Source organism: Holzapfeliella sp. JNUCC 80, assembly GCF_053667655.1.
Genome location: NZ_CM132205.1, coordinates 1,038,087 through 1,095,757, shown reverse-complemented (window position 1 = coordinate 1,095,757; position 57,671 = coordinate 1,038,087). Strand labels below are relative to the sequence as shown.

Below are 57,671 nucleotides of genomic sequence, written 5' to 3'. Positions count from 1 at the left end.
TTTATTTTTAATATTTTTTTAATAAATACAAAAACTGAAGGAGATGATGAAAATGAATTCTAAGTTATCATTTAAAGATACGATGTATATTGGAATGATGCTATTCGGACTATTTTTTGGTGCCGGAAACATTATTTTTCCAATTGCAATGGGACAACAAGCAGGGGGTAATGTGTGGTTAGCCGTCGTCGGTTTCTTAATTACGTCAGTTGGTTTACCATTACTTGGAATCATTGGTCTTGGATTATCACAATCCAGCGGGGTATTCTTTTTAGCTAAAAAAGTTAACAAAACATACGGATATATTTTTACGGTGTTGTTATACCTCGTTATCGGCCCATTTTTTGCCATCCCAAGACTTGCAACAACATCATTTCAGATTGGGTTTGCACCTTTTATTAGCGAAGGCCAAACACCACTATTCTTAGGTATTTTTTCTGTTGTCTTTTTTGGTGCAACATACTTTTTTGCTACAAGACCAGGAAAAATCATGACTTATGTTGGGAAGTATTTAACACCTATTTTCTTGATTTTATTAGGGATCATTTTGTTATTTGTTTTTCTAAAACCTATGGGTGGATTAGGATTCGAACCTCAAGGTGCTTACCAAACTAATGCTGTCTTGAAAGGGTTTACTGAAGGATATAATACAATGGATGCCTTGGCATCACTTGCTTTTGGTGTAATTGTTATTGATTCAATTCGCCGCTTAGGTGTTAATAAGCCTAAAGATTTAATTCGTGAAATGTCAAAATCAGGTGTGGTTGCCTTAATCTTAATGGGTGTAATTTACCTATTACTTGCTTTGATGGGAACATTAAGCTTGAACAAGTTCGGGATTGCACCAGACGGCGGGACAGCACTAGCAGAAGTTGCTCGTTACTACATGGGTGATTTTGGTAACATTTTACTAGCTGTTTTGGTCTTAATTGCTTGTTTAAAAACATCCATTGGACTAGTAACATCATTTGGTGAAGCAATGAACAAAATGTTCCCTAAAGTGTCATATAAATGGTTCATGACAGCAGCTGCAGTTCTACCTGCAATTTTTGCAAATGTTGGGCTATCAAAAATGATTGAATATTCAGTACCTGTTTTGATGTTCATTTACCCATTGGCTGTTGCGTTGATTTTTATTTCACTTCTGACACCAGTTTTGAAACCCAATAAATGGGTTTATGGTGTAACAACCTTATTTACACTGGTACCTGCAATTTTTGATTTGTTGAGTAACGCACCTAAATTCGTGAGTGATACAGCCTTTGTTAAAGGTATTGTTGATTTTGCGACGAAGTACTTACCACTTTATAGTTTAGGTTTAGGATGGGTAGTACCAGCTGCAGTTGGACTAGTTATTGGAATTGTTCTTCAAAAATTAGGAAACTCAGGAAATACTGAAGAAAAGACTAGCTAAAAAGCTAGTCTTTTTTAATACCTTTTTTTTTAATAATTTAATTTCGTTTAGTACAATGAGGCTAAATTAACTAGTAGCTTGTAGAGGAGTGATTTTTTGTATTATTTTTTGAATACGAAAATAGATATTAATAAGTCGGGTATTGAACACGCACAAATAAAACGAATGAATTTATTTGATGAGCATGGAATAGCTAATAAAATTGTGACGCGGTCTTTGGTTTTAAATGCCTCTGATATTTTAAAGGCGAGTCGAATACCGCTTTCGAATTATTTAAATATGTATGACTTTTTTAGAAATGAAAGGATACCTAATAAAGCATATACTTTAGATGATTTCAAAGTTCCAAATAATATGGTGATGCGTAAAGAAAACGATGACTATTTGATTGATTACAAAGAAAAGACAATCCGAATTTTGATGACTAAGTCAACGGAAGATTCACGGGTTGATAATATTAGACTGCTCTCAAAAGATGGTAAACTTGTCAAAACGAGTTGGTACGATACTCGCGGGTTTATTGGAGTAGAAGAGTATTTTGATAAGAAAAATGAATTAGCTTTCAAACAGGTACTAGCACCTTCTGGAAAGGTTGTTTGCCAAATTTTTTATATGTCCGATAAACAAGGAAAAGTCAAACCAACATCTTATCAGCTGTTGGATTATCAAGGCATGGATTTAGAATTCAATTCTGAAGAAGATTTGATAACATTTTTCCTAGATGAACTTGCCAAAAAAGATAGGAATGCTGTTTACATAGGTGACCGAGCCACAGAATATGCGTACAGTTTATTCCACATGAATGAACGTGTTTTCAAGATTTTAGTTTTACATAGTTCACATTTAGCTGACAATGATAATCCGCTCCATTCAGATTTAAATAATAATTTTTATTATTCACTAAACCATTTAAAAAACTGGCAGGCGTTATTGGCTTCAACTCAAGAACAAACGACAGATTTTAATGATAGATATCATCTAGAAAATAAAACGTATACAATCCCAGTTGGAACTGTGGAACAACCGCAAAAAATATCACTTGAAGCGCGTGAACCTTATAGTATCGGCTTAATAGCTAGACTTGCCCCTGAAAAGCAACAGTTACAGGCGGTTAGAGCCCTAGAAAAAGTTAAAAAAGTAATACCACAAGTTAAATTGCATCTCTATGGTTATTCAAATGGTGACTATGGTCAAAAAGTTAAAAAACTAGTTGGAGAAAAAAACTTAGAAGAGACAATTAGTTTTGAAGATTATACTGACAATATCACTGAAGCATATCAAAATATACAATTGCAGTTACTAACATCATCTGTTGAAGGTTTTGCAATGTCTGTCTTAGAAGGTTTATCACAGGGTGTTCCCCAAATTTCTTACAATATTAAGTATGGTCCAAAAGACATTATCACTGACGGACAAGATGGCTATTTAACAAAGCCCAATGATAGTGATGAACTAGCTAATAAAATAATTGATTACTTTAGTGATTTAAATAAAGCACAACTTATGAGCAATAATGCGTACCAGAATAGTCAGCGCTATTCAAAGGATTCTGTATATAGTTCTTGGCGACCTTTGTTCAATCAGGTTGAAAAATTTTATCAAACAAATCATCAGGAGGTACTTTAATGATTTATTTTGTGAATCAGTATTTGATGACATTGAATACTAGTATTGAACACGCTGAAATCAAACGTGTTAAATTATTCAAAAAAAATAATATTCCTGCCAAAATAGTAACGCGAGATTTTAACACAATGATGACTGAAAACCTCAAATCGTTTGGATTAGACGGGACTCAAATGTTAAATATGTATGACTATTTTAGACAGACATTAGATGTGCCAACTAAAGTCATAAAAAACTATGATCTTAATATCTCAAAAGATTGTGATGTTAAACCAGGAGCTAATGTGAGCCATGTCGTTAGAGGATCACAAGTTGTAATGGCAGTTCACCATGTCCCGGGGACAGTTGGCCATGTTTACTATATTGAATATTTTGATTATTTAGGAAACTTGGTAAAGAAACGTGATTACGATAGTCGAGGATTTATAGCGCGCGATCAATTTTTTTCAAAAGAGGGCTTGCTAATTAACGAAGTTCATTACGATAAAAATCAAAATCAAAAGATAACACACTATTATGATGATAATGGATTTATCATTCGAACTATTTTACATCATTACCATCATCAGACATTTTATTTTGATAATGAAACCGAACTAGCTTCGTTCTTTTTAGATGAATTAAATCGTCAAGACAACTTGCAAGCGACCTTTGTTGGTGATCGACCAACTATTTCGTATGACATGATTATGGGGATGCAAACGCGTGGTAAGAACATCTTGTACATGCCTAATCCACATACAATTGATGATGATGATGGTATTTACGCAGATATGAGTGGGTTATATACTAATGCTATTTATCAAAATCAAGACCAATGGGACAAGATTATTGTCGCCACTACTAAACAAAAAAACGATTTAACTAAATGGTATGGTGGAGAATCACCAATTCCAATCGAAGTTATTTCACCATCTATTCAAATTGAAACTAAACGAGATACTATGTTGGACGAAGATACGGCACATCAAGAGAATAAGGTGATTTATACCGGGAAGTTAGATGATAAAAATAACGTTATAGAATTAGTTGAAGCCTTTGAAAAGGTTATCCAGATTTTACCTAATGCAACGTTAGATATTTATGGGTACGGAACTGAACATGATACTATTGAGAAAAAAATCGAAACCCTTAGCCTTTCAAATTCAATTAAGATTAAAGGCTATCAGTCAGATTTAACTGAGGCTTACCAGTCAGCAGAACTACTAGTTTACATGGGCAATGCAGATATTGAACCGCTATGTTTGATTGAAGCAATGTCATATAGTGTACCGTGTGTTGCTTATCAAAGTTTGTATGGCGTGTCTGATATTATTGAAAATAGCGAAAATGGGTTTATTGTCGAACGTCATAGAATAACAGAACTTGCTTCAACTATTATTAAAATGCTTGAAAATAAAAAACGATTATATAAAATGAGTCAAAACGCTTATAGCACGGCTAAAAATTATAGCTCAGATAAAATGATACAAAAATGGCAACAAGTACTAATTTAACAAACAAAAAAGCTTACATAAAAATGTAAGCTTTTTTTATTTTGGTATTATTTGATTTCATCAACTGATAAGCCGAGTGCTTTGGCAACGCGTTCACCATAGTCAGGGTCAGCTTGATAGAATTGTTTAGCTTCCAAGACTTTGATTTCATGTGATTTTACTTGACCAAGATTGTTTTTGATATTTTCAACTAAGCGTTCTTTTTCACCTTCGTCAAATAAGCGATATAAGTCGCCTGCAGCTGAAAAGTTGTCGGTGTCATAAGGTTTAAAGTGACCCGTTTCACCAGTTAGTGGATCAGGTGAAATTTTTGCGGAAGGCACTTCTGTTGGACCGTCAACACTATTAGGTTCGTAATTTGCTGAACCATCATGACCTTGTGACATAAAGCCATCACGGTGATAGTTATTAACGTCATTGATAGGGCGGTTAACTTTAAGTTGATCATAGTTAGCACCTAAACGATAACGAGCAGCATCCTTATAACCAAACAAACGACCTTGTAAGACTTTGTCGGCTGAAGGTTCAATACCAGGAACTAAGTTGGCAGGTGAAAAGGCTAATTCTTCCATTTCTTCAAAGTAGTTTTCGGGGTTTTCATTTAAGACCATTTGACCGACTTCTATTAGTGGATAGTCTTTTTGAGAAACCACTTTGGTGACATCAAAAATGTCATGCTTGTAGTTAATCCCTTCTTCATAAGGGATAACTTGAACGTAAAGTGTCCATGATGGGAAGTCTTTTTCTTCAATAGAATTAAATAATTCATTTTGAAGGTAATCTGGGTCATCTCCACAAAGTTTGGCAGCTAATTCATTAGACATGTTGTGGACACCTTGATTAGTTCTAAAGTGATATTTCACGAAGAACTGTTCACCTTTATCGTTAACCCATTTGAAAGTATGACTACCGTAACCATGCATGGTGCGATAGCTTGCGGGAATACCGCGATCACTCATTAAGATTGTGACTTGGTGAAGCGTTTCTGGTGAATGTGACCAAAAGTCCCATTGCATATCTTGACTTCTAGTATGTGTTTTTGGATCACGTTTTTGTGAATGAATAAAGTCAGGAAATTTTAATGGATCATTGATGAAGAACACAGGGGTGTTGTTACCCACAATATCGTAGTTCCCATCTTGTGTATAAAATTTTACGGCAAAGCCACGAACATCACGATAAGTATCAGGATAACCGCTTTCGCCAGCTACTTGAGAAAAACGTGTGATCAGGGGTGTTTTTTTACCTTTGCCATTAAATAGGTCGGCTTTAGTGTAAGCACTCATATCATGTGTCAATTCAAAGTAACCTTTAGCACCTGAACCTTTAGCATGAACAACACGTTCGGGGATGCGTTCACGATTAAAGTGCGCTAATTTTTCGAGTAATTGATAATCTTGAATAAGAACTGGGCCACGTTGACCAGCAGTTTGTGAATGTTGATTATCTGACCAAGGTTGGCCTTCACTAGTTGTTAAATTTTTTGACATAATATTACCTTCTTTCGAAATTATTTTAGAACTAAAAAAGGAAATATTCAATTATTTGCTACATCTCGTTATAATAGTAGAAAACCGAAAAAGAGAGAGTTATTGATGCAAAATTGGCAAAAAGAATGGGCACAAAATAAATATTGGTTGATGTCACGCTCACAGCGATTTTACAACGAAGTCAGACAGCTGGCTAAAGGTAACGACTGGACCGATGACAAGAAAGCACGATATGAAGAAATTATTGAAGAGGCAAAAGTTGCACCACTAGATAGAGGCAACATGATGAATGCCTATCAACATGTTTGGGGTTACTTCAAAAAGATTGCAACAGAAGCAGAAAAAGACGACTTTAGACGACTACAAGCGGATTTTGATGTTGACCATGATGAATTAGGCCCTTTTTTGGCAAAAATGACAAAAAAATACAACGTTAACTATTTGCTTGAGTCAACGTTGTTAAAATCTTTTTTAGATGAATTGCTGTAGTAAACGATAAACACTAGGTTGATAGATAGCACCAAATTCACTGAGGTGAAACATCATGTAGTAGAGCTTGTAGTAGATTAATCTGTCTTCATAGTCCTCATCAAGTGGCCAAATAGACTGATAACCAGCCATAAACTCTTGGTTAAATCCGCCAAATACCTGGGTGATGGCGATATCAAACTCTCGGTCACCATAATAAACAGCAGGATCGATGAAGACGGGGTGCTGATCTAAATCGAACATAATATTGCCGCCCCAAAGGTCGCCATGTAGTAGACTGGGGATGCTTTTGTGAGATGCTAAGTCTTCTTTGAATTGACCGAGCATATTTTGGTAAAGATGTTCAAGTTCGACTGACCAGTTATGGTTGTGAATAATTAGTTTTCGAAGTGGTTCAAAGCGTTGTGCAATGAAAAATGATATCCAGTCATCCTGCCAACTATTGCTCCCAGTGAAGTTACCTAGTTCAAAGTCACTATCAAATCCAAATTTATGGGTGAAACTGGTAGATTGGTGAACTTTAGCCAGTGCTTGTCCTAGTTCATACTGATTGCCATGGGGAAGATGGTCGATATATTCAAGTAATAGGAAGGCATCTTTCCCATTATCACCAAATTCAAGAACGTTTGGTGTTTTAGCAAACTCGCCTAAGGCTTTTAGACCAGCAACTTCATGGCTAAAAAACTGTTTAGTAGCATTTTCTTGTACTAATAAGAAGTAAGAATTCGTATGGGTATAGATATGAAAGGCCTGATTGATATCGCCACCAGTTACAGCCGAATACTTTTCAACAGGCTCAGGTAGTTGTAAATTTTTAACAATATTATCGATAGATTTTGACATTATTTCACCTCAAAGATAAGTAATAACCCCATCTTAATACAGTTAAGATGGGGTTTCCAATATCATAATAAAAAAGTTTTAAATTTTGAGTTTTTCTAGTTGTATCTTTCACATAACCGTTGTATTATAAAGTCGAACAAAAAATTAGCACTCAAATAAAGAGAGTGCTAAAAACTTGTTACACAATTTATAAGGAGTGTTAGATATGGCTAACTACAGTAATGGTTTTAGTGATTTTGATGCATTATTTGATTCTTTGAATAGAGATTTCTTCTCAAATTCAGGCACTTTCTCTACCCGTCGAGATATCCCCATCCACTCCAATCAAGATGGCTTAAAACAACAAACACAAGTAAAAAATCCACAACAACAAGAACAATCAATCGGAATTGATTTAGTTAAACAAGCAAAAGAAAATAAATACGATCCAGTTATTGGACGTGACTCAGAAGTTGAAAACGTGATTGAAATTTTGAGTCGTCGTAATAAAAATAATCCTGTTTTAGTTGGACCTGCAGGTGTTGGTAAAACAGCGATTGTTGAAGGACTAGCTCAACGTATTGCAGAAGGCAATGTGCCAGAACGTCTAAAAGATGCTCACATTATTGAATTGAACATTAATGAATTGGTTGCAGGTTCTTCACTACGTGGTGCTTTTGAAGAAAAACTTCAAAAGATTATTGATGAAGCTTCAAAGAATCCAAACATTATCTTATTTATCGATGAAATTCATAATATTGTTGGTGCTGGTAGTGTTGATAGTGAAAACAATAATGGCGACGCTGCTAATATTTTGAAACCTGCACTTGCTCGTGGTGACTTGAGCTTGATTGGTGCGACAACAACAAGCGAATTTCAACGTATTGAAAAAGACCCAGCATTAGCTCGCCGTTTACAAGAAGTAAAAGTTGGCGAACCTTCTGTTGAAGAAGCTATTCAAGTTCTTGAAGGATTAGCTCCTAAATACGAAAATTATCACCATGTTAAATATGATGAAGAAGCAATTAAATTAGCAGTTACATTATCAAAACGCTATATTCAAGGACGTTATCTACCAGATAAAGCGATTGACTTACTTGATGAAGCAGGTGCTAAAAAAGGCTTATACCAAGCACCAAAAGATGAAACTCAATTGCGTGAACGTATTTCAAAATTAGAGCATGAAAAAGATGCCGCTGTTCAAGCAGAAGACTTCAAGAAAGCACAAGACTTAAAAGGTGAAATCGAAAAAACACACAAACAATTGCAAAGTGTTGATGATACCGAATTGCCAAGTGTAACTGCTAAAGACATGTATCAATTAATCGAACAAAAGACAAAAATTTCAATGAGCGAAATTCATGCAGATGAAAGTCAAAAATCCGAAGATTTGGTTAAACACTTAAAAGATGTTGTGATTGACCAAGATAAAGCTATCGATACGATTACCGATGCGATTGCTCGTAAGAAAGTCTTTAAAGATGAAAACCGTCCTACTGGTTCATTCTTATTCGCTGGTCCTACTGGTGTTGGTAAAACTGAATTAGCTAAACAATTGGCTAAAAGCATGTTTGGTTCAGATGATCACTTTATTCGTTTAGATATGAGTGAATACCAAGATAAAACATCTGTTAACAAATTAATCGGTTCTGCTCCTGGTTACATCGGTTACCAAGAAGGCGGTCAATTGACTGAACAAGTTCGTCACCAACCTTATAGCTTGATTTTGATGGATGAAATTGAAAAAGCAAATCCAGATATCTTCAACGCTTTGTTACAAATTATGGATGATGGTCGCCTAACAGATGCTCAAGGACGTACCGTATCCTTCAAAGATACCATCTTGATTATGACCTCTAATGCAGGTTACTCAGATAACTTGATTAAAGATAAAGGTGACTTGATGAAGGCTCTAGAAGTTTACTTCCGTCCTGAATTCTTGAACCGTTTGGATGCCATTGTGCCATTTAACTCATTGAAACAAAAAGACTTAATTAAAATTGTGGATCTTTACTTAGACCACATGGCTAATAGTCTTGAAAAACGCCACGTTAAAATGACGGTTTCAGATGAAGCTAAACACTATTTGGTTGAAAAAGGTTATGATGAAAAATTCGGTGCTCGTCCATTGCGTCGTGTCGTCGAACAGGATTTACAAACACCTGCTGCTAAAGCAATTTTAGCTGACTCTAAGTTGAAAGAAATTAACTTTGCAGTTAAAGATAACTTCTTGATGATGAACAATGAAAAAATTGCAGAATTGCAAAAGCAAGAAATATCAGAAGCTAAGGTCGAAGAAGCAGATTCTGAAACAAAATAAGAATCAAACGAAAATCACGAATAGAAAATAATTATAATTAAGGGACATTTCTTTATAAGAAATGTCCCTTTTTGATAGTTAAAATTTGACTTATTAGTAAAATGAAATAACAATTAAAGTAGATAGCTAATATTATGGGAGAATTATAGATGAAAAAGCAAATGAGAAATAATAAGAAACTAGTGGGGATTGTTTCAGTAGCACTTTGCAGTGTAGCTTTGACAACTGGTTTCTTAACACATACAGGTGTTAATACAGGACAAACTGTTTTGGCTGACGAGCAACAACCAACAGATGATAGCGTAAAAAATGTAAGTACTGCACAAGACTTATATGATGCCTTAAATAGTACAAGTGTAACTCATATTAATATTGAGAATGATATTGATATGAGTTCTTTACCTAGTTTATCTAGTAAGAGCATAACAAGTCACGATATAAATTTGAATGGTAATGGAAAAACCATTGATTTTGGTAATATAACATTGACTATGGGGAGCGAGTCTCAGGCGACGGTTACATTTGACAATGTTAATTTATATGGAACCAATTATTACGGTCCAATTAATAGTAAATCTAACACAGGTATTTTAAAATTTAAAAATGTTACCTATCAAGGGCCTCAACCTATCTACTGGAAAAACGGTGAAGTCCAAATTGATGGTCATGTAAAAATTAATTCCCAAAAACGTAATAATACAGGGAATGATCCACAAGAAAATATGGAAGTTGGGAAGTTAACCTTTCTACCAGATAGTACATATGAAGGAACGACGACATCAGGGGTTTATGTTTTTAACATGTCTGCACCAGAAAATATAGTTGTAGGAGAAAATGCAAATGTCACTTTAAATACAGCATCTGGCTCTCAACCTATTTCTGGAACTTCAAATGTTGAGATGAAGTCAGGTTCAAATTTAACTATCAATCCAAAAACTCTCGTTACTACTACTAACCCAATTTCAATGAATAATGCTTCTTTTAACATTAATACATCTGGGAATCTAACCAGTTCATTATTGACTGTGTCTGGTCCTATTACTGCTTCCGATAATAGTCAAATTAATGTCAATGCACAAAACATCGGAACTAGTGCTTATCCAATTGTCAATTTAGGAGCTACTGTTCAGTTGAATAATTCCCAATTTAGTGCAATGGCAGATAGTGGTTCAACAAATCCACAAAGTTCAAGCCCATTCAATGTTGTAACTGGAATTAACAATCTGAAATCAGATGTAAGTGATAACTCTCAAGTCACGATTCAATCAAAAAATAATAATAATAGTAATAGTAATTTAACCAGTGGCACTTTCGATAGCGATAGTTTTAATAAAGATCAGTTTAGCTGGAAAATTGATAGTAACAAGCAAGACGGAATTCAAGCTTATTCAACATACAATAATGGTAAAGGAGTTAAATACTTACAAATCGCCTTAGCACCTAACCGTAATCTTCAGTTAAATGATGGTGTTACAGTTAGCAGACAGCAAGGTGCTTATAATGCTACTTTTACAGTTAATCCAGTAGAAAATATTTCAGATTCAGACCAAGCGACTGCTCACGTAATTATCACTAATGGCTTGAGTCAAAAAGTATCTATGGATCGAACTATTAGTAACTTAACGATCCCAAATCATTCACAAACCATCACTTTGCCGCAAGACTACACGCCTGCTAAAGGTGATAAAATTACCGTATCATTAGATATGTCAAGAAATAAAGCAACAGCAAATCAAATTACACGGTCAAAAACCTTAGATACTAGTGATATGAGATTATTGTTACCACCTAGCTCTCAAGTCGTTGACCCAAGCATCAAACCTGTTTCTTATGATAATGGTAATACACAGGTTAATTTTGGATTATCAGGCTCTCATATTTCTGAAACTGATAGTATAGTCAATTATGACGTGATGGTTGTTAGTGGTGGAACAACTAAAGTTTCACTAAATAATCAAACAGCGACAGGTGATTTGTCTAATCAAACAGTGACTTTGAATGGTTACAAGCCTGCTGTTGGTGATACTATCAAGGTTAAAACATATGTTAATGAACAATCTAATTCATATAATGAAAAAGAATACAAATTAACACGTGATGACGTGAGAAAATTATTACCGCCTAAATTGTCTATCAACAATGATTTAACGTTATCTCGTTCAGGGGATACGATTTTAACTGGATTTGATTTAAATACGGAAAATACTGATGACCAAGACAAAGCGGACAATGTAACGGTTAGTGTACAAAAACATAATCAAAATACACCTAATCAACAACAAGATAAATTAGAGCAAACCTCAAAATTAAATCAAGATTTATCATTAAAATTAGATGCTAACTACACACCTGAAGTTGGTGATGTTATTACTGTTAGTGCTTCTTTAGACGGTGTTGATGGTTCCATTGTCACAAAAACTAAAAAATTGACTCAAGCAGATGTTGATGCGTTGAAAAAATCAGAAGGATCAACTCCTAGTTTTCAATCAGGACTAGTGAATTATGTTAAAGGCTATGGTGTGCTTTTATGGCAATTAACAGCTAATGGACTAGAACCAACAACGCAATATCGACCTGCAAATAGCTACGTCCCTTACTACGGCGACTATCAAGTTGTAGACGGAATTAAATATTTACACATTGCTAACCAAAATACTTGGATTCAGGCGCAATATTTACAAGAACCAACACAATTACCAGAAATCCCAATGAATAGTACAGTAATTGCAGGAAATGTACCTTATGGCATCTACTTACGTGATGGTTCAGGTGATATGACTGAACAAATTATTCAACCTGAAACTTCATGGCAAGTTTTTGCTAAAAAGACATTCCACGGCCATACTTACTACCGTTTGGGTAATGACAAACAATGGTTAGAAGATACTTATATCAAATCGATGAATTAAAGCAAAAGACGATAACTCTTATGAGTGACCGTCTTTTTTTATGATCTCCAATTAGGATTGACATATAGTTGAAAAATCTGGATAATTATTGAGTAATAATTTTAATTAGGAGATAAACTATGCATAAAAAACAGCGTCGTGTGTCGATTTTATTCTCACTAGCAATAGCTGTGTTAGGAATGAACTTGTACTCAAAAAACATAGTTAATGCTGAGCTAGGCCAGTCTGATATGACGGATACAAAAGTGGAACCACAATTACAATCATCTGTTGTAAATTATTTCAAAGGTTATGGAGCTCGTATTTGGGAATTAACAGCAGCAGGTATGATGCCGTCCGATAAGGTACAGTTAAATAATTACTATATTCCTTACTATGGTGATTACCAAATGATTGATGGGATTAAATATTTACATTTAGCAAACCCTTACCAAAATTACTGGGTTCAAGCACAATATCTGCAAAATCCTGCTGATATTGCTGAAACACCGGCACATGGAAAAGTACTAGCTGGTAATGTGCCTTATGGTATCTTTTTGAGAGATAGCTTAGGTAACATGACAGAGCAAATTATTGAGCCAGGGACGACTTGGCGAGTATTTGCTACTAAAACTTTCTTTGGTCATACTTACTATAAACTAGGTACAGATCAACAATGGGTTGAAGATACTTATGTAACCTCGATCGAAAAATAATAAATTTTTCCAAAATAAAAAACGTCTAACAAATTGTTAGACGTTTTTTTGTGTGCGTTGATTGAATCGATCAATAATCTTTTCAACAAAAAATTCTGTAATATTTAAGTTTTTAAGGATAGGACCATGTGCATAAGTTCCCATAGTGTTCTTATATAAAAGACCCTCGTTGCCATCTTCAGGATTATTACCGTAGCCTTCAATCATTTTGCCTAGTGGTTTTAACTCAGCACTATCAAAGTAAGTACAACCTGAGTGATTCTCAAAAGCAATTGCTTCACCAAATGGCGTTTCAAATTTAGTGTCACCAATCATACGTGCTTCTGGACGGAAAACTGTATGGAAGGGCAAAACACTTAAACAGTTGATGGTTTCGCCACTCACCATTTGGTAATGTGTACCTAAGAATTGATAACCGCCACAAACGCCAAGCATAGGGTTGCCTTGTTCAACCCAATCTTTGATGGGTTCGTAAAAACGATGAATATCTTTAGCTACAACGGTTTGTTCAAAGTCTTGCCCACCACCAAAGAATAGGAAATCATATTGAGATGTATCAAGTTCTTTAGTATCTAATGAAACATTATCGACAACGACGTCATAACCTTTTTGATTCAAATAGTAACGTAAAATCTTAACGTCACCACTGTCACCATAAGTATTCATCAAGTCTTCATACAAGTACGCGATTTTGATAGTTGGGGTCAAAGTTAATCCTCTCCTAATGGGTATTAGTTTAAACGATCCATTGCTGCCCAATGGTTAATAGGACCGTATTGATGACCAACCTGAATTTCATGAGCAATTGCATCATGTGTAAAGTTAACAGATTTTGTGATAGCTTCTTTGACTGACTGGTTTAAGGCTAAATGACTAGTGATTGCTGCAGCAAGTGTATCACCTGTTCCGTTAATACGGTTAGTATCAACATAATCATGTTCAAGCCAAAAAATTTCGCCATTCTCAAGTGAAACCAAATCTCTTACTTTTTCAGGGCCATCTTCTTTGTGATGTTTACCCTTAATAATAACATTTTTAGCGCCTAACTCGTGTAAGTATTTTGCTGCTTGGTGGATTTCTTTATCATTTTTTAATTCTAAATTAGTTAAAGTACGTGCTTCAAAGTAATTAGGTGTAATCACTTCAGCAAGTGGAATTAAGTTTTCTTTGAAGAAGTCAATCGCATCATCATCAATTAGCTTGTTACCATGTTTTGTCACAATAACGGGATCAACTACTAATGGACCAAAGTTAACTTCTTGATATTTTTCAACAACCACTTTAATCATTTCCTTACTTGAAAGCATACCCGTTTTACTTGCACGGATATCAAAGTCCTTAGCTAGTGTATCGAATTGTTGTGAAATAAAAGATAGTGGCATCATTGTAGCATCTTCGATTTGGTAAGAGTTACCTGCAACGGCTGCAGTCAAAATCCCCATTCCATAAACCTGATGTGCAAAAAATGTGTGGAGGTCAGCAGGCATACCGGCACTACCATCACTATCAAACCCTGCAATACTTAAAACCTGTGGATAGTCGTTAATCATGTTAAAAAGCTCCTTTTTTAATGTTATCTTAATCTTATACTTGCTATTCTATCAGTTAAAGTCAAATAACAAAACAAAAATGTTAATACAAAATGAAAAGAAAACAACTTCACATATGATTTGTGAAGTTGTTATTTAAATAATTTGAATTGTGTAAAGACTTCGTTGAAAAACTGTTGTGTGAAAACAGGCGTTTGATGCAAGATAAAATCAATCAGGGGTGTTTGACTTGATTGTGTCATAAACCAATCGACCTTTAAAATGTTAAGCATCGAAACAATAACAAAGACCAAAACGTAACCAATAATAAAGTTAAAGGCCATTCCAACTAGACTGTCAATTAATTTGATAGGTTTGAAATGTGTAATAGGTGATGTAATAGCTTTTAGTGAGATAATAATTAAGTAGCCAATAATCAAAATCGCAAAGAAAGCAATAAAACGTGCGATTAGTATTTTTGAAATGTCGGCACTAGTTTGGATATCTTGATGGTAAATTAATTGAAAAACGATTTGTCCAACAGGTGCTTGCAAGAAAAGCGCCAAAACAAAAGTAATAATCTTCCCAATATAGGATAGCAAACGGTTGGTGAATCCTTTTTTGTAACCACTGTAAATTTTAGAAATCAAATAGATTAAAATGATAGCACTTAAAATCATTAGAAAACTCCTTAATTCTGTTAGCTAAATTGCCAACAAAGTCTAATTTTTGAGCGAAAAACTGCTGTATTAATGTTATGATTAAAGATATAGCTTTACACAATTTTACCACAAAACACAAATTAAATAATTTATGGAGGAACTATGAATCCAGAACAATTTGTCATTGAATTACAACAAAATGGGTTTGACTTAACTCAAACGCAAATCAATCAGTTTCACCACTATTTCAAAAAATTAGTTGAAGTGAATGAATCTGTTAATTTAACTGCCATAACAGACGAAGAAGATGTTTATCTTAAACACTTTTTTGATTCAATAACACCTCTTATTCATTTTAAAGATTATTTTCAAGGGCCCAAAAAATTAGCTGATATTGGGGCTGGGGCAGGATTTCCTTCTATCCCAATGAAAATTTTGCAACCAGATTTGCAAGTGACAATCGTTGATTCTTTAAATAAGCGATTGAAATTTTTGAGCGATTTGGTAGATGAATTAGGGCTTGATAATGTCTCGCTAGTTCATGGACGGGCTGAAGATATTGGTCGCGACAAAAACCATCGTGAAAAGTATGACCTAGCAACAGCTCGCGCGGTAGCAAGACTAAATATTCTGAGTGAATATTGTCTGCCATTTGTGAAACCAAATGGTTACATGGTAGCATTAAAAGGCTCAAGTAGCTTAGATGAAATTTCAGAATCAAAAAGAGCTTTAGATTTGTTAAAGGGTAAGCTAATTGACAATTTAGAAATTAATTTACCAACAAGTAACGAACCAAGAGCGCTTACTTTAATTGAAAAAGTTGGCCAAACACCTAAAGCTTACCCAAGAAAAGCAGGGACACCAACTAGAAAACCTTTATAGGAGCATGATCATGGGTATTTCTTTTTTTAGGAGAAAAAAACAACAACCAGAAGAACCAGAAAATAAAAATAAAAAGTATATAGACTATTTACCAGTTAACGAAATTAACTCAAATCCTTTTCAACCTTATGAAGAATTTGATCAAGTCATGCTTGAGGAATTGGCTAATACCATGCAAAGTTATGGGTTACTTCAGCCAATCGTAGTTAGAAATTTATCTAAAAATAACTATGAAGTTATTGCAGGAGAGCACCGCATTCGAGCTGCCAAATTACTTGAATGGGAAAAAATCCCCGCTATAGTTGATGATTTTGATGACTTTCAAGCAGCAACGTTATCCATTATTGGTAATTTTCAAACAGAACCATTAAATCCAATTGAAGAAGCAAAATCTTATCAACGCTTGTTAGATAAGTATGATTTAACGCAAATTAAGTTGGCGAATTATCTCGGTAAAACGCAATCTTATATTTCTGCAAAATTATCGTTATTAAGAGTTTCCCCAGCTATCCAAGAGTATGTGGTGAACCAAAAATTAACACAAAATCATGCTAGAGCTTTGCTTAGTTTGGATGAAAACCAGCAAACGCAATTAGCACAAACGATTATGGAAGATAATTTGACTGTTGAACAATCAAGACAATTAGTGAAAGACTTTTTGGATCACCCACAACAAGCAACTAACTTGTATAGTAAGGCCAAAAAGAACGTTCAACTCAAGACGGCTAGAAATCTAAAAGTACCGATTAATACAATCAAGAAGACAATTAATTTGGTGGAACAAACTGGGACAAAAGTTCGATATGAAGAATTTGAAGATTCTGGTAATTACAAAATTGTCATTGAATTAGATAAGGGGTAAGGTGATTATTTTTTATGGCGCATATTATATCAGTTGCTAATCAGAAGGGTGGTGTCGGGAAAACGACGACCACAATCAATTTAGGGGCAAGTTTAGCAGATGAAAACCAGCGAGTTTTGATTGTTGATACTGACCCACAAGGCAATGCGACCAGTGGATTAGGTGTTTCACCGGCAGATGTTGAACAAGACGTATACGATGTCTTAATTAATGAAATTTCGCTATCGGATACAATTCATCAAACTTCGCATAAGAATCTTGACTTAGTACCCGCTACTATTCAATTAGCAGGTGCAGAAACAGAATTAATTTCATTAATGGCACGTGAAACACGTCTGAAAAATGGGATAGATGAAGTTGTCGATAAATATGATTATATTTTGATTGATTGTCCACCTTCTCTAGGACAGTTATCAATTAATGCCTTTACAGCTAGCCACACTATTTTGATACCTGTTCAAAGTGAGTATTATGCTTTAGAGGGATTGAGTCAGCTACTCAATACTATTCGTTTAGTTCAAAAACACTTCAACAAAGAATTGGGCGTTGAAGGGGTATTGATGACAATGTATGACGCGCGTACTAATTTAGGTGCTGAAGTTATTCAAGAAGTGAAAACATACTTTGGTGATAAAGTTTATAATACCATTATCCCAAGAATTGCACGACTGGCTGAAGCACCTAGTTATGGTAAAGCCATTATTGATTATGATAAACGTTCACGAGGAACTCTTGTTTATCAAGAACTAGCAAAGGAAGTGCTTTCGGCCAATGAAGGATAAAAGACAATCTGGATTAGGACGCGGAATCGATGCTATTTTTTCTGATTTCGATAATGCGGATTCAAACGAAAACGTAGAAGAAATCAAAGTCGATAATATTCGACCTAATCCTTATCAACCCAGAAAAACTTTTGATCAAGTTGCTTTAAAAGAATTAGCAGAGTCAATTGCCTTAAATGGTGTGTTTCAACCCGTTATCGTTAGAAAAAGCGTTAGTGGTTATGATCTAGTTGCAGGTGAAAGACGTTTACGTGCTAGTAAATTAGCCAAAAAAGAAACGATACCAGCTATCGTTCGTCAACTTGACGAAAGTCAAATGATGGAAATTGCGGTACTTGAAAATTTACAACGTGAAAATTTGACGCCACTTGAAGAAGCACAAGCTTACCAAACTCTGCAAAATGATTTGAACTTAACACAAGGTGAAATGTCCAAACGATTAGGTAAAAGTCGTCCTTACATCGCAAACTATTTGAGATTGCTAGCCTTACCTGTTGCAACTAAACAGCTTTTACAATCTGAAAAGATTTCAATGGGGCAAGCTAGAACTTTACTTGGTTTAAAAGACAAAAAGAAAATTGATTTATTGGCTAAAAAAGCAGCATCTGAAGGCATGACAGTTCGTCGTTTAGAGGCATTAGTTCAACAACTTAATGAACAAAGTCAAAAAACAAAAAAAGCAGCAATTGCTAAAAAATCACTATTTGTGATTTCAAGCGAAAAGAAACTTGAAGACAAATTTGGGTCACAAGTTGTGATTAAATCAGATAAAAGTGGTCGAGGTAAAATCCAAATCGACTACTTATCAACAGAAGATTTAAATCGAATTTTAGACATTTTAGATATTTCAATTGATTAAATATAGGTGGTATATATGTTTGAATTAGGCGATTTAGTGACAATGAAAAAGTCACATGCATGTGGTCAAAATCGATTTGAAGTGATTCGACTAGGTGCAGATATCAAAATTTGTTGTATGGGGTGTGGGCATATTATTATGATGCCTCGCCGAGATTTTTCAAAACGCTTGAAAAAAATCGCAACCAAACAACCCGATGTTAAAATTGAACAGGAATCACATTACGTGACACTTGATCAATTACAACAACCAAAAATATAGAAGGAGAATTTTTATTCATGGCATTAACAGCAGGAATCGTAGGTTTACCTAACGTTGGTAAATCAACACTTTTTAACGCAATTACAAAAGCAGGAGCGGAAATGGCAAACTACCCATTTGCGACAATTGATCCAAACGTTGGGATGGTTGAAGTTCCCGATGATCGTTTAAACCGTATTACTGATTTAATCCCCGCTAAAAAAATTATCAAGACAACTTTTGAATTTACAGATATTGCAGGTCTTGTAAAGGGTGCAAGTAAGGGTGAAGGACTAGGAAACAAATTCTTAGAAAACATTCGCCAAGTGGATGCGATTGTGCATGTTGTCCGTGCATTTGATGATGACAATATTACAAGTGTTACTGGTAAAGTTGACCCAATTGAAGACATCGAAACAATCAACTTAGAGTTAAGCTTGTCTGATTTAGACAGCGTTACAAAACGTTTAGGTAAAGTTGAAAAAGTTGCTCGTACAAAAGATAAAGATGCTTTAGCTGAACTTGAAGTTCTAAACAAAATCAAACCAGTTCTTGAAGAAGGTGGATCTGTTCGTTCAATCGAATTCACTGAAGAAGAACAAAAAATTGTTAAAGGTCTTTTCCTATTAACTTCAAAACCAATTATTTACGTAGGTAATATTGCTGAAGAAAACATGGCTAACCCTGAAGACGTTGAATACTTCAAGTTAATTAAAGAATATGCAAATAATGAAGGTGCTGATGCTTTAGCAATTTCTGCTAAAACTGAAGAAGAAATTGCAACGCTAGATGAAGATGAACGTCAAGAATTCTTAGAAGCTGAAGGTGTGACTGAATCAGGTCTAGATCGCTTAATTAAAGCTGCTTACTACTTGCTAGGACTACAAACATTCTTTACAGCTGGTGAAAAAGAAACACGTGCTTGGACATTCAAGAAAGGTATGAAAGCCCCACAAGTTGCTGGAGTTATTCACTCAGACTTTGAACGTGGATTCATTCGTGCTGAAGTTGTCGCTTTTGATGACTTAGACAAATACGAATCCATGCAAAAAGTTAAAGAAGCTGGACGTATGCGTCTAGAAGGTAAAGAATATGTTGTTGAAGATGGCGATATTATCGAATTTAGATTTAACGTCTAATCAAATATAAGGAGCGATTTCTGTTGGCACAATCTCAAAAAGAAGAACCCAAAACAGTTGATTTTAAAGCGCTAAGAGCTGAACTAACAAAACGTAATGAAGAATATATCTATCGCGTAGAAAAGTTTTTGCAAGCGCAAAAATTAACTGCTGATCAAGCACAAGAAAAAGTGAACGAACATTTAGAAGAAATTGTTCAAGAACAACGAAAAGGTAGACCGGCTAATAAATTATACGGTCCAGCTAGTCAATTTGCTAATCAATTGCTCAACAAAAAAGCAAGACCAGAAGGCGCAAGTTATGCAGATTATCCTTACTGGCAACTAGCAGTTGATTCAGGATTATTCTATGGTGTGATGTTTGCGGCATTACTTGGAATTATGTCGTTATTTACGTCAAGTCGCCCAGAATCCAATCAATTTGGCGTTTTGAGTATCTTGATGATTGCAATCTTGTTTGGGGTTATGATGCCTTACTACAATATTGTGATGCAAAAGCCAAAATCAGAACGACCTAAATTATGGAAATTATTATTGTATTTCCTACTTTGCATTTTGATTTATATGGGACTAACAACGTTAACCGTTTACTTGCCAGCCGTTATTAATCCAAGACCATCTGCGGTCGGATTTATTATCTTAGCTGTTATCTTGTTTGCAGTACGTTACGGGTTCAGAAAATACTACGATATTAAATATAGTCCGCTTAATCCAACTAATGCGGGTAGAAGATAACATGCCTTGTGCATGTTATTTTTTTGCCTATTAAATAAAAAAATTAAGTAAGCCTAATTTTTTATGTACAAACACCTAACAAAAGAGTATTATGAATCACAGATGAGATTTAACTTTTTAAGGAGGAGCTTCAATGAGTAAAGAAGAAAGTGAACGGGATAAGATGACTAATGAAGAGACCAAAATGTTTCATTACGCAGATGGTCCTTCGCTTGAAGAAATTAATGGAACAGTAGCAGTTCCTAAAAAAGGTGGATTTTGGAGAACGCTATTTGCTTTTAGTGGACCAGGAGCTTTAGTTGCTGTTGGCTATATGGATCCAGGTAACTGGGTAACATCTATTGCTGGGGGAGCTCAATATCAATACACACTATTAAGTGTTATTTTGATTTCGAGCTTAATTGCGATGTTATTACAAGCTATGTCTGCAAGACTTGGAATTGCTAGTGGTCTTGATTTAGCGCAAGCAACCGCTAAACACTCACCAACATGGCTACGTTATACACTTTGGATTATTACAGAACTTGCCATTATGGCGACTGATATTGCCGAAATTGTGGGTGCAGCGATTGCGCTAAAATTGTTGTTCAATTTACCTTTAATTGTAGGTATATTTTTAACGACATTAGATGTGATGTTGCTATTGCTATTAATGAAACTTGGTTTTCGAAAAATCGAAGCAATTGTTGGCGCTTTGATTGTGTCTATTTTGGTTATTTTCCTCTATGAAGTTATTTTAGCTAGACCTGATGTTGGTGCAATGTTTGCAGGATACATTCCTCAACCAGAAGTTGTGACAAACAAGGGTGCTTTCTATATCGCTTTAGGTATTGTTGGGGCAACAGTTATGCCACATAACTTATACTTACACTCTTCCATTGCACAAGCTAGACAATATGATCGTAATAATATTGAAGAAAAAAGACGTGCAATTAAATTTACAGTACTAGATTCAAATATTCAATTATCAGTAGCTTTTGTAGTTAATACATTACTATTACTACTAGGTGCAGCTCTTTTCTATGGTGCACAAACAGATTTAGGGACATTCTCTGAACTATACAATGCACTTCAAAATCCTCAAGTTGCAGGTGTTATTGCCAGCCCTATCTTGAGTGTGTTGTTTGCGGTAGCCTTATTAGCCTCAGGACAAAACTCAACGATTACCGGAACATTATCTGGTCAAATCGTAATGGAAGGTTTCATTCACTTAAAAATGCCAATGTGGGCTAGACGTGTGATCACACGATTAATTTCAGTTATTCCTGTTTTGATTTTTGCGATTATTTATCACAGTAACGAAGCAAAAATCGAGGACTTGTTGGTCTTTTCACAAGTATTTTTAAGTATTGCATTACCTGTTTCAATTATTCCATTAGTGATGTTTACAGCTAATAAGAAAATTATGGGACCTTTTGTGAATAAAAAATGGGTTACTATTACTTCTAGTCTAGTTGCAATTATTCTAACTGGATTAAACATATTCTTGATTTTACAAACATTAGGTTGGGTACAATAATACCAACAAAAAGCGGACAATATAGGCTGTTGTCCGCTTTTTTATTTTAGTTTTTCTTTTGTTTTAGGGCGATTGATTGATAGGTCAAACCAAACTAGTATATAATGAACTAATAATGAGTGATTAAGTAATAATAGTGAGGTATACATATGAAGAAAGCAAATAAGTTAAAAATCGGGGTTTTTGTTTTTTTACTTAGTCTATTAGTTGTTTATATAGGATTTGGTTCATATTATAGTAGTCGATTCTTACCAGGAACAACAGTTTATGGCCAATCAATTGGTCAATTAACAAAAGATCAAGCTGAGGCTAAGTTGACAAACAAACTAAATGAAACCACTTACACATTACGTGATGGGGATAAAGTGGTTGGCCAGTTTACTGGAAAAGACATTGGATTGAAAGTTGATTACAATAGTGATTTAACAGCACGTATGACACAGCAAAATCCGTGGTTATTTAAAACTAGCCAGACAGTAAATGCAACACAGAATCAAGGATTCGATGAAGCATCAGCTAAAAGCTACTTATCAAATCTTTTGAACAAAGAAAATCAAAGCCGTACTGAATCCAAAAATGCAAGCATCCAAAGAACTGGTAACCAAGGTTTTCAGCTTGTATCTGAAACACAAGGGAATCAATTCAACGTTGATAATGTTATGACTTATATTATTGAAAATATCCAATCTGGTAATCAAAATATCCAGCTGAATGATCAATACATTAAGCCTACTGTAACTTCTGATAATACAGATTTACAAAATAATCTAAAAAAATTAAACAATGTTGCTAATGTTTCAGGTGCTTACACAATTGGTAATAACACAGAAGTTGTGTCAAATAGTCTTGTGCTATCATGGGTTGATTTCAAAGATAACAAAATCAATTTTGATGAAACAGCGATGAGAACCTACTTGAGAAGTTTAAATCAAAAATATGGCACAGTGAATAAATCAAGAATCTTTAAGACAACATCAGGTGCAGTCGTAACTGTTCCTGCAGGAACATACGGGTGGAGTATTAACGTTGAATCAGAGTTGAGCCAATTAAAACAAGATATTTTTAATGGTAATAAATTCTCAAGACAGCCTAAGATTTCGGGTTCTGGGTACAACACTAGTGGAACTGACATTGGTGACACTTATGTTGAAGTAAATATTGCATCACAAAAGCTTTGGATTTATAAACAAGGTCAACTTGTTTTAACAACAGATGTTGTGACAGGACTTCCAGGTCAAGACACACCAAAAGGTGTTTGGGCTGTTTGGTCAAAACAACAAAATGCAGTACTTAGAGGTCTTAATAATGACGGTAGTCCATATGCTTCACCAGTTAACTACTGGATGCCTATTGATAACACCGGTGTTGGTTTGCATGATGCTAATTGGCAGCCTAAATTTGGTGGCACTTGGTATCAAACACATGGGTCTCACGGCTGTATCAATATTTCACCAAGTGTGATGCCGAAAGTTTATGAAGCCGTTGCGATGGGAACACCCGTTGTAATTTACTAAAAATGAAAAGAGGTCTAAAAATTGAAAATTTTAGTCGTTGATGATGATAAAGAAATTGTAGAACTACTTAGTATCTACTTAAAGAACGAAGGTTATGAGCCTGTTGCAGCACATAGCGGTCAAGAAGCTGTATCAAAATTAAGTACCTTATCGTCTGAAATTGGATTGATGATTTTAGATATTATGATGCCTAACATGAGTGGAATTGACGTGATTAAACAAGTTAGACGTGATTCAGATATTCCAATTATTGTCGTTTCAGCTAAAACAGCGGATATGGATAAAATCAAAGGTTTGATTACTGGTGCAGATGACTATGTTTCAAAACCTTTTAATCCACTTGAAGTTATGGCACGTGTAAGATCATTACTACGCCGTAGTGAAAAGAAAGTGACTGCATCAGAACCTGCTATCTTAAAAGTAGGACCACTTGAAATTAATAAAGATTCACACGAAGTTAAAACACAAGCTGGCAAAAAAATTCAATTAACAGCTCTAGAATTTGGTATTTTACATTTATTAGCTACTCATCCAAATCGTGTTTTTTCAGCTAATGAAATTTTTGAAAAAGTATGGCGTCAAGAAAGTGTCGTTTCAGCCAAAACAGTAATGGTTCATGTGAGTCACTTGCGAGACAAAATCGAAGAAGCAACAGATGGTGAAAAGGTAATTGAAACCGTTTGGGGAGTCGGTTACAAAGTGGAGGTCTAATATGACTAAGCCAAAAGTTCAGTTAACGCCAAAAGAAAAGAGTGAACTTTTCATTGAAGGTGTTATCACAGTTATTTTACTGTTGTTACTGAATTTATCGATTACAATTTTAATTAATTCAGCAATTATTAATCACACTAATTTGGGTGAGCTTTTAAAAAACGCTATTTTGTTTCGTTATAATTTTGACAGTTGGCCAGTTCAAATCTTTTTGATTAGCTTTATGGTTATCTTAGACATCATCGTACTTTATTGGCGATTATTAAGACGTTATCGTCAAATGCAAATGCGCCATGTGATTTCAGAATTACATTATATTGCACAAGGTCATTTCGATCATCGAATTAATTTTGTGGTTGAAAATGATCTTCAGCGAATGGTCGATAGTATTAATTCACTGGTGGATAGTACAGTGACCGCGATGAATGAAGAACGAGCTATCAAAAAAAGAAATGAAGAGTTAATTACAAACGTTAGTCATGATATCAGAACACCGCTAACGTCAATCATTGGTTACCTTGGCTTGTTGCAAACGATGGATTTTGGAGACGATAACATTAAGCATTATGTTGATATTGCGTACATCAAATCACAGCAAATGAAAGTACTAGCTGATGATCTATTTGACTATACAACAGTTCATGAGCGTCAAGTTAATATCACGCCTAATAACTTCATTGTAGATGATATGCTGAATCAATTAGCAGCAAGTTTTGAACTTGAAGCAAAGGAAAAAGGTATCAAAATTGAAGTTTCGGTTTCACCTAGTCACCTTGAGATGAATGCCGATAATGAAAAATTAGGTCGTGTATTTAATAACTTAATTAGTAATGCATTGAAGTATGGGAAAAAAGCGACATTCATTAAGCTAACTGCTAAAGAACAAAATGGGCAGGTAGAATTAACTGTTCAAAATGATGGTCAAAAAATCCCTAAAGCTTCTTTAAACCGCTTGTTTGAGCGATTTTATCGTGTTGAAAGTTCACGTTCGACGCAAACAGGGGGAACAGGACTGGGACTTGCTATTTCACAAGAAATTATTACATTGCATCATGGTCAAATATTTGCTAAATCGAGCTCTAAGCTCACAGAATTTATAATTGAAATGCCCCAGTATTTTATGGAAAAAAATTGAAGGTAGGAAAGAGTTTATGAAAACAAAAACTCAAAAAATGACATTAATGACAATAATGACACTGTTATTGTCGTTTTTTACTGCACCAATCTTAGGCGCACAATCTCAGACAGTAAGTGCGGCTGAATCGGCTAATAGTCAAACTAAGGTTAGTGCCAAATCAGCACTAGCAATTGATTCTGAAACAGGAAAAATCTTATTTAATCAGGATTCAACACAAGTATTGCCGATTGCATCTATGACAAAAATGTTAACGCTGTATATTGTTCGTGATCAAATTAAGAACAATAAGTTGTCATTTGACGATCAAATCACAGTTCCACAAGATATTGCCGATTGGACAAAAGATACGCGTCTATCTAATATTCCACTAACTGCAGGCGAAAAATACAGTGTAAAGGAACTTTATGAATCAGGTTGGATTTATTCGTCTAATGCTGCAGCAATGTTGTTAGCTAATAAGGTAGCTGGTTCACAAAAAGACTTCGTTGAAATGATGAATAAACAATTAGCACAATGGAATATTCGTGATGCAAAAATTGTAAACGTGAGCGGGTTATCAAATTCTGACATTCCTGAAAAGTACCGTGTACCTGGTATTAGCGAAAATGTTGAAAATGAAATGTCTGCACAAAGCTTAGCTAAAATCGCACAGCATGTGATTAATGATTACCCAGATACACTAAGTATTACAAAACAATCATCACAAATTTTTGCTTCAGGTCGCACTGATTCATATAAAATGACCAGTTTTAACCGCATGCTACCTGGAATGCCTGATAACTATTCAGACTTACCAGTTGATGGGTTGAAAACGGGGACAACTGATGCTGCAGGGGAATGTTTTGTAGGAACTGCAGAAAAGAACGGCTATCGTGTCATTACAATTGTCATGCATGCTAATGGAGACGATAATGATAAAGGTAAGCGATTCAAAGTTACAGCAGACATTATGCGTGACGTATTCAAAAACTACACTAAGGTAAAAGTTTATGATGCCAATCAAGAAATTACCACACCATTGAAATTGAACTATGCTAAATCATCAGAAGTTAAGTTAGAAACTTCAGCACCTGTGGTCGTATTCAAAAAAGCGAGTGATGAAACACCTCAAACAACGATTGAAATGACAGTAAAAGATAACGAGCTTAATAGCGTTACCAAAGGTCAACAAGTTGGACATGTCAAAATTAATGACGATGGTCTAGGATACTTGGACACTAAAAGCGATGAAGTTTCGATTGTCACAAAAGATTCTGTCGATGAAATGAACTTCTTTGAAAAGATTTGGCATGCCATTTCATCATTTTTCAGTAGTTTATTTGGAAAATAATTTCAAACATTCTCAGTATTAGTTATAATTGAGTAAAATTAACAAGTTAAGGGGTCAAATGTATGACACTATCATTACAAACCAGTATTTTAATATTAAAAGAACACCACCTACTAAAAAGTAGTGCAGTTCAGGACCTAGTTCCAATGGAATTTCAAAATGTAAGCTATGACTCACGTAATGTAGATGTTGATTCCTTATTTTTCATTAAGGGTGAAAAGTTCAGACCAACTTATTTACTAAACGCACGTGAAAATGGTGCAATTGCTTATGTAGCAGAGCAACCTCACATTGAAGGTAACGGTATGCACGCTTTAATCGTTCGTGATGTTCAAAAAGCAATGGCGATACTTTCAGCAGCCTTTTTCAACTACCCACAAGATGATTTGTTCGTTGTAGGGATTACAGGAACCAAGGGAAAAACAACCTCTTCCTATTTCTTAAAGGGAATTTTAGATCGCCAAAACGACAACAAGACAGCGTTGTTTTCGACAGTAGATCGTATTGTTGGGCCAAAACCTGAAGATACATTTAAGTCAGATTTAACAACACCAGAATCACTTGATTTATTCCGTGATATGAGAAGATCTGTTGATAATGGTATGACACATTTAGTAATGGAAGTCTCTTCTCAAGCTTATAAAAAGAGCCGTGTATTTGGCTTAACCTATGATTTAGGTATCTTTTTAAACATTACACCAGATCATATTGGTGCTAATGAACATCCTAACTTCGATGACTACTTGCACTGTAAATTACAATTGTTGGTCAACTCTCGTAAAGTAATCATTAATGCAGAAACTGATCATTTTGACGAAATTTATCTAGCTGCAAAAACAACAACTAATCCTGATAGTATCTTTACTTATGGTCGCAAAGGTTATGACTTGAACAGCCATTTTTATCAAAAACCTATTAATGTTAGCTTTGAAAACATTGAATTTGATATGGCAAAATCACAATTTAAAATTGATGCTGATCAATCTGAATTGGCGATTTCTGGTGATTACCAATTAAGTTTGATTGGTGATTTTAATGAAAGTAATGCTACTGCAGCAATTATTGCGGGGAGTTTGGTTGGCGTTGCTCAAAAAGAAATTGCTAAAGGAATTGCTAAAGTACAAATACCTGGAAGAATGCAAGTATTGAAATTGCAAAATGGCGCAAATGTAATTATTGATTATGCGCATAATCTAGCAAGTATGCGTGCCTTACTATCATTCTTAAAAACTGAATTCAATGACCCTAAAATGACGGTTGCTGTGGGTAGTCCAGGGGACAAAGGTATTTCTCGTCGAAAAGACTTTGCGACAGCTTTGAACGAATTTGCTAGTCAAGTTTACTTAACGACAGATGATCCAGGATTTGAAAATCCAGAAGATATCGCAAATGAGATTGATGAACAATTAAATCATGATAAGTTAAATGTTGAAATCGAATTAGATCGTAAAACAGCAATCAAAAAAGCAATGACTGCCAGTCAAAAAGATGAAGTGATTATTTTGGCCGGCAAAGGAAACGATGCTTACCAAAAAGTGAGAGGTATTGATACACCTTATGAAACTGATCAAGTGATTGCTAAGTCCATCATTGAATCGCAGGAACTAAAATAATGAGAGAGTTTTTTAGTATATTAGGTGGCATGGGAACGATTGCAACGGAAAGTTATGTTCGTTTAATTAACCATCGTGTCAAAATCAGACGCGACCAAGATTATTTAAATTATATTTTGGTTAACCATGCGACTGTACCAGACCGTACTTCTTATATTTTGAATCCCAGCGAACATGAAAGCTTTTTACCTTATTTGATTGATGATATTGAACAACAGAACAAACTGTCACCTGATTTCATTGTGATGGTTTGTAACACGGCGCATTATTTCTATGAGGAATTACAACAACATAGTCAATCACCTATCTTGCATATGCCACGTATTGCGATTAAACAAATGGTTGCACAATATCCCAGTGAAGATAAAATTGGTTTGATTGCAACACGCGGAACGATTGCCGATGGTATTTACAAAAACGAAATCGAAAAAGTAGGCAAAGAAGTTTTCTTAGGTGGTTCTGAAATTCAAGAATTAGTCGATGAATTAATTTATAAAAACATCAAAGAAAAAGGGATTGTCGACATTGCTTTGTATCATCGAATTTTGCAAAAAATGCATGATGATTATGGGGTTAATGTCATTGTTCTTGGATGTACAGAATTGTCCTTAGCACAAGAAAAAGGTGCTAATCATGATTATCAAGTAATTGATGCACAAAGCATCATAGCCGATGTCACGATTGATTTAGTAACTCAAATCCGCCAAGGAAAAGACAAAAATCAACTTATCAAACGTTATCAAGAAGCTTAGACTAATTGTCTAAGCTTTTTTAAAACTAATTTTTTGCATTATCGGTTGAAACTTTTTATGCTAGTATTACAGTATTATACGGTTTAGGAGCGTGAGATTTTGAAAGTTTATACAATTACAGTTAACCCATCATTGGATTATGTGATGGCCCTTGATTCACTTGATTTAGGTGAGGTCAATCGAACAACAGCGGCTACTTTATTTGCCGGAGGAAAAGGGATTAATGTATCGCAGGTGTTAACACAGCTGGATGTGGATAATTGTGCACTTGGATTTATTGGTGGCTCAACTGGACAAGAATTATTACAGCAGTTGAATCAAAAGAAAATTAAGAGTGATTTTACAACTATTCTTGAAAAAACGCGGATTAATGTCAAAGTCAAAGCCGATCAAGAGACAGAAATTAATGCGGGTGGTCCTAAAATTAGTATGCAAGAGCAACATACATTTAAGACAAAGCTAACGCAACTTACTGAAGATGATATTGTTGTCATGTCTGGAAGTTTAGCCAGAGGGTTACCAGATGATTTCTATTTCCAACTGATTGACTTGATTAAAGAGCAAGGAAGTCAATTTGTTCTAGATACAAGTGGCCAGAGTTTACTCGATTGTCTGGATAAAAAGCCGCTAATGGTTAAACCTAATCATCATGAATTAGCAGATATTTTTGAGACGACGTTTTCAACCCAAGAAGAGATTATTGAACATGGTCGAAAATTGCAAAAAATGGGTGCACAAAATGTTATTGTGTCCATGGCAGGAGACGGTGCTTATCTTGTGACAGAAGATACCGTGTACTATGCTAGGCCTTTAACGGGTAAAGTGGTTAATTCCGTAGGTGCTGGTGACTCAATGGTTGCAGGGTTTGTTGGAACTTATAGTCAAACACAAGATGCCGTTGCCGCTTTCAAAATGGGTGTGGCCTGTGGAAGTGCAACAGCTTTCACCGAAGACATTGCAACAGAACCCCAAATCAATCAACAATTGAAGCACGTTGACATAATCGAGATTTAATTCTCGATTTTTTTGTTTTAATATAGGCATTTTGTTAATATTGTGATAAAGTGTTATATCGTAATAGTTACTATTTAAATCAACCGAGGTGTCAGAATAAATGAATATTATAACTGTCAAAGACCTATCCGTTTCTTTTGAGGGACAAGTTGTCTTTGAAGATTTATCTTTTAGTTTAAAGGAAGGATCCACAACCAGTTTAATTGGACAAAACGGTGTTGGAAAAACCACTTTAATAAGAGTACTAATGAAAATGTTACAGCCGACAACGGGTGAAGTTACCTATTCAAAAAAAGCAGATGGACAACCTATCAAAGTGGGCTATGTTCCTCAGTTTCGCAATATTGATAAAGACTATCCATTGTCCGTTAAGAATTTTATTCAGTTAAACGCCGGGTTATTTAAAAGCAAAGCTTATAAAAAAAGCGTACATAATATTATTCAAGAAACAAATTTAACTGCTATTCAAAATTCATCTATGGGTGAATTATCTGGAGGGGAAAAGCAACGCGCATACTTAGCTCAAGCCTTAATTGATAATCCAGATTTTATTATTTTAGATGAATCAACAGCGAGCTTAGATCCGACAGCTAAATTAAGTTTGATGAGTTTAGTTAAACAACTCAACAAGACTCGAAAAATTACGGTTCTATTTGCGACACATGATATCGAATTAGCCAAAGAATTTACGGAGGACTATATTTTTATGCAACCAGGTAGTTATGAAACTGGTAAAATTAAAAACTTTGATGAAAGTCGGGTGGGACGTTAATGTTTGCTTATGAGTTTATGCGAAACGCATTTTTTGCCAGTACCTTTATTGCCATTGTGAGTGGGATTATCGGTGTTTTTGTAATTGCACGTCAATTGAGTTTCTTAGCACATACTTTATCTGAAATTGGGTTTGCTGGGGCATCATTTGCTGTCTTTATGGGAATTTCACCGTTACTTGGGATGTTACTATTCACCTTGTTAAGTTCAGTTAGTGTAGGGACATTGAGCCTTAAATCTTCAAAACGTGAAACGGCAATTAGTGTCGTATCCGCATTCTTTACTGGTTTAGGTATTTTGTTCTTATCACTATCAAATGCGAGTTCAAGATATGCTACGAATATTTTATTTGGAAGTATCATCAGTATTGATCAACAAGGTGTCTTTCAGTTGATTGGATTATCTGTTGTCGTCTTAATTTCAGTTTTCGTTTTATATCGCTGGCTAGCATTCGATTCATTTGATACAGTAGGAGCCGCTGCACAAAGACTACCGACATTCTTAATTTCAATTTTATTCTTAGTATTACTTGCTATGAGTGTTAGTGTCGGCGCACAAGTTGTCGGGTCTTTACTAGTATTTATCTTAATTACATTACCAGCTTCAATTGCAAAATATTTAGGTAAATCAATTTTATCAATGATTGCTTGGTCTATTGGGCTAGCTTTAGTTGGTGTTTGGGGTGGTTTGTATTTAAGTTATATTACGAACTGGCCAGTAACTTTCTTTATTTCATCAATCGAAGTGGTCATTTATATTATTGTTTATCTAATCAAAAGAAAAGCATAAAAAAATAAGCGTGTGTGAACACGCTTATTTTTTTAGTTTAAACTAGTTTTTGATTGTCGATTGAAAATATATAAAACAATTGGCAGAATGACATAACCAATAACCATGGCTGAAATAGCATAGATATTAAGATGTGAACCTGTTGCATCGACAATCGAGAATTGACCAACCCAGTCAAACTTGATTAGTAAGAATGCCGTTAGTACTAATGAAACAATGGGTACGAAAACATCGGTTGCGATATTTCTTTTAGCTGTGGAAATCGTTTCTTCAGAGTTTTTACCGTAGAAAAACATGATAACAGATAAAGGAACCACGATGAATTGTACGAAACGAGACATGGTACTGATGATAATAATGTTGGTCATGTTGTATTGGAAAGCCATTGGAATGACAATGGCAATCACAATTGTGACTAAAAATGAGATTAACGGAATATCTTGTTTGTTACGTTTAGCGAAGATCGCTGGAATTTGTTTTTCTTTTGCAATTGCTTCAAGAACACGAGGTGTGTGGAAAGATGAAGCAACGTTAATCCCAAACATTGAAATTAAAGCACCATAAAGGACAATATTCTTCACAATACCGTTGTCAAAAATATCAACTAAAGCGACAACTTGATTACTAAAAACTAAAGCATGTGGATTAATCATCATTGAAATTGAAACAATTCCAATATAGATTAAAGCAATAATTAGCATACCAAGAGGTAAAGCTTTAGGTAAGTTCTTTTCAGGTTTTTGCATGTCACTTGAACCACTGGCGATACTTTCAAACCCATTCAGTGCATAAAAAGCAGTGATTGTCGCCATAACAAAGGCTGAAGTATTAAGTGATGAAATTAAAGGCTGGCCGTTTGCATTTTGGAAGTTGTTAACATCCAAGAAATGATTAGCACCAGTACTAATTAGCATGTAAATTCCAAAGATAATAATTGTTAATAAAGCTAATAATTTACCGATGGTTGAAAGGTTGTTAATAATTGCAAAGACTTTAGGTCCAAGTAAATTAATAACAAGAAGTAATGCCATTAAGACAATAAAGCCAAGTGTTAATAAGCCAAAATTGCTGCTATCTAGCTTCATAATAGCTAGTACGGTTTTAACCACACTTGTTGCCATAACTCCCCAGGCAATACTTGCGGCAATGAAACGTGTAATACCGACATAAAACCCAACATTACGACCAAAAGCTGTACGCGCATAAGCGTAAGCTGCTCCACCTTTTGAAACATATTTTGCAGCAGAGGCAAATGATAAAGCCAGTAGTGAAGCAAAAATTGCTGCTGCAACATAAACAATAGGGGTGTAAGTTCCGGCCATCTTGACGACAGAACCTGGGGAAATAAAAATTCCTGATCCAATAATTGAGTTGATTGTTAATAAGACAATCGACCAAAAACCTAACTTCTTATTCATGATAAACTCCTCTTATTTTGTGTGATTAATTAGTGATTTGAACAAGTTGTTCATTAATTGAGATTTGCGATGTAGCATTTCAGGATGCCATTGAACTGCTAGTAAGAAAGGATGAGTTGGACTTTCAAATGCTTCAATAACACCATCGGGTGCTTTAGCAGATTCAACAAATGAATCAGCTAGTTGGTTGATTACTTGATGATGGAATGAGTTAACAAGTATTTCGTTTGTTTTCAAAATATCAAAAAGTTTTGAATCCTGTGCGATTTCAACAGTATGTGTTTCCATATCAGGATGCTTTTGTTGGTTGTGTTTAAGACTTTCGCCTAAACGATAAGACAGGTCTTGATATAAAGAACCACCATGAAAAACGTTCATGATTTGAGCACCACGACAGATGCCGAGTACTGGAATTTGTTTTTCTTCAGCATATTTAAGTAGTGCAAAATCAAATTCATCACGTTCTGGACTGATTTCTCCTAATTTAGATTGGGGTTCTTCATTATAGAAGCGTGGTGAAACATCATGTCCACCAGATAAAATCAAAGCATCAACAGCTTCAATTTGTTTTTTAATCACGGACATGTCGCTAGTCAAAGGTATAATGAAAGGAATTCCGCCATTATCACTAACTGAAGTGACGTAATCTTCATTAACGTAACTGCGTCTATAACCTGGAAAAGGTGTCCCTTCATCAGTAATAAAACTTCCCGAAATACCAATAATTGGTTGTGTCATAAAAATCCTCCTAATAGTAAAAGTATAACAATTACCTCAATAATAAGTGTTATACTTACTTTTTGCTAGCCAAATTAACAAAAGAATCAAATTTATGTATAATAAAATTGCGTTAACGCTAATTATTAGATAAAGTAGTATAGTAAAATATTAAGTTAAGACTTAGTGTTGGCTTTTTTGGGGGAGATATGGATGAATAAAAAAAGGGGAATCGCACTGATTATTTTTAGTGTGCTATTATTAATTGGTGTGTATTTTGTGATGCCGGGGACATTTTCGTCCAGCGAAAATAGCCAAAACAAATCTAGTGATATTATTCAAGGTAGCTATGCTGCAAGCAAAACACAAATGTCTTGGATGGTCTCTTACTATTACTATCCTAAAAATTTCCAAGAGCTTATTCAAAGTGGTCACTTAGTTTATAGTGGTAAAGTAGTAGGCGTTCAGCCAGCACCATATGATAACTATCCAATGACTCTTGCGAAAGTTAAAGTTGATAAGGTTATTCGTGGTGACAGTGACTTACGAGGCCAAACGATTAATGTTTTATTTGCGGGTGGCGATATCAAAGAAACGGATTTCAAAAGCACTATGAATGACTCCCCTATAGCACCTTCAAATAAAACGATTACAGTCGAATATAGTGGGACAAAATTACCAGAAGTTGGCGATCAAATTGCCGGTATTATGAATAAGGCAACGTCGGGAACTAACGGTATTAAGGACGAATTCTGGATGTTTGTGGCACCAGGAAGTGTCTTCTTTAAGGAAGATGATAACTTGTATAAACGTCCGAAAGGATTCAAGAGTCCTGATAATAATGATCAAAATATTAACGAATCTCTAACCAAATTAATTGAAGAAACAAAAGACTAGCGGTTGTAAAAGTTAGTCTTTTTTTAGTATATAAACGCCGTAATACGTTAAAAAGTATGTTACGATAAGAAAAATAAGGGGGATTTTAAGTATGAAAACATATCGTTCAACAGCTTGGGTGCTGTTATTTAATGCTATTGTTAATATTTTGCTAGTGACACCACTAGTTTCAAATACGGTTTCATTAAAGGGGGTTACAGACGTCATTTTAGTTGTTGCTGCAGCATTTGTTTTGTATCAGAGTTACAAACATTACAAATTACGCACAATTAACGTGAGTTCAGTATTGTTAATAATTAGTGCTGTGATTAGTTGGTGTAACATCTACATCGTGACGCCTAGATTACCAACTGAAAATAATGCGTTAAGCTTATTGCAATCACAAGATGCTAGCTTAGTACTTGTTTTAGGAACTATTGTAGGCGTTTTGAGAATTGTTGCAGTAGTTTTTGCGTTCATTGAGTATCATAAAGTGATGAAAATTGAAGAAGAGGAATAGTAATTTATGACTAAACAAAACAGCAGTTTATCTAACTTTGTGTTAATTAATGCTATTTTAGGATTAGTTTTTTTACTATTGCCAGGGTGGTTAATGGTTTTTGCAGCAGTTATCATCATTATTATGAGCTTGGTATTGCTTGATTCTGAATCAAGTAATCCAAAAGTCAAGAACTGGATTTCTATCTTGATGGTAATAGGTGTAGTAATTGTTGCTGGTGCAACACTATATGCCATGATGAATGCTGACAAAACATTACCATCATCATTTACGATTTATGGGTCACAGAATCCATTTGATTCTAATCCATTTATGCAACAAGCCACGACAATCAAAAATATTCAAGCAGCAAACTCAATTGCGCTAATTGGAAGAATTGTAACGCTGACTGCATCAATTCTTTACTTTATTAATTATTATTCACTAAAAATAGCTAAACAATAGGAGATAGCCATGTTACCCAATGATAGTGTGTTTGCGTTTTTGCATAAACATGAAGTCGATTATCAACTTATTAATCATCCAGCAATCGAAAAAGTTAAAGAAGCGGATTTTGTTATTCCAGGATTAACTGTTAAAAACTTACTACTAAAAACGCAAAATAATCATTATTATTTGCTGGTTATTGCCGGTGATAAAAGAGCTGACTTGAAGTCAATTGCGACTCAACTTAGCGAAAAAAGATTGTCATTTGCTAGTCCGGAATTGATGAAATCATTGATGAAATTAACACCAGGAACTGTTAGTCCATTTGGGTTGTTGAATGATGAAAATCATCAAGTTCAAGTCGTTGTTGATGAAAGTCTTAATCAAAATCAATTACTGGGGTTCCATCCTAATGTTAATCATCAGACCATAATGATGAGCTTCTCTGACTTTATTAATTCAATTGAAGCAGTGGGTAATCAATATCGATTAATCAAATAAAAAAAGAAGATGACAGGTTTGTCATCTTCTTTTTTTATTCTAAAGCTTTTAAAATTTCATCTTCCATTTTTTTAGGAGAAGTCATAGGAGCATAGCGATGAATTAATTCGCCATCTTTGCCGACTAAAAATTTAGTAAAATTCCATTTAATAGCACCTTTACCAGACTTATCTTTTAAAAAGTTAATTAAAGGATGTGCGTCATCGCCATTTAATTTGACTTTTTTAGTCATCGGGAAGGTAACCCCATAATGACGTTGGCAATAGTCCGATGTTTCTTGATCATCTTCGAGTTCTTGATGAAATTGATTAGAAGGTAAGCCAATAACGGCAAACCCTTTGTCTTTATAGTCTTGATAAAATTGTTCAATGGTTTCAAGTTGTGGTGCTAGCCCACATTTACTAGCAGTATTAACAATTAAAAGAACTTTGTCTTTATAATCTGATAAATTAATTGTTTCGCCACTCATTTCAGTTAAAGAAAAATCATAAATTGTTGCCATGTTTGAAACATCCTTTCTGATTCATAGGTGGCTCTTATTGTAATCCTGACGCTCTTTTTTGTATAGTAAAAAATTCTAAAAAAAAACTTACGAGCAAAATTTTATTATGCTAAGGTAATCTTTAGTGAGCTTAAAATAGAGGAGAGAGTTTAATGCCAAGAAATCACAAAGAAGAATTAATTTTTGGAACAATCATGTGCGGTTTGATGGTTTTAGGAATGAGTGCCTATAATTTAACCATCCATAATGCATTTGCAATTGACAGAGTGTTGATTGGATTTATTCCAGGATTCATTGTCGCTTTTATATTAGACAATTTTATAGTTGGAATTTTAGCTAAAAAAATAACATTCAAATTACCAATTAACTTAGGTAAAAAATGGCAAGTGATTATCACTTTATCATTTTTCATGGTTTTTGGAATGGTGACCTTGATGTCTATTTATGGATTAGTTGCCCAAGGACAATTACATGGTGACATCTTACCTAAATACTTTAGAGCATGGGGCTTTAATTTTATTATGGCATTGCCATTACAATTAATTATTGTTGGCCCAATTTCACGTTACTTTTTACAAAAAATTCAAAACAACGCAGACGCAAAAAAAGCTTAGATAAGATTATCTAAGCTTTTTTGCTACAAATGAAATCAAGTAAAGCGATACGACAATAAATAATGTTAACAAAATTGTTTTTAGAGTTAAATTTTGTGGAATCATAATCAAACGATAGCAAACAACGGCGATGAATCCAATTGGAATAATGTGTTGTGGTAATCGATGATCAATTCTGCCAGTTATAAATTGTAGAATCACAAGCAATGCAAAAATGAAAAACATTTTTAGAAGCCTTCCTCAATTAATTGTTCAAGTTCGGTTAAACGTTCTTCAAAAATAGCAAATGCTTTCTTCAAGTAGTCTGGTTTGGTCATATCCACACCCGCTTTTTTCATAGTTTCAATTGGGTAATCTGAACTACCAGATTTTAAGTAATTTAAGTAGTTTTCAATCGATTTTGGCTCTTGCTTCATGATGCCTTCTGAAAGTGTTGAGGCTGCTGCAAATCCAGTTGCATATTGATAAACATAGTAGTTCATATAGAAGTGCGGAATGCGAGACCATTCTAGTGCGATTTCTGGATCACGAGCAACATCTGGTCCGTAGTAGTGAGCGTTTAATTCACCATAGTAATCACTTAATAAATCAGATGTTAGAGCTTGACCTGCTTGATCTTGTTGGTGAATAAAGTGTTCGAATTCTGCAAACTGTGTTTGGCGGAAGACGGTACCTTTGAAGCCATCAAGATAATGATTCAATAGGAATGCACGTGTCTTTTTATCCGTAACTTGTTGTAGTAAGTATTCTGTTAATAAGTTTTCGTTAGTTGTTGAGGCAATTTCAGCAATAAAAATTGGGTAATCGCCGTAAACGTAAGGTTGATTGTGACGAGTGTACCAACTATGCATGGAGTGTCCGGTTTCGTGAATCAAAGTATACAAGTTATCTAAGTTATCTTGCCAGTTTAGCAATTGGTAAGGAGGTGTATCATAAGCCCCACCTGAATAAGCTCCTGAACGTTTGCCTTTGTTTTCAACAACATCGATATAGCGATTGTTGAAGATTTCATCAACGTGTTCAAGATAATCATCACCTAAAACGCTAAGCGCTTTTTTAGCTTCTGCTTTGGCACTTTCGTAGTCGTATGATAGTTGAGGTTCACCAATTAGTGAAACATACATATCGTACATGTGAAGTTCATCTACATCGAGTAAATCCTTACGAAGTTTAACATAGCGATGTAATAGTGGTAGGTGATTATTAACCTCTTCAACTAATGTGTCATAAACTTGTGTTGGAATGTGGGTGTGTGATAAAGCTGCTTCACGTGCATCTTTATAGTGGTGTGTTTGTGCTAAGTAGTTATGACGTTTAACTTCACCTGATAGCGTTTGAGCTAGTGTGTTTTGGAATTGACCATAGGCTTGGTAAAGTCCTTCAAATGCACCTTGACGAATATCTTGGTGAACAGATTCAAGTAGACGGCTGTAAAGGCCATTTGATAGTTGAACCATATAACCATCTTCGTCTTCGACAAATGGATATTCCATATCAGAGTTTGTTAAAACGTTGAATGTGCTAGCTGAAGCACCAAAAGCATCACCTGCAGCCGCAATAAGTTGTTCTTGTTTAGCATCTAGTGTATGTTCTTTTTCATTACGGGCTTCTTCTAAGAAGTGATCATAATGTTTGAGTTCAGCATTGTCTTCGTAAAATTGTGCTAATTCTTCATCAGATAATTGAATTAAAGTTGGCACTAAAAAGGCAGTTGCTGCACTAACTTTAGCAGCTAATGAGCCAGCTTTAGCATCAAAAGCTAAGTATTTCGCATTATTAGTATCTACGTCGCTGTTCATACTAGCGTAAACATAAATTTTTTCAAGTTTACGCCAGGTTGATAAAATTTCTGTAATGCCATGTAGTAAGTTATCAGCTGAACTGATTAAAGTTTCTTGTAAAGCTTCGATTTTTGGAATTTCGGCCTCAACTTCTGCAAATGCTTTTTCAAAATCATCATCTGTTTTGAAAACAAGTGATAAATCCCAAGTGAGTTCTTTGGGGACGTCTTGTCGTTTTGGTAAATGTGATGCGTCGCTCATAGTAAATCCTCCTATTGTATTAGTAAGAATAGGGTACCACATATTCATTTAAATTTAATCTAAAAACTAAAAGATTGATAAATATCAGTAAAATCAATGCATTTAGCGTTAATTTTAGATAGAATAAATAGGGAAAATAGGGAGGTTTATCTAATGAGAGATGATTATCAACGTAACGAGAGTTTAAAACGTACAAAGAAAACTAGAAAAAAGACAAAAATCACTCACATTCTAGCTTTAGCGCTAGTTTTAGTGATTGTACTTTCAGGTGCTAGTTTTGCTAAAGTTTATTTGCATGCAAAAAGCGCAATTAACCAAACCTACCATCCTGTTGATAATAAACAAACAACAGCTATTGAAGAACAAAAACCAATTTCAATTTTACTTTTAGGAACGGATACAGGTGCATTTGATCGTGGGGACGACCGCGGAAATTCAGATACTTTGATTTTAGCAACGTTGAATCCTAAGACAAATAAGACAACATTAACGTCGGTACCACGAGATATGTTGACGGAAATACAAGATGATAGTACAGGGATGCAAAAAGTGAACTCTGCTTACAATATTGGTGGCTCAAGTCTATCAATGAAAACCATTTCTTCATTAGTTAATGTTCCTATTGATTACTATGTCACGGTTAATATGGGAGCACTCGAAAATATTGTCGATGCTATTGGTGGGGTTGAAGTTGACGTCCCATTTGCTTTTTATTATGGTTGGACACAGTTTGAAAAAGGTCCTCGAACACTGACTGGGCACGGGGCGTTAGACTATACTAGAATGCGTTATGATGATCCTGAAGGGGATTATGGTAGACAAAAACGTCAAAGACAAGTGATTGAAGCGATTGCTAAAAAAGCGCTATCACTAGAATCAGTTAGCAATTTTGAATCCATTTTCAACGTTATCAAGTCCAATATGCAAACCAATTTAAGTTTTGATAACATGGTGGGACTATTCAATAACTATCGTCACGCAGCGCAATCTATCAGCTCTGACTACATCCACGGAAAAGATGCTTGGCTTGCTGGCGGTTCCTATCAATTGGCTTCAACTGACGAGTTACAACGAATTTCAAATGCACTTCGTCAAAATCTGGAATTACCACAAGAAACGGTAGATAATACTGAAACAAAGCAAAATCAATTGAACAAGCAAGTTGATTGGAAAGATTTAGATGCTGAATATAATTACACCATTTATTCTGATGAAAAGTTGAAGAGTTTACCTAAAGCCACTCAACAACAATCTTCTTCTCAATCAAGTAGCAATTAATTTTTGAGACAAAATAAAAAAAGACTGGAATTTATCCAGTCTTTTTTAAATTAAGAAACAACGTCTACTGTCGCGTATAAAATACCCGCAGAAGGAATTTGGCCATTTGGCATTGCAACGTCAAGTTGACGTGGATTTGAATAAGCAAATGTACCTGTATCATTCACTGTTCGATACCAAACTGTTCCATCAGATAATGTGATTTTTAATTTAGTTCCCTTAGGAAAAACAGATAGGTTAGCAGCAACACCGCTGTATCCCATATTTGAACCTAAAACAGCAGGATCATAAAAGCTCAATTTAAATGTACCTTGATTTGAGGTTTGTTCGGCAGCTTGGGAAACAGCCGCTTGAGCCTGAGCTTGTGCAGCAGCTTCTTGCTGACGTTGTTGTTCTTGTAATTGAGCTTGTTTTTCGGCTTCCAAACGTTCTTGCTCTTTAATTTGAGCTTGGCGTTGTTGTTCAGCCAATACATTAGCTTTAAAGGTTTCTTTTTGTTGTTCAACTTGCTGATTATCATAATCAATGATAATTTGTTTAGCGTGAGTCAATTCGTTCACAACTTTTTGGTCAACGACATAAGTTTGTGGTTGACTCGTTGCAAATACAGTTGTTAGACGGCTGCCTAATCCAATAATTAATAATGTTGTTAGTGTTGTTAATGTCATAATGATTGATTTTTTATTGTTAAAAATAATAATCTCTCCTTTATTTAGCAATCGGATATTTAATAATGATTATTATACGTTATCATTATTGCGTACAAATGATGATAACGTTACAAAATGCGTTATAATTGTTACATCGAAACAATTCTGTAACATAACGACGCTATCAATTAGAAAAGAGGAATAAAAATGAAAACAAAAACTTATTTTCCTATTATAATGGGTGGTATTGCTGCCGTTATAACGTTTATAATGGGGTTATATCTTGCTTACAAAAACTTCAACTTATCTGCAGAGATTTCATTAGTCATTGCAGTTGTGTTGGCAATTTTGATGTTTAGTTTAACTTATATGAGAGCTCAGGCCTCTTTGAAAATTAAACAAATTGTCTTAAAATATGGGCTAACCTCTGCAGAATTAGCCCAAATTACTGGCAGACGTGAACGTGATTTTCCAATCACAAATGGTAAACTACAATTGATTGTGCCTTATCGTTACTGGGCACAAATTTTGACAAAATTAAAAGAATACGAAAGAGAGCATCCAACTAATTAATGGCAGTTTTAACAATAAACAACTTATCACACACTTTTATCGATAAAGAGATTTATCGTGACACGAATTTACAATTAAATAAAGAAGACCACTTAGGTATTACAGGTCAAAATGGTGTCGGAAAAAGTACACTAATCAAAATTTTGACAGGTGAAATGACACCAGACGAAGGTGCTATTACATGGCAAAAGAACTTGCATATCGGTTATTTAGACCAATACGCTAACTTGAAACCTGGGCAAAGTGTTCGTCAATTCTTGCGCACAGCTTTTGATTGGCTTTATGAACAAGAAGAAAAGATGCAAGGGTTATATGAAAAATATGCAACAGAAATGGATGATGACTACCTAGAAAAAGCAGGTAAAATCCAGACTTTACTAGAAGAACGCGGTTTTTATGACATTGATACAAAAATCGAAGTGGTGGCTAGTGGTCTTGGAATTGATGCGATTGGGTACGAGCATGATGTTAGCCAACTATCAGGTGGACAACGTTCTAAACTGATTTTAGCTAAGCTATTACTTGAACACCCTGATGTTTTATTACTTGATGAGCCAACTAACTATTTGGATACCAACCATATTGATTGGCTATCTGACTTCTTGAACAATTTTGCTGGCGCATTTATTGTGGTTAGTCACGATCAAGAATTTTTAGATAAAATTACTAATGTGATTGCTGATATCGAATTTGGTAAAATCACAAAATATACAGGTAGTTTGGAACAAGCAATGAAACAAAAAGAAGCTAACCAAATTACTTACATGAAAGCTTACGAAAACCAACAAAAACATATCGAAAAAACCGAAGCCTACATTCGTAAATTTAAAGCAGGTTCTCGTTCTAAAAGTGCCCAAAGTCGTCAAAAACAATTGAATCGCTTAGATCGAATGACACCGCCTAAATTTAACAAACAAGCTAATTTAGAGTTTGATTACCAACCAATTGCAGCTCGTATTTTAGTTAACGCTAATAACCTAAAAATCGGTTACGATGGCAAGGCTTTAGTAGAACATCCTTTCAACTTTTCAGTTGCAAACGGTGAAATCGTGGCAATTAAAGGGTTCAATGGGATTGGTAAATCGACATTACTAAAAACATTGCTTAATATCATTCCAAAAGTTGAAGGTGATATCGAATTAGCTCATAATGTCAAAATCAACTATTTTGAACAAACACTAAAATGGGCTAACAAAAAAGATACACCACTTCAAATTCTACAAGCGCAATATCCAGATCAAGAATCCAAACACTTGCGTCAAATTTTAGCCCGTACAGGACTAACTGCACAACAAGTGATGTCTGAAGTTGGGACGCTTTCTGGTGGGGAACAAATGAAAGTTAAATTAGCTAGTTTGATGAATCAAACCAGTAACTTAATGTTCCTTGATGAGCCGACAAACCACTTGGATACAGCTACAAAAGGCGCATTAAGACGTGCAATTCAAGATTATGAGGGTGGCGTTATTATCGTGAGTCACGAGGCTGATTTCTTTGAAGGGGATTGGGTCGACAAGGTTATCGATATTGAAGCAATGAACAAATAAAAGGAGTCTCATAAGATGAACAAACGCTATGTTGATATTGTTCTAAATACCTGTTTAATGGCGGGGAAAATTATGATTCAAAGTGGGTCAGAGATGTATCGTGTTGAAGATACGATTAACCATATTGCTAAAAATGCAGGTCTAAAAGATCCTGTTGTTTTCTCAACGCCAACTGGATTATTTGTTGGGGTTAATCATCATCCAATTGTTCAGTTAACGCAAGTTTATGTTCGAACAATCAATTTAGAAAAAGTTCATCGTGTGAATCGACTCTCTCGTGAGTTTGGTGCTAGAAAAATTACACTTAACGAGTTACACAAAGGCTTACATGATATTCATGAAAACACACCGTCGTTTTCACACTATTTAAAAGTCTTGTCAACGGCTTTACTAAGTGCAACGTTGATGGTACTTGCAGTTGGCCAATTTAATTTGGCAGAATTTTGCTTGGTCCCCGTTGCGGGAATGTTGGCATATTCGACTAATAATTTAGTTAATCGCTACACCAATATTAAGTTTCTATCACAGGTTATTGCCTCGATGGTTGTCGCGGTGTTTGCGATTTTAATGGTCCGGCTATCTTTGGCACAAAACATGGACGCATTAATCGTGGGAGGCGTTTTACCGCTAGTTCCAGGACTTGCTATTATGAACTCTCTACGTGACTTGTTCGCTGGACATTTGCTGACTGGAGTCGCTCGTGGAATGGAAGCTTTAATTACCGCTGGTGCAATTGGCGGTGGAGTTGCAACTGTTTTACGGTTTGCGGGTAACAATATGGGCACCTTATCCACAGCAGTTTACCTGTCTTTTGAGCAACAAGTTTTTATCAATATTTTGTTTAGTTTCTTAGGAACTGTTGGGTTTGCGGTTGTGGTTGATGTTCCAGCCAAAGCACTACCTTATTGTGGCTTTTCTGGAATGTTAGGCTGGATGGTGTACTGGATTGGCACTAATTCAGGATCAGGGCATATGATGGCTTATCTATTAGGGGCTTTTGCTGTAGGTATTTTAAGTATTGTTTTTGCAAGAACTAAAAAAATGCCAGTTATCATTTTTAATATTCCAGCTATCGTGCCACTAGTTCCAGGAGTGACGGCTTATCAAGCGATTAGGCAAGTAGCTATCGGCGGAATTGATGAGGCAATTCGCTTGAGTTTTACAGTGATGATTATTACAGCTGCAATTGCGGTTGGCTTTATGCTATCGCAAGTTTGTGGGCAGTTGACCTCACATATTCAACACAACTATTACGAGAAAAAATATCGACTATAATAAAAAAGCTGACGAAATATCGTCAGCTTTTTTGTTTGCGATTTATTCAAAAACCATTTGGTTGTGATAAAGTTCAGCGTAGAAACCATTTTCTTTAAGTAGTTCTTCGTGAGAACCTAACTCGATAATGTTACCGTTTCTAAGAACAGAAATTTTATGTGCGTTAAGAATAGTTTTCAAACGGTGAGCGATAACAAAACTTGTACGACCTTCAATTACGTTGTCCATAGCTGCTTGAATTTTAGCTTCAGTAACTGTATCAACGTTTGAGGTTGCTTCATCAAGAATCAAAATCTTAGGATTTGTGATGATTGTTCTAGCAATTGAAATCAACTGTTTTTGACCAGCAGAAAAGACAGAATTGTCATCACTAATCTTAGTTTCGTAACCATTTTCAAGGCTTTCGATAAAGTCATGGATATTGGCTTGTTTTGCCGCATCAACTACTTCTTCATGAGTAGCATCAGGTTTACCGAATTTGATATTGTCAGCGATAGTGCCTGAGAATAATTGTGGATCTTGAAGCACAATCCCAACGTTTTTACGAAGATTTTCAAGGTCCATCTCACGAATATCAACACCATCAATCGTAATAGCACCTGAGTCAACATCATAAAAGCGGTTCATCAAGTTCATAACCGTTGTCTTACCAGAACCAGTTGGTCCAACTAAAGCGACCATTTCACCACGTTTAGCTTCGATTGTGATACCGTGTAGCACTTCTTTACCTTCAACATAACTAAAGTGAACGTCATCGATTTTAACGTTGTCTTTAACACCATCAAAAGTCTTACCGTTTTGTGGACGGACTTCATCAGGCTGTTCAAGCACTTCATTAATACGGCGTGCACCTGTAATAGCAAGTTGAATCATGTTGTAAAGAGAAGTCATGGTAATGATCGGTTGGTAGTATTGTGAAGCATATTGGGAGAAAGTCACAACTAGTCCAAGTGCAACAGCAACATCCATACCTTGGTTCAATACAAGCCAAGAACCTACGAAAATAACTAAAGCCGTGTTTAGAAGTGCAAAACCATTCATTAAAGGTTGTAAAACACTAGACCAGAATTGACCTTTGAATGATTTTGGACGAACTTCGTTATCATTGTAGTTTGTGAATTTAGCAATTGAATCTTTTTGAAGACCGTTTGTGATAATAACTTTTTGACCAGCAATTTGTTCATTAATATAACCATTCAGATCACCAATCGCATCTTGTTGTTGGTTAACGTATTTTTGAGCTTTCAAAATAACAACTGCAGCTAAAATAATAGCAACAGGTGTTGAAGCAACAGTTACCCAAGCAAGTGTTGTGTTTTTGGTGAACATAATCCAAATCATTCCGATATATAAAGCAACAGAAGAAAAGATTTCGAATAATGCTTGGTTCATCGCATTAAAAATATTATCCAAATCAGAGGTGTAAAGTGACAACATGTCACCATCAGAATGAGAATCAAAATAATTGATTTTCATTTTTTGCATTTTGCCAAACAATCCTGTTCTCATATTTCCGGCACCTCGACCAGAAACTTGAGAAATTAATAATGTACTTGCAAACATGGACACAGCATAACCAATGTAGAACAAAGTCATCATTAGTAATGCGGAATGAAAATCATTTAAACTGGCACTTGCACGAGTTTGTGGATTCATCCAGTGTTGTAAGTAATTGGTTAGGTTTGAAATGGCTTCTCCCATATAAAGTGGTGCATTAACTTGTAAATAAGTTGCCATAATAGTCAAAATTAAGACAAGTAACATAATCCACTTAAAAGATTTGAGATAATGCGTATAAAATTTTGCAGCACCTTTTATATCTTTCATAAAAGTTTGTCCTCCTCACTATTCGTCTTTTGCAATTTGTGTGTTGTAAATTTCTTGATAGTATTCGTTATTTTTAACTAGTTCTTCGTGAGTTCCGACACCTACGATTTTACCGTGGTCAAGAACTAGAATCTTGTTAGCGTTAATAATTGAAGAAATTTTTTCTGAGATAATAAAAGTTGTTGTACCTTTAAGATCCTTATCAAGTGCTTCTTGAACTTTCTTTTCAGATTGAGCATCCAAAGCACTGGTTGAATCATCTAGAATTAAAATTTCAGGATGTGAAATAACACCACGTGTAATAGATAGACGTTGTTTTTGTCCACCTGAGAAGTTAGCACTACGTTCTTCAACTTTAGCGTCATATTTGCCATCAAGTTTTTCAATAAATTCTGATGCTTGGGCAATATTTGCAGCCCATTTCATATCTTCTAAAGTGGCATTTTCGTTACCTTGACGTAAGTTTTCTGCAATTGTTCCAGAGAATAATGTTGAACGTTGTAGAACAAACGAAATTGCTTCTTGCAGTGACTTTTGGTTAACATCTTTGATGTTTTTACCACCAACTTTAACCACACCTTCTTGTGGATCATAAAGACGCGGAATCAATTGGGCAAGTGTTGATTTACCTGAACCAGTAGCCCCAACAATCCCAATTTGTTCGCCGGGTTTAGCAGAGAAGCTAACATCTTTAATTGTAGGTTCATCATCACCAGGATAAGTGAATGACACGTGGTCAAAATCAACTGAACCATCTAATTTTTCAGGTGCAACATCTGGGAATTGCAAACCAGGTTTGGTTTCAAAAATTTCTTGAAGACGTTTTAATGAAACAAACGCACGTGAAGAAGTGGTTAGCATAAGTCCAGCAGTAATAATTGCAAATAAAATTTGCATTAAGTATTGTGTGAAAGCTGTAATAGAGGCTAATAAATCTGGGTTAGTGTTAACCATATCACCAATCAAGAAAATAGATGCTGCAACTGCTAAGTTACCAATTAAGAAAAATGAAGGCACGATAATTGAGAACAAGTTACCGATAACAATAGTTAAACCAGTCATTTCATCAGAAGATTTTTCAAAGTTTTTGTATTGACTATCTTCTTGAACAAAAGATTTAACCACACGCATACCCATTAAGTTTTCACGTGCTAAACGGTTATTATTTTCGATGTAAGTTTGAATCTTACCAAAGTATTTACCCATTTTAGTAAATGAAAAAGCACAGACCAAGACGATGGCAATCATCATCACGATAATCATCCACCATAATTGTGGCAGTGTGATAACTGACAAAACAAATGCCCCAATAAATAAGATAGGAACACGCATAATCTGTTGTAAGAAGTTCATGATAATCAGTTGCACTTGGTTAATATCGTTAGTCATACGAACAACCAAGTTAGCTGATGAAAGCTCTTCGATATTTGATAATGAAAAGCTTTGAATCTTACGGTAAGTTGCTTCACGCATATCCGCTGCGACGCCTTGAGCGACTTTAGCAGCAAAGTATGTATTGAAAACACCCGCAATGATTCCAACTAGTGCAAGTGCAACTAGCTGAGTCCCAAGGTTAACGATGTTAGAATTATCGTTAGCCATGATGGCACTAATCATATTTTGAAGTAAGTGGGGTTGCCAAAGTGTTGCAAAAGCAACTATGATGACACCGATACTTGAAAATAAGATATCTTTGTTATACCGTTTTAAAAAAGGTATTAAAGTCTTCATAAAAAGTTTCCTCCTAAATATTATTAATTTATGGGTTAATAAGTATATATAGAAGACTTTACCACTTATTTAAAATTATAAGCAAGTAATTTGTTGTAAGAAATACAGGGGGATTTTCAGTGGTGGATGTAAACTTTAGATTAGCAGAAAAAAGCGATTTACCTGAGGTTGTCAGAATTTATAATCAGGGTGTTTTAACATTAAAAGCAGCACCTGATGTTAACGTTGTGACAGTTGAAGAAAAAGTTGATTGGTTCAATCAGCATTTAGGAACGAACCATCCCTTATGGTTGATGGTGAATGCTCATGGTGACGTCATGGGATGGGTTAGTTTATCCAAAATGTATGATCGCATGGTTTATGACATTAGTGTCGAAATCAGTATTTATATAGATGAAGCTTTTCAAGGTAAAGGGTTAGCGACACAGGCGATTGCCTTCAGCGAACAGCAAGCACGAAAATTAGGTTACCAAAATATTGTGGCATTAATTTTTTCGCATAATGAAGCTAGCAAGCACTTATTTGAAAAAAACAAGTATGCTCACTATGGTCAATATCCAGATATTGCCACAATTAAAGATAAGATTGTAAGTGTAGATATTTATGGTAAGAAAATTTGAAAAGTTGTTTGAAATAGCATATAATGAATTTATGCGATGAGTCGAAAAAGTACAGCGATGTACAATTTCAAGCAACGAAGACACCTAGTGTTCAATCACAGCACAGGAAGTGCGGAGTTGAAAAGTAGATGTGAACTGCTTTTCACATCTTATCTTGATAAGATGCTTCATTTTAATCACCTAACGTTTTTAACGTTAGGTGATTTTTTTATTTAACTACAAAGGAGGCGTAATCATGACTAATTCTCAAAAAAATAGCATGATGGGGTTATTTTTAACCAGTTTATTGATAGCTTTGATAACAGAAACATTTTTAAATAATGCGTTATTTGCTGTAATGCAAACATTTGACGTATCATCTTCAGTCGTTCATTGGCTGAGTTCACTTTATATTTTGGTGTTGGGGTTGATGATCCCAACTTCAGCATTTATCTTTTATAATTTCTCGACGCGACTAATTTACGTTACAATGATGGGATTATTTGCTATAGGTTCTTTAATTTGTTTAGTATCACCTAATTTTTATATTCTGCTTTTAGGGAGAGTTTTACAAGCAATTGTTGCGGGGACTTTAATGCCACTCGTTCAAAATGTTGTGCTAGTAATCTATGAAAAAAGCCGTAGGCCTTTTATTTTTGGATTAGTCGGGATGATTATTGCAATTGGTCCAGCTATCGGACCAGTTTTATCAGGATTTGTTTTACACTATACTTCTTTTAGAAGTTTATTTTTAATTGTCTTTATTTTGAGTTTGGTTTTATTTATTTTAGGGTTTAAATTAATTTTTGATATCAGTCCACATGAAGAAAGAAAACTGGATTTTAAATCTTTAGCCTATTCAACGCTTGGATTTGGGCTATTACTATCCTCATTATCATTGATGGGCGAACATCATCAAGTAGACTTGATGACAGTAGCTATGCTAGTGCTTGGAATTGTAATTTTAACTTTGTTCTGTCGCAGACAACTAACAATCAAAAACTATTTGATGAACTTGCGTGTACTTAAAAATAAGACGTTTACACTGCCAATGCTGTTAGCATCTATCTGTAACTTCTCACTACTTGGTGTTGAACTAGTTATTCCATTATATCTACAACAGGCAAATAATTTAGATGCTTTGACAACTGGATTAATTTTACTACCAGGATCACTACTACTGGGTGTTATCAGTCCATTCTCAGGTCGTTTATATCAAAAATTTTGGTATAAAAAGTTAGCAATCGTTGGATTTTCAATTCTAATTTTAGGAACATTACCTTATTTAATGATTGAATCATTATCATTAGTCGCGATTACAATCTTTTATATGATTAGAATAGGTGGGCTTGGATTAGTCTTAATTCCATCACTACCTCACGCTATGGGACACTTGAACAAGGACTATACAGTCGATGGTAATGCAGTCTTTTCTACGATAAGAGAAATTGCCGCAGCACTTGGAATGACAGTTTTGATGACGTTACTGGCTTTGAGCCATTTCTTATCATTCATAGTAGCCGTTGCAATTGCAGCAATTGGCCTAGTAATCGCCTTGTTTTTTGTTAAATAATTCGGGTATTTATGTAAAAAACGCGCAAAAAACCAACTTTTTTGTTAAAATAAAGGTATATTCAAAAATGTTTCAGATAAAATCCGAACATTTTATGAAATGAGTTTAAAAATTTTTGGAGGCCAATACATGACTCAGTTTAGACGTGTTTTTGTTATTGTGCTTGATTCCGTTGGAATTGGACAAGCGCTCGATGCACAAAAATATGACGATGAAGGTGCCGATACTTTAGGTCATATTGGAAGTGGCTATCAAGGTCACTTTGAACTAAAAAATTTACAAAAATTAGGATTATCAAACATTAGACCAGACAATCCAATTGCTAATGTCCCAATTGCCGCAAGCCCCTTAGCAAGCTTTGGTAAGATGCAAGAAGTTTCGGTTGGAAAAGACAGCATGGATGGACACTTTGAAATGATGGGTCTACCTGTGACTGAACCACTTGGCTTTTTCCCTGATGGATTTGATGATGCATTAATCAAAAAAATTGAAGATTACAGCGGACGCAAAGTAATTGTAAACAAGCCTTACTCAGGAACAGAAGTTATTGAAGAATACGGTGAACATCAACTCAAGACAGGTGATTTGATTGTGTATACTTCAGGTGATTCTGTTTTACAAATTGCAGCTAATACTGCTATTATGCCGCTTGAAGAATTGCATGATCTTTGCCGTTATGTGCGTTCAATTACAATTGATGCACCTTATCGTATTGGTCGCGTAATTGCACGTCCTTATGTTGGAACAAACAAGGATAATTTCGAACGTACAAGTGATCGTCATGACTATGCGTTATTACCCGAAAAACCAACTGATTTAGACCGCTTAAAAGAAGCAGGGTATGAAGTGATTGCTGTTGGAAAAACAGAAGACATTTTTAGTGGCCAAGGAATTACTGAAGGCTTCCATACAACAAGTAATATGGATGGTATGGACAAAGTGATTGAGTTAAGTGACCGTGAGTTCAGAGGATTCTTATTTGCGAACCTTGTTGATTTTGACGCGATGTATGGCCACCGCCGTAATATTCAAGGTTATGGGGATGCTTTAATGGACTTTGATCATCGACTAGGTGAATTACTACCTTTACTTAAAGAAGATGATTTGCTAATGATTACAGCGGACCATGGTAATGATCCAGGATTTAAGGGAACTGATCATACACGTGAATTTGTACCATTACTTGCTTACAGTCCATCATTGATGGGTGGTCAAGATTTGGGTACACGTCAAACATTTTCTGACTTAGGTCAAACAATTTTAGACAACTTTGACGTTAAAGGAACAGAACACGGGACAAGCTTTTTAAACCAATTAAAATAATACGGGGGATTAATACTATGGCAACACCACATATTCAAGCTGAAAAAGGCGAAATCGCATCAATTGTACTTCTACCAGGAGATCCATTGCGTGCTAAATTTATCGCAGAAAACTTTTTAGAAAATGCAAAACTATATAACAGTGTGCGTAACACATTCGGTTACACAGGAACTTACAAAGGTGTTGAAATTTCTGTTCAAGCAACAGGAATGGGAATGCCTTCAATGAGTATCTATGCTAATGAATTAATGCGCGATTACGGTGTTAAAACTTTAATTCGTGTCGGAACAACAGGTTCTATTCGTGAAGAAGTTAAAGTTCGTGACATCGTTATTTCACAAGCTGCAAGTACAGATTCAAACATTATCCGTACAACTTTTGGTGATGGTATTTTCTATGCACCTATTTCAGATTTTGGTTTATTACGTAAATCTGTTGAGTTAGCTGAAGAAGAAGGCTTAACTTATCATGTTGGGAATACATTTGGTGAAGATCGTTTCTACAATGACGAAATGAACAAAGACAAATTACATGAATACAACCTATTATGTCTTGAAATGGAAATTCCAGCATTATACATGCTAGCCGCAAAATACAACTGCCGTGCGTTAGGTATCTTGACTGTAAGTGATCACTTAATCACAGGTGAACAAACTAGTTCAGATGAACGCCAAGAAGGTTTTGGTAAAATGGTAGAACTAGCACTTGAAACTGCTATCCAAGCTCAATAATATAAAACAAAAAAGTCCTATATTTGTTATAGGGCTTTTTTTATTGGCTAAATTTAAAAGTGTTATCTTGAGTAATTATTTTTTGTCTTTCAAATAAAATTTCACAAACAAAATTTGCATATCTGATAGTCGTAGGGTATTGTGAATATTGCGATAAGTTGTTTTGGTGACAGGGATGCCAACTTATTAATAATACAAATAAAGTAGGGTTGTTCAATTGGAAATGAACGTATTAAATTTTGTCGAATTGATAAAAGAAGATAAATATCAAAAACAATTAACTACAATGAAACGTAGTGAATTAAACAAAACAAAACTTAAAAAATTTGTTCACGAAACTCTGATGGATGTTGCAGAAAATCTTAATTCTGGCTATATGTCACAACATCAACTTCACCTAGAAGGTCGTAGACCTCTAACTGTGGGAGTTGAGACAGGAATTGTTAATTTACCATATGAGAATGTTGATAAGGTCACTAAAATTATGACAGAAGAAGACAACCGTGAAGTTGCTGTTTATATGACAGCTAGTTCAGATTTTTTAAACAAGTCAGGATTTAGAATTGATCAATTAGCAACAGCTGATGATTTTATTGCTAATGAAGAAAGTTTTGAAGAGCCAATGATTGCTTGGATTGAGACACAAATTCAATTAGTTAAAGATTATCAAGTTGAAGAACCAAAAAAAGCAGAACCTAAAAAAGAAACAAAGAAAACGGCGAAAAAGTCGACTAAAAAAACAACAAAGAAGGCTAAAAAATGATTACACAAGTTTTGCTGATGATGCTGGTTGGAATTGTTGCCGGAACTTTAGGATCAATTCTTGGAATTGGTGGGGGAATGATTATCACCCCATTTTTAACCATTGCTTTAGGATTAGATATTAAGTACGCGATTGGTGCGAGTGTTATTGCTGTTATTGCAACAAGTTCTGGAGCTAGCGTTGCTTATTTGAAAGATGAGCTATTAAATCTTCGTGTTGCCATGTTTTTAGAGTTGGCTACTACAACAGGGGCAATTATTGGAGCAGTCTTAACGGGACTGGTACCTTCTAGCTTCTTGTCAGTTCTATTTGGGCTACTACTTGTTTATTCAGCTTACAATATGTATCGCAAATTACGTAACAAACAAAAAAATGTTGTTCAAAATGAAGATGATAAGTGGTCTAAGAAGCTAAAATTGAATGGCCAGTACTATGACCATCAAGCTCAAAAAGAAGTCTCATATGCAGTTAAAAATGTTCCTGGTGGATTTGCTATGATGACGGGTGCAGGATTTGCAAGTGGATTGCTTGGAATCGGTAGTGGTGCTTTTAAAGTGATTGCAATGGATACAATTATGAAAATGCCACTAAAACCTTCAACAGCTACTAGTAATTTGATGATGGGAGTTACAGCTGCAGCCAGCGCGACTGTTTATTTCTTTAATGGGTCAATGCGATTTGATATTGCAGCACCACTGGCATTAGGCATTTTATTAGGTGCTATGATTGGGTCTCGTATTATGGTTCATTTAAAACCAAAAGTAATCAGAATGATCTTTATTCCAATTATTTTATATATGGGAATTCAGATGGCACTTAAAGGATTCGGGGTGATGTAAGATGAACGACAAACAAAAAGAAATGCAAGATGTTGAACTTTTAATAGGTAAGATTTTAAGAGTGGGTGTCATTATTGCAGCGATTGTGATGGCGCTAGGTGTTTTATTGCTGTTAATTCAAGGTAACAGTGGTTACGCAGACAATAACATGCCAGCTAGTTTGTCTGAGGTCTTCATGGGATCAGTTGCATTAAAACCCTATGCAGTGATGGCACTAGGAATCTTATTGTTGATCTTAACACCTGTCTTAAGAGTTGTTATTTCAATTTATGCCTTTTTCAAAGAATCAGATTATTTATATATGTGGATAACTTCAATCGTATTGTTTATTTTAATTATTTCAATGATTGTTGGTTACCTAGGCAAATAAACCCGTGACAAATCGCCCTAAGAGGTCTTTAATAATATTATGGAGGGGGACTTCATAATTATTATTAGGGGGGATTAATCTTGCCACGAGTATATCGTAGTGTTAGATTTTTTATTTTATTAATTATACTTATTTATATTGCTAACTTTTTACCAAAAATAATGGCACAATTTCAGAGTTTACCTTATCCGGGAAAACTGACGATGATAGTGTCTTTGTTTTTGGTAATTTTATTAGCTGGGATAGTTTTACTTGCCATCAAATTCAGGCAAGCGCGTTTAACTACTAAAGCTTATTGGTATATTGTTTTTGGAATAACTGGTATTGCTTTTGTATGGCAATTATTTTTGATTCACGAAGTAGCGTTGGATATAGAAGGATGGGATCCTTGGACAATTTTTCAATGGATAACCGGAAATGGAGACGTTTATCCTAACTATTTTTCTTATAATCCTAATAACATGATGACGATGTATATGTACCAGTTCACAAACATTGTAACTAATTTGTTTGGTAGACAATTAAGCTGGCTGGCACTCGATAGAATGAATATGATGGTTATTCTGATAGCTAGTTTGTTATTTGCCTAGATTGCTAAAAAGCTACTCTCATCAATAGCCGCACTGTTTTCGGTGGGATTATTTTCAATCTATTTCACCTTTTCACCATTATCAGTGGTTCCGTATTCAGACACATTATCACTACTGCCTGCACTATTAACCATTGTGCTACTTTTATTAGCGAAGCATTACCAAAGTCAAAAATTTTTTTGTGCATTGCTAGTAGTTGTAGCAGGTCTTATGGCATCAGTTAGTTACTATACTAAAGCCTCTTCAGTCATTTTCTTTATTGCATTCTTGCTAGCTAGTGCGATTAATTTGCTTAAAACACGCCGTTTTAGCTTGTTTAAAATCGAATTGCTAGGATGTGTACTAGTGGGATTTTTAGCTGGATTTTACGGCATTAAAAAAATCAATCAGGTTCAAACCATCGTGGCATATAATAGTACGCTGGCGACACCTATGACTCATTATCTAGCTATAGGAGCCTCTGAAAAAGGATGGTGGAATCAACCCGATCAAGATTTTACACGTTCTTTTGAAAGTTATAGCGAGCGTTCACAAAAGAATATGGATAAATTTGTTCAGAGAGTTACTGACAGAGGATGGGATGGTTACATTGACTTTTTAAAATATAAAAATGCGATTACTTTTAATGATGGCACACTGGGGTGGTATGAAGAAGGTGGCGGAAAAATCGTCAATGATACCCCTTCAAAAGCTAACAGTGAAAAAAATAATTTACGAGAATTTTTGTATGGTCAAGGGTCAAAAACAGCTGTTATTAAGTGGGTTGCACAAGTCATATGGTTAGTTCTTTGGATTATCGTAACCTGTTCAGTCATTAACCTGTTAAGAAGGCAAACGATATCGCTGTCGACAGATTGGCTTACACTGACTGTGCTAGGCGGTTTTATCTTTTTATCATTATTTGAATCAGGAAGAGGACGATATGTGATCCAATTTTTACCTTATTATTTTCTTCTAGCTGGATTTTTGGTTAATAATTTTAAAAGCAAAATAAAAAAACATACTCAAAAATAATTGAGTATGTTTTTTGTTTGGTAATTATTTGTCGTTATCTAAACCGATGTTGTAATCGTCATCTCTCATAGCAGAAACGTGACCTAATAGGTAACCGTTACCAACTTGTGAGAAGAAGTCGTGGTTTGATGTTCCGGTTGATAAACCATTCATCACGATTGGGTTAACATCTTCATCAGTATCAGGGAAGAGTGGGTTTTGACCTAAGTTCATCAAAGCTTTGTTAGCATTGTAACGAAGGAAAGTCATAACGTCTTCTGTCCAGCCGATTTCATCGTAAAGATCTTGTGTGTAAAGTGTTTCATTTTCGTAAAGTTTGTACAATAAGTCGTACATCCAGTCTTGCATTTCTTCTTGTTCTTTTTCACTTAATTCGTTAAATCCAAGTTGGAATTTGTAACCAATGTAAGTACCGTGAACAGATTCATCACGAATAATTAATTTGATAATTTCAGCCACGTTAGCTAGCTTGTTGTTACCCAAGTAGTAAAGTGGTGTGTAGAATCCAGAGTAGAATAAGAATGTTTCAAGGAAAACGCTGGCAACTTTCTTTTGAAGAGGTGAGCCATTTTGGTAAATCTCATTAATATACTTAGCTTTTTTCTGTAAGTATTCGTTGTGATCTGTCCAATCAAAAATTTCATGAATTTCTTCATTAGTATTCAAAGTACTGAAGATTGAAGAATAGCTTTTAGCATGAACAGATTCCATAAATTGAATGTTGTTTAATACAGCTTCTTCTTTTTGAGTACGAACACTTTCTTTAAGTTTAGCCATACCGTCTTGAGATTGAAGTGTATCAAGTAGTGTTAAACCACCAAAAACATGTCCGACAACTGTTTTTTCAACAGGTTTAAGTGTACGCCAGTCATCTAAGTCATTAGACAAAGGGATACGTGTATCTAACCAAAACTGTTCGGTTAGCTTTTCCCACGTGGCTTTATCAATCGTATCTTCAATTTCATTCCAGTTTATAGCTTGATAATAGTTATCTACTTTTTCCAAAATATCATCTCCATAGGGGTTTTTAGACTTTTATTTTTAAATACTACAGCTTTCACATTCGTTAGAACCAACTTCTTGTGAGTCGTCAGTAAAAGTACGAACGTAGTAAATTGATTTGATACCTTTGTAGTAGGCGTAGTTACGTAAGATACTCAAGTCACGAGTTGTTTGTTCTTCTTCTTCTTTCCATTCATACAATCCTTCTGGAATAGTTGAACGTAAGAATAGTGTTAAACTCATCCCTTGATCAATATGTTGTTGAGCAA

General features: G+C 35.0%; 57 protein-coding genes (1 of these 57 only partly in view). 42 read left to right on the top strand and 15 right to left on the bottom strand.

Translation table 11 applies throughout. The annotated features are described in order from the left end of the window. Positions 1-52: 52 nt before the first annotated feature. The 3 genes from brnQ to JNUCC80_RS05425 all read left to right on the top strand — a co-directional run bounded on the left by brnQ (position 53) and on the right by JNUCC80_RS05425 (position 4,536). The gene (gene brnQ, locus JNUCC80_RS05435) at positions 53-1,414 is read left to right on the top strand and encodes a branched-chain amino acid transport system II carrier protein (protein ID WP_454152856.1); all 1,362 of its coding nucleotides are present in this window, start codon (positions 53-55) and stop codon (positions 1,412-1,414) included. 96 nt (positions 1,415-1,510) lie between these two features. Next, positions 1,511-3,040, top strand: a complete 1,530-nt coding sequence (locus tag JNUCC80_RS05430; RefSeq protein WP_454152855.1) for a glycosyltransferase — start codon at positions 1,511-1,513, stop codon at positions 3,038-3,040. Next, on the top strand, positions 3,040-4,536 hold the full coding sequence (locus tag JNUCC80_RS05425; RefSeq protein WP_454152854.1) for a glycosyltransferase: 1,497 nt from the start codon (positions 3,040-3,042) through the stop codon (positions 4,534-4,536). The genes JNUCC80_RS05430 and JNUCC80_RS05425 overlap by 1 nt, the downstream gene beginning before the upstream one ends. Positions 4,537-4,583: 47 nt before the next feature. On the opposite strand, the gene JNUCC80_RS05420 is transcribed toward JNUCC80_RS05425, so the two are convergent. After that, the gene (locus tag JNUCC80_RS05420; RefSeq protein ID WP_454152853.1) at positions 4,584-6,026 is read right to left on the bottom strand and encodes a catalase; all 1,443 of its coding nucleotides are present in this window, start codon (positions 6,024-6,026) and stop codon (positions 4,584-4,586) included. Positions 6,027-6,131: 105 nt separating this feature from the next. On the opposite strand from JNUCC80_RS05420, the gene JNUCC80_RS05415 reads away from it, so the two are divergent. Next, positions 6,132-6,515 carry a YbgA family protein gene (locus tag JNUCC80_RS05415; protein ID WP_454152852.1) on the top strand — a complete coding sequence of 128 codons (384 nt, stop codon included), beginning with the start codon at positions 6,132-6,134 and terminating at the stop codon, positions 6,513-6,515. On the opposite strand, the gene JNUCC80_RS05410 is transcribed toward JNUCC80_RS05415, so the two are convergent. Continuing rightward, a complete protein-coding gene (locus JNUCC80_RS05410; protein ID WP_454152851.1) occupies positions 6,498-7,358 on the bottom strand; it encodes a fructosamine kinase family protein in 861 nt (286 codons plus the stop codon). The genes JNUCC80_RS05415 and JNUCC80_RS05410 overlap by 18 nt on opposite strands. A 205-nt stretch (positions 7,359-7,563) precedes the next feature. Here JNUCC80_RS05410 and JNUCC80_RS05405 point away from each other — a divergent pair, with 205 nt between their 5' ends. From JNUCC80_RS05405 to JNUCC80_RS05395, 3 genes are all read left to right on the top strand, one after another. Further along, positions 7,564-9,657: an ATP-dependent Clp protease ATP-binding subunit gene (locus JNUCC80_RS05405; protein WP_454152850.1), complete on the top strand. Its 2,094-nt coding sequence runs from the start codon at positions 7,564-7,566 to the stop codon at positions 9,655-9,657. A gap of 149 nt (positions 9,658-9,806) precedes the next feature. Continuing rightward, positions 9,807-12,566, top strand: coding sequence for a pectate lyase-like adhesive domain-containing protein (locus JNUCC80_RS05400; RefSeq protein WP_454152849.1), 2,760 nt, complete (start codon positions 9,807-9,809; stop codon positions 12,564-12,566). A 119-nt stretch (positions 12,567-12,685) separates the two neighbouring features. After that, on the top strand, positions 12,686-13,261 hold the full coding sequence (locus JNUCC80_RS05395) for a hypothetical protein (RefSeq protein ID WP_454152848.1): 576 nt from the start codon (positions 12,686-12,688) through the stop codon (positions 13,259-13,261). A 36-nt stretch (positions 13,262-13,297) separates the two neighbouring features. Here the strand turns inward: JNUCC80_RS05395 and JNUCC80_RS05390 are convergent, their stop codons facing one another. The 3 genes from JNUCC80_RS05390 to JNUCC80_RS05380 form a co-directional block, all read right to left on the bottom strand. Continuing rightward, positions 13,298-13,927 carry a type 1 glutamine amidotransferase gene (locus JNUCC80_RS05390; RefSeq protein WP_454153364.1) on the bottom strand — a complete coding sequence of 210 codons (630 nt, stop codon included), beginning with the start codon at positions 13,925-13,927 and terminating at the stop codon, positions 13,298-13,300. A 65-nt stretch (positions 13,928-13,992) separates the two neighbouring features. After that, positions 13,993-14,811, bottom strand: coding sequence for a bifunctional hydroxymethylpyrimidine kinase/phosphomethylpyrimidine kinase (gene thiD, locus JNUCC80_RS05385; protein WP_454152847.1), 819 nt, complete (start codon positions 14,809-14,811; stop codon positions 13,993-13,995). Between the two features lie 131 nt (positions 14,812-14,942). Further along, positions 14,943-15,470, bottom strand: a complete 528-nt coding sequence (locus JNUCC80_RS05380) for a CvpA family protein (RefSeq protein ID WP_454152846.1) — start codon at positions 15,468-15,470, stop codon at positions 14,943-14,945. A gap of 144 nt (positions 15,471-15,614) precedes the next feature. Here JNUCC80_RS05380 and rsmG point away from each other — a divergent pair, with 144 nt between their 5' ends. From rsmG to JNUCC80_RS05295, 17 genes are all read left to right on the top strand, one after another. After that, positions 15,615-16,334, top strand: coding sequence for a 16S rRNA (guanine(527)-N(7))-methyltransferase RsmG (gene rsmG / locus JNUCC80_RS05375; RefSeq protein ID WP_454152845.1), 720 nt, complete (start codon positions 15,615-15,617; stop codon positions 16,332-16,334). Between the two features lie 10 nt (positions 16,335-16,344). Then, positions 16,345-17,196 (top strand): ParB/RepB/Spo0J family partition protein, encoded by an 852-nt coding sequence (locus tag JNUCC80_RS05370; RefSeq protein WP_454152844.1) that lies wholly within the window; start codon positions 16,345-16,347, stop codon positions 17,194-17,196. 14 nt (positions 17,197-17,210) lie between these two features. Then, positions 17,211-17,978 carry a ParA family protein gene (locus JNUCC80_RS05365; RefSeq protein ID WP_454152842.1) on the top strand — a complete coding sequence of 256 codons (768 nt, stop codon included), beginning with the start codon at positions 17,211-17,213 and terminating at the stop codon, positions 17,976-17,978. Next, positions 17,968-18,837, top strand: coding sequence for a ParB/RepB/Spo0J family partition protein (locus JNUCC80_RS05360; RefSeq protein ID WP_454152841.1), 870 nt, complete (start codon positions 17,968-17,970; stop codon positions 18,835-18,837). The genes JNUCC80_RS05365 and JNUCC80_RS05360 overlap by 11 nt, the downstream gene beginning before the upstream one ends. A gap of 15 nt (positions 18,838-18,852) precedes the next feature. Further along, positions 18,853-19,098, top strand: a complete 246-nt coding sequence (locus JNUCC80_RS05355) for a DUF951 domain-containing protein (RefSeq protein WP_454143856.1) — start codon at positions 18,853-18,855, stop codon at positions 19,096-19,098. 17 nt (positions 19,099-19,115) lie between these two features. Beyond that, positions 19,116-20,216, top strand: coding sequence for a redox-regulated ATPase YchF (ychF, locus tag JNUCC80_RS05350; protein ID WP_454143858.1), 1,101 nt, complete (start codon positions 19,116-19,118; stop codon positions 20,214-20,216). 23 nt (positions 20,217-20,239) lie between these two features. Then, entirely contained in the window at positions 20,240-20,950 is a 711-nt protein-coding gene (locus JNUCC80_RS05345; RefSeq protein WP_454143860.1) for a DUF1129 family protein, read from the top strand. 133 nt (positions 20,951-21,083) lie between these two features. Continuing rightward, positions 21,084-22,469, top strand: a complete 1,386-nt coding sequence (locus JNUCC80_RS05340; RefSeq protein ID WP_454143862.1) for an Nramp family divalent metal transporter — start codon at positions 21,084-21,086, stop codon at positions 22,467-22,469. Positions 22,470-22,618: 149 nt separating this feature from the next. Further along, positions 22,619-23,983 carry a L,D-transpeptidase family protein gene (locus JNUCC80_RS05335; RefSeq protein WP_454152840.1) on the top strand — a complete coding sequence of 455 codons (1,365 nt, stop codon included), beginning with the start codon at positions 22,619-22,621 and terminating at the stop codon, positions 23,981-23,983. Between the two features lie 21 nt (positions 23,984-24,004). Continuing rightward, entirely contained in the window at positions 24,005-24,694 is a 690-nt protein-coding gene (locus tag JNUCC80_RS05330; RefSeq protein ID WP_339968244.1) for a response regulator transcription factor, read from the top strand. A 1-nt stretch (position 24,695) separates the two neighbouring features. Continuing rightward, the gene (locus JNUCC80_RS05325; RefSeq protein ID WP_454143868.1) at positions 24,696-25,829 is read left to right on the top strand and encodes a sensor histidine kinase; all 1,134 of its coding nucleotides are present in this window, start codon (positions 24,696-24,698) and stop codon (positions 25,827-25,829) included. Between the two features lie 16 nt (positions 25,830-25,845). Further along, the gene (locus tag JNUCC80_RS05320) at positions 25,846-27,162 is read left to right on the top strand and encodes a D-alanyl-D-alanine carboxypeptidase family protein (RefSeq protein ID WP_454152839.1); all 1,317 of its coding nucleotides are present in this window, start codon (positions 25,846-25,848) and stop codon (positions 27,160-27,162) included. Positions 27,163-27,224: 62 nt separating this feature from the next. Next, positions 27,225-28,775, top strand: a complete 1,551-nt coding sequence (locus JNUCC80_RS05315) for a UDP-N-acetylmuramoyl-L-alanyl-D-glutamate--2,6-diaminopimelate ligase (protein ID WP_454152838.1) — start codon at positions 27,225-27,227, stop codon at positions 28,773-28,775. Continuing rightward, entirely contained in the window at positions 28,775-29,527 is a 753-nt protein-coding gene (locus JNUCC80_RS05310; RefSeq protein ID WP_454152837.1) for an aspartate/glutamate racemase family protein, read from the top strand. The genes JNUCC80_RS05315 and JNUCC80_RS05310 overlap by 1 nt, the downstream gene beginning before the upstream one ends. A 144-nt stretch (positions 29,528-29,671) precedes the next feature. Beyond that, a complete protein-coding gene (gene pfkB / locus JNUCC80_RS05305; protein WP_454153362.1) occupies positions 29,672-30,541 on the top strand; it encodes a 1-phosphofructokinase in 870 nt (289 codons plus the stop codon). 100 nt (positions 30,542-30,641) lie between these two features. Continuing rightward, positions 30,642-31,313, top strand: coding sequence for a metal ABC transporter ATP-binding protein (locus JNUCC80_RS05300; RefSeq protein ID WP_454152836.1), 672 nt, complete (start codon positions 30,642-30,644; stop codon positions 31,311-31,313). After that, complete coding sequence (locus JNUCC80_RS05295) at positions 31,313-32,101, top strand: metal ABC transporter permease (RefSeq protein ID WP_454152835.1); 789 nt, start codon at positions 31,313-31,315, stop codon at positions 32,099-32,101. The genes JNUCC80_RS05300 and JNUCC80_RS05295 overlap by 1 nt, the downstream gene beginning before the upstream one ends. Positions 32,102-32,133: 32 nt before the next feature. Here JNUCC80_RS05295 and JNUCC80_RS05290 read toward each other — a convergent pair whose 3' ends face one another. Then, positions 32,134-33,519 carry an APC family permease gene (locus tag JNUCC80_RS05290; RefSeq protein ID WP_454152834.1) on the bottom strand — a complete coding sequence of 462 codons (1,386 nt, stop codon included), beginning with the start codon at positions 33,517-33,519 and terminating at the stop codon, positions 32,134-32,136. A gap of 12 nt (positions 33,520-33,531) precedes the next feature. Next, on the bottom strand, positions 33,532-34,257 hold the full coding sequence (locus JNUCC80_RS05285; protein ID WP_454152833.1) for a gamma-glutamyl-gamma-aminobutyrate hydrolase family protein: 726 nt from the start codon (positions 34,255-34,257) through the stop codon (positions 33,532-33,534). Positions 34,258-34,449: 192 nt separating this feature from the next. Here JNUCC80_RS05285 and JNUCC80_RS05280 point away from each other — a divergent pair, with 192 nt between their 5' ends. The 4 genes from JNUCC80_RS05280 (at position 34,450) to JNUCC80_RS05265 (ending at position 36,559) form a co-directional block, all read left to right on the top strand. Beyond that, complete coding sequence (locus JNUCC80_RS05280) at positions 34,450-35,133, top strand: hypothetical protein (protein WP_454152832.1); 684 nt, start codon at positions 34,450-34,452, stop codon at positions 35,131-35,133. 91 nt (positions 35,134-35,224) lie between these two features. Further along, positions 35,225-35,632, top strand: coding sequence for a hypothetical protein (locus tag JNUCC80_RS05275; RefSeq protein ID WP_454152831.1), 408 nt, complete (start codon positions 35,225-35,227; stop codon positions 35,630-35,632). A 6-nt stretch (positions 35,633-35,638) separates the two neighbouring features. Further along, positions 35,639-36,076: a hypothetical protein gene (locus JNUCC80_RS05270; RefSeq protein ID WP_454152830.1), complete on the top strand. Its 438-nt coding sequence runs from the start codon at positions 35,639-35,641 to the stop codon at positions 36,074-36,076. 9 nt (positions 36,077-36,085) lie between these two features. Continuing rightward, positions 36,086-36,559, top strand: coding sequence for a prolyl-tRNA synthetase associated domain-containing protein (locus tag JNUCC80_RS05265; RefSeq protein ID WP_454152829.1), 474 nt, complete (start codon positions 36,086-36,088; stop codon positions 36,557-36,559). A gap of 34 nt (positions 36,560-36,593) precedes the next feature. Here the strand turns inward: JNUCC80_RS05265 and JNUCC80_RS05260 are convergent, their stop codons facing one another. Beyond that, positions 36,594-37,061, bottom strand: a complete 468-nt coding sequence (locus tag JNUCC80_RS05260; protein WP_454152827.1) for a glutathione peroxidase — start codon at positions 37,059-37,061, stop codon at positions 36,594-36,596. Positions 37,062-37,213: 152 nt separating this feature from the next. Between JNUCC80_RS05260 and JNUCC80_RS05255 the strand changes: the two genes are divergently transcribed. Further along, positions 37,214-37,675 (top strand): DUF2798 domain-containing protein, encoded by a 462-nt coding sequence (locus tag JNUCC80_RS05255; protein WP_454143894.1) that lies wholly within the window; start codon positions 37,214-37,216, stop codon positions 37,673-37,675. A 6-nt stretch (positions 37,676-37,681) separates the two neighbouring features. Here JNUCC80_RS05255 and JNUCC80_RS05250 read toward each other — a convergent pair whose 3' ends face one another. Both JNUCC80_RS05250 and pepF read right to left on the bottom strand, forming a co-directional pair. Next, positions 37,682-37,900 carry a hypothetical protein gene (locus JNUCC80_RS05250; protein ID WP_454152826.1) on the bottom strand — a complete coding sequence of 73 codons (219 nt, stop codon included), beginning with the start codon at positions 37,898-37,900 and terminating at the stop codon, positions 37,682-37,684. A 2-nt stretch (positions 37,901-37,902) separates the two neighbouring features. Further along, entirely contained in the window at positions 37,903-39,717 is a 1,815-nt protein-coding gene (gene pepF / locus JNUCC80_RS05245) for an oligoendopeptidase F (protein ID WP_454152825.1), read from the bottom strand. A gap of 153 nt (positions 39,718-39,870) precedes the next feature. On the opposite strand from pepF, the gene JNUCC80_RS05240 reads away from it, so the two are divergent. After that, positions 39,871-40,995, top strand: coding sequence for an LCP family glycopolymer transferase (locus tag JNUCC80_RS05240; protein ID WP_454152824.1), 1,125 nt, complete (start codon positions 39,871-39,873; stop codon positions 40,993-40,995). Between the two features lie 50 nt (positions 40,996-41,045). Here JNUCC80_RS05240 and JNUCC80_RS05235 read toward each other — a convergent pair whose 3' ends face one another. Further along, positions 41,046-41,663: a hydrolase gene (locus tag JNUCC80_RS05235; RefSeq protein ID WP_454152823.1), complete on the bottom strand. Its 618-nt coding sequence runs from the start codon at positions 41,661-41,663 to the stop codon at positions 41,046-41,048. Positions 41,664-41,852: 189 nt separating this feature from the next. Between JNUCC80_RS05235 and JNUCC80_RS05230 the strand changes: the two genes are divergently transcribed. The 3 genes from JNUCC80_RS05230 to JNUCC80_RS05220 are packed head-to-tail and all read left to right on the top strand — an operon-like array spanning position 41,853 to position 45,040. Next, the gene (locus JNUCC80_RS05230) at positions 41,853-42,218 is read left to right on the top strand and encodes a hypothetical protein (RefSeq protein ID WP_454152822.1); all 366 of its coding nucleotides are present in this window, start codon (positions 41,853-41,855) and stop codon (positions 42,216-42,218) included. After that, on the top strand, positions 42,218-43,765 hold the full coding sequence (locus JNUCC80_RS05225) for an ABC-F family ATP-binding cassette domain-containing protein (RefSeq protein WP_454152821.1): 1,548 nt from the start codon (positions 42,218-42,220) through the stop codon (positions 43,763-43,765). The genes JNUCC80_RS05230 and JNUCC80_RS05225 overlap by 1 nt, the downstream gene beginning before the upstream one ends. 15 nt (positions 43,766-43,780) lie before the next feature. Beyond that, complete coding sequence (locus JNUCC80_RS05220) at positions 43,781-45,040, top strand: threonine/serine ThrE exporter family protein (RefSeq protein ID WP_454143908.1); 1,260 nt, start codon at positions 43,781-43,783, stop codon at positions 45,038-45,040. Between the two features lie 42 nt (positions 45,041-45,082). On the opposite strand, the gene JNUCC80_RS05215 is transcribed toward JNUCC80_RS05220, so the two are convergent. Together JNUCC80_RS05215 and JNUCC80_RS05210 are read right to left on the bottom strand one after the other, a co-directional pair. Next, positions 45,083-46,867, bottom strand: coding sequence for an ABC transporter ATP-binding protein (locus tag JNUCC80_RS05215; protein WP_454152820.1), 1,785 nt, complete (start codon positions 46,865-46,867; stop codon positions 45,083-45,085). An 18-nt stretch (positions 46,868-46,885) separates the two neighbouring features. Beyond that, positions 46,886-48,598 (bottom strand): ABC transporter ATP-binding protein, encoded by a 1,713-nt coding sequence (locus JNUCC80_RS05210; RefSeq protein WP_454152819.1) that lies wholly within the window; start codon positions 48,596-48,598, stop codon positions 46,886-46,888. A 119-nt stretch (positions 48,599-48,717) separates the two neighbouring features. Here JNUCC80_RS05210 and JNUCC80_RS05205 point away from each other — a divergent pair, with 119 nt between their 5' ends. From JNUCC80_RS05205 to JNUCC80_RS05165, 9 genes are all read left to right on the top strand, one after another. After that, positions 48,718-49,218 carry an N-acetyltransferase family protein gene (locus JNUCC80_RS05205; RefSeq protein WP_454152818.1) on the top strand — a complete coding sequence of 167 codons (501 nt, stop codon included), beginning with the start codon at positions 48,718-48,720 and terminating at the stop codon, positions 49,216-49,218. Between the two features lie 235 nt (positions 49,219-49,453). Further along, positions 49,454-50,770, top strand: coding sequence for an MFS transporter (locus tag JNUCC80_RS05200; RefSeq protein WP_454152817.1), 1,317 nt, complete (start codon positions 49,454-49,456; stop codon positions 50,768-50,770). Between the two features lie 129 nt (positions 50,771-50,899). Then, positions 50,900-52,093 (top strand): phosphopentomutase, encoded by a 1,194-nt coding sequence (locus JNUCC80_RS05195; RefSeq protein ID WP_454152816.1) that lies wholly within the window; start codon positions 50,900-50,902, stop codon positions 52,091-52,093. A 17-nt stretch (positions 52,094-52,110) separates the two neighbouring features. After that, complete coding sequence (gene deoD / locus JNUCC80_RS05190; RefSeq protein WP_454152815.1) at positions 52,111-52,824, top strand: purine-nucleoside phosphorylase; 714 nt, start codon at positions 52,111-52,113, stop codon at positions 52,822-52,824. A gap of 217 nt (positions 52,825-53,041) precedes the next feature. Continuing rightward, positions 53,042-53,587 (top strand): hypothetical protein, encoded by a 546-nt coding sequence (locus JNUCC80_RS05185; protein ID WP_454143922.1) that lies wholly within the window; start codon positions 53,042-53,044, stop codon positions 53,585-53,587. After that, the gene (locus JNUCC80_RS05180; RefSeq protein ID WP_454143924.1) at positions 53,584-54,426 is read left to right on the top strand and encodes a sulfite exporter TauE/SafE family protein; all 843 of its coding nucleotides are present in this window, start codon (positions 53,584-53,586) and stop codon (positions 54,424-54,426) included. The genes JNUCC80_RS05185 and JNUCC80_RS05180 overlap by 4 nt, the downstream gene beginning before the upstream one ends. 1 nt (position 54,427) lies before the next feature. Then, positions 54,428-54,796: a DUF1634 domain-containing protein gene (locus JNUCC80_RS05175; RefSeq protein ID WP_454152814.1), complete on the top strand. Its 369-nt coding sequence runs from the start codon at positions 54,428-54,430 to the stop codon at positions 54,794-54,796. 80 nt (positions 54,797-54,876) lie between these two features. Further along, positions 54,877-55,386, top strand: coding sequence for a hypothetical protein (locus JNUCC80_RS05170; RefSeq protein WP_454152813.1), 510 nt, complete (start codon positions 54,877-54,879; stop codon positions 55,384-55,386). Between the two features lie 210 nt (positions 55,387-55,596). After that, positions 55,597-56,400 carry a hypothetical protein gene (locus JNUCC80_RS05165; protein WP_454152812.1) on the top strand — a complete coding sequence of 268 codons (804 nt, stop codon included), beginning with the start codon at positions 55,597-55,599 and terminating at the stop codon, positions 56,398-56,400. Between the two features lie 24 nt (positions 56,401-56,424). Here the strand turns inward: JNUCC80_RS05165 and nrdF are convergent, their stop codons facing one another. Both nrdF and nrdE read right to left on the bottom strand, forming a co-directional pair. Next, positions 56,425-57,405, bottom strand: a complete 981-nt coding sequence (gene nrdF, locus JNUCC80_RS05160) for a class 1b ribonucleoside-diphosphate reductase subunit beta (protein WP_454152811.1) — start codon at positions 57,403-57,405, stop codon at positions 56,425-56,427. A gap of 36 nt (positions 57,406-57,441) precedes the next feature. Continuing rightward, positions 57,442-57,671: the 3' portion of a class 1b ribonucleoside-diphosphate reductase subunit alpha gene (gene nrdE, locus JNUCC80_RS05155; RefSeq protein WP_454152810.1), read on the bottom strand. It continues 1,936 nt past the right edge of the window; 230 of the gene's 2,166 nt are visible here — the last part of the coding sequence; its start codon lies off the right edge, out of view; it ends in the stop codon at positions 57,442-57,444.

Coding starts and splice junctions, on each gene's coding strand:
- JNUCC80_RS05230 (WP_454152822.1), top strand. CDS start 41,853: ATGAAAACAAAAACTTATTTTCCTATTATAATGGGTGGTATTGCTGCC.
- JNUCC80_RS05355 (WP_454143856.1), top strand. CDS start 18,853: ATGTTTGAATTAGGCGATTTAGTGACAATGAAAAAGTCACATGCATGT.
- JNUCC80_RS05425 (WP_454152854.1), top strand. CDS start 3,040: ATGATTTATTTTGTGAATCAGTATTTGATGACATTGAATACTAGTATT.
- pfkB (WP_454153362.1), top strand. CDS start 29,672: ATGGCCCTTGATTCACTTGATTTAGGTGAGGTCAATCGAACAACAGCG.
- JNUCC80_RS05390 (WP_454153364.1), bottom strand. CDS start 13,927: ATGAATACTTATGGTGACAGTGGTGACGTTAAGATTTTACGTTACTAT.
- JNUCC80_RS05295 (WP_454152835.1), top strand. CDS start 31,313: ATGTTTGCTTATGAGTTTATGCGAAACGCATTTTTTGCCAGTACCTTT.
- JNUCC80_RS05165 (WP_454152812.1), top strand. CDS start 55,597: ATGGCATCAGTTAGTTACTATACTAAAGCCTCTTCAGTCATTTTCTTT.
- JNUCC80_RS05195 (WP_454152816.1), top strand. CDS start 50,900: ATGACTCAGTTTAGACGTGTTTTTGTTATTGTGCTTGATTCCGTTGGA.
- JNUCC80_RS05400 (WP_454152849.1), top strand. CDS start 9,807: ATGAAAAAGCAAATGAGAAATAATAAGAAACTAGTGGGGATTGTTTCA.
- rsmG (WP_454152845.1), top strand. CDS start 15,615: ATGAATCCAGAACAATTTGTCATTGAATTACAACAAAATGGGTTTGAC.
- JNUCC80_RS05380 (WP_454152846.1), bottom strand. CDS start 15,470: ATGATTTTAAGTGCTATCATTTTAATCTATTTGATTTCTAAAATTTAC.
- JNUCC80_RS05200 (WP_454152817.1), top strand. CDS start 49,454: ATGACTAATTCTCAAAAAAATAGCATGATGGGGTTATTTTTAACCAGT.
- JNUCC80_RS05300 (WP_454152836.1), top strand. CDS start 30,642: ATGAATATTATAACTGTCAAAGACCTATCCGTTTCTTTTGAGGGACAA.
- JNUCC80_RS05415 (WP_454152852.1), top strand. CDS start 6,132: ATGCAAAATTGGCAAAAAGAATGGGCACAAAATAAATATTGGTTGATG.
- JNUCC80_RS05285 (WP_454152833.1), bottom strand. CDS start 34,257: ATGACACAACCAATTATTGGTATTTCGGGAAGTTTTATTACTGATGAA.
- JNUCC80_RS05240 (WP_454152824.1), top strand. CDS start 39,871: ATGAGAGATGATTATCAACGTAACGAGAGTTTAAAACGTACAAAGAAA.
- JNUCC80_RS05290 (WP_454152834.1), bottom strand. CDS start 33,519: ATGAATAAGAAGTTAGGTTTTTGGTCGATTGTCTTATTAACAATCAAC.
- JNUCC80_RS05180 (WP_454143924.1), top strand. CDS start 53,584: ATGATTACACAAGTTTTGCTGATGATGCTGGTTGGAATTGTTGCCGGA.
- JNUCC80_RS05255 (WP_454143894.1), top strand. CDS start 37,214: ATGCCAAGAAATCACAAAGAAGAATTAATTTTTGGAACAATCATGTGC.
- JNUCC80_RS05175 (WP_454152814.1), top strand. CDS start 54,428: ATGAACGACAAACAAAAAGAAATGCAAGATGTTGAACTTTTAATAGGT.
- JNUCC80_RS05220 (WP_454143908.1), top strand. CDS start 43,781: ATGAACAAACGCTATGTTGATATTGTTCTAAATACCTGTTTAATGGCG.
- JNUCC80_RS05370 (WP_454152844.1), top strand. CDS start 16,345: ATGGGTATTTCTTTTTTTAGGAGAAAAAAACAACAACCAGAAGAACCA.
- JNUCC80_RS05265 (WP_454152829.1), top strand. CDS start 36,086: ATGTTACCCAATGATAGTGTGTTTGCGTTTTTGCATAAACATGAAGTC.
- JNUCC80_RS05405 (WP_454152850.1), top strand. CDS start 7,564: ATGGCTAACTACAGTAATGGTTTTAGTGATTTTGATGCATTATTTGAT.
- deoD (WP_454152815.1), top strand. CDS start 52,111: ATGGCAACACCACATATTCAAGCTGAAAAAGGCGAAATCGCATCAATT.
- JNUCC80_RS05315 (WP_454152838.1), top strand. CDS start 27,225: ATGACACTATCATTACAAACCAGTATTTTAATATTAAAAGAACACCAC.
- JNUCC80_RS05235 (WP_454152823.1), bottom strand. CDS start 41,663: ATGACATTAACAACACTAACAACATTATTAATTATTGGATTAGGCAGC.
- thiD (WP_454152847.1), bottom strand. CDS start 14,811: ATGATTAACGACTATCCACAGGTTTTAAGTATTGCAGGGTTTGATAGT.
- JNUCC80_RS05260 (WP_454152827.1), bottom strand. CDS start 37,061: ATGGCAACAATTTATGATTTTTCTTTAACTGAAATGAGTGGCGAAACA.
- JNUCC80_RS05270 (WP_454152830.1), top strand. CDS start 35,639: ATGACTAAACAAAACAGCAGTTTATCTAACTTTGTGTTAATTAATGCT.
- JNUCC80_RS05210 (WP_454152819.1), bottom strand. CDS start 48,598: ATGAAGACTTTAATACCTTTTTTAAAACGGTATAACAAAGATATCTTA.
- JNUCC80_RS05225 (WP_454152821.1), top strand. CDS start 42,218: ATGGCAGTTTTAACAATAAACAACTTATCACACACTTTTATCGATAAA.
- JNUCC80_RS05395 (WP_454152848.1), top strand. CDS start 12,686: ATGCATAAAAAACAGCGTCGTGTGTCGATTTTATTCTCACTAGCAATA.
- JNUCC80_RS05420 (WP_454152853.1), bottom strand. CDS start 6,026: ATGTCAAAAAATTTAACAACTAGTGAAGGCCAACCTTGGTCAGATAAT.
- JNUCC80_RS05340 (WP_454143862.1), top strand. CDS start 21,084: ATGAGTAAAGAAGAAAGTGAACGGGATAAGATGACTAATGAAGAGACC.
- ychF (WP_454143858.1), top strand. CDS start 19,116: ATGGCATTAACAGCAGGAATCGTAGGTTTACCTAACGTTGGTAAATCA.
- JNUCC80_RS05280 (WP_454152832.1), top strand. CDS start 34,450: ATGAATAAAAAAAGGGGAATCGCACTGATTATTTTTAGTGTGCTATTA.
- JNUCC80_RS05360 (WP_454152841.1), top strand. CDS start 17,968: ATGAAGGATAAAAGACAATCTGGATTAGGACGCGGAATCGATGCTATT.
- JNUCC80_RS05310 (WP_454152837.1), top strand. CDS start 28,775: ATGAGAGAGTTTTTTAGTATATTAGGTGGCATGGGAACGATTGCAACG.
- JNUCC80_RS05215 (WP_454152820.1), bottom strand. CDS start 46,867: ATGAAAGATATAAAAGGTGCTGCAAAATTTTATACGCATTATCTCAAA.
- JNUCC80_RS05410 (WP_454152851.1), bottom strand. CDS start 7,358: ATGTCAAAATCTATCGATAATATTGTTAAAAATTTACAACTACCTGAG.
- JNUCC80_RS05365 (WP_454152842.1), top strand. CDS start 17,211: ATGGCGCATATTATATCAGTTGCTAATCAGAAGGGTGGTGTCGGGAAA.
- JNUCC80_RS05250 (WP_454152826.1), bottom strand. CDS start 37,900: ATGTTTTTCATTTTTGCATTGCTTGTGATTCTACAATTTATAACTGGC.
- JNUCC80_RS05325 (WP_454143868.1), top strand. CDS start 24,696: ATGACTAAGCCAAAAGTTCAGTTAACGCCAAAAGAAAAGAGTGAACTT.
- pepF (WP_454152825.1), bottom strand. CDS start 39,717: ATGAGCGACGCATCACATTTACCAAAACGACAAGACGTCCCCAAAGAA.
- brnQ (WP_454152856.1), top strand. CDS start 53: ATGAATTCTAAGTTATCATTTAAAGATACGATGTATATTGGAATGATG.
- JNUCC80_RS05275 (WP_454152831.1), top strand. CDS start 35,225: ATGAAAACATATCGTTCAACAGCTTGGGTGCTGTTATTTAATGCTATT.
- JNUCC80_RS05335 (WP_454152840.1), top strand. CDS start 22,619: ATGAAGAAAGCAAATAAGTTAAAAATCGGGGTTTTTGTTTTTTTACTT.
- JNUCC80_RS05320 (WP_454152839.1), top strand. CDS start 25,846: ATGAAAACAAAAACTCAAAAAATGACATTAATGACAATAATGACACTG.